Origin of the sequence: Stenotrophomonas terrae (assembly GCF_001431465.1) — a bacterium.
Lineage (GTDB): Bacteria > Pseudomonadota > Gammaproteobacteria > Xanthomonadales > Xanthomonadaceae > Stenotrophomonas > Stenotrophomonas terrae.
The window spans coordinates 57,672-111,157 of record NZ_LDJJ01000013.1 but is presented as its reverse complement, the minus strand read 5'-3'; the positions used below and the strand labels follow the sequence as shown (position 1 = coordinate 111,157).

Here is a 53,486-nt window from a genome sequence, read left to right as displayed (position 1 = left end):
CCGCAGGCAAGGGGAGGGCTGGGGAGGGGTAGCTCTGTGCTTTTGAGAGCTACAGCTTCGCGGCTTACGCCGCTCCCACATCTGCGGTGTTGGCTGCCGCAGCCAGCGCAAGACCCTGCACCACGCCGAACGAGGGGTCGCCGTGCACCAGCCTGGCATTCGGGAACGCCGCCGCAGCTGCCTGCTGGATGTAACCGGCACGTGACATGCCGCCGGTCAGGAACACCGCTGCCGGATCGTGGCCGATATCAGCACGCACCTGCTGCAGCAAGGTTTCCAGTTCGGACAGATAGCCACCGGCCGCCGCCGTCAGATGCGGCGCGTCGATGTCGACCGACAGGCCCGGCTCAATGAAGTCCAACCCACTGTTGTGGTTGGGCTGGCTGCTCAATGCGATCTTGCAGTGTTCCACCGCGCGGTACAGGCGCGCGGTGTTGCCGGTGTCCTGCAGTGCCTGCAGGCGGGGGCCGTAGGGCAGTTCCACCGCATCGTAGTTGTGCTGGCGGAAATCGCGCTGGCGGGTCATGTCCTGCACCATCGCCGCTTCCACGTAGTGATGCGCCGGCACGCGGGTGATACCGCGGCCGAACAGCGGCATGTAGCCGGCCAGGCTCAGGGCCAGATCGATATCGGTACCGCCGCGGGCGATACCCCAGGCGCGATGGATCTGTGGCGCGGCACTGCCGCCTACGCTGGCGTGGGCGATGTCGGTGGTACCACCGCCAACGTCGACGATCACCGCCTCATGGCGTTCGCTGCTGACCGCGTGGTAGTGCATTGCGGCGGCGGCGGGTTCTTCAAGGAAATCCACTTCGTCAAAGCCGGCTGCCATCGCTGCGCTGCGCAGGATGTCCAGCGCCTGGTCGTTGCCGGCGGCACCAATCGAGCTGCGGAACTGCACCGGACGGCCAAGCAGGGCGCTGCGCACATTGCGCTGCAGCTGGCGCGAGGCGGTCAGGCGGATGTGTTCGAGGATGTGGGTGGCGATGCCGGTGATGGTCTGCTTGGCCCGTGGGTGCAGGTTGTAGCCCAGCATCGATTTCGGGCTCTGCACTAGGTTGCCTTCGTTCTCCTCGAAGTAGGCTTCCAACGCGTCGTCGCCGTAGACCGCATTCTGCAGCAGCGCGGTGGAGCTGCGTGGCTCGCGGATGCGCTCTTCCATCCATTGGCGGCGAACCACACGGATCGCGTCGCTGCGCAGCTGCTCCTGGCTGCGGGTGGCGCCGGCGGCGCGCGCGCTGCGGCGGCCGGATTCGATCAGCTCGTCGACCTGCTGTTCCAGTGCAGGGGTCAGCTCGAAGTCGTTGGGGTCGCGCATCACCTCGGGGAAGTACACCGTGGTGCGGAACTGCTGGGCGTCACCAAAACTGACCGGTACCACCTTGCCGTCGATATGGGCGGCGGCGGCCGAGTTGCTGGTGCCAAAGTCGATGCCGAGTTTCATGATGCCTGCACGTCTTGCTGCTGAATCGGCCGCGCACTTTACTACGCGGCCGCGCCGCTGGCTTCACATGGCGTTGGTCTGTTCCGGTTTCGATCCGGGTTCCAGTGCGTCCAGCCGGGCCTGCCAGGCCTGTGGGGTCTCGGGTTTGACGAACAGCGCGACGATTTCCGGGTGGTGCTGGCGCGCGGCCTGCTCGATGCGGGCCACGCAGGCCTCGATCTGCACGGTGGTGCAGCGGTCGTCAAAGGCCGCGCTGAGCGTGGCCAGCACCTGGTTCGGGCCAATCTGGATGGTCAGCACGCCGTTCGCGCTTTCAATGTCGGGATCGGCATTGGCCCGCTGCAGCAGGGCCTGGCCCAATTCAGGATGGGCCGGCTCGCCGATCAGCAGGCCCTTGGTTTCGCGTGCCAGCAGGAAGGCCGCCACCGCCAGTACCGCCGCAATGCCAATCGACGCCAGTGCATCGAGTTCAGGTATGCCCAGCCATTGCGCGCCCACTAGGCCGGCCAGGGCGATCAGCAGGCCGAGCATCGCCGCGCTGTCCTCCAGCAGCACGGTGAAGGTGCTGGGGTCCTTGCTGCGCCGGAACGCCTCGAAGTAGCCATAGCGGCCCTTGCTGGCGCGGAACTCGCGCAGCGCGACCCACCATGAGGTGCCCTCGAACAGCAATGACACGGCCAGCACGATGTAGGCGATGGTGGGATTGTCGACCGGCTCGGGGTCGCGCAGATGGACGATGCCCTGGTACAGCGAGATGCCCGCGCCCATCGCAAATACCAGCACCGCCACGATGAAACTCCAGAAGTACAGCTCGCGGCCACGGCCGAACGGATGGGTCCGGTCCGGTGGTTGGCTGGCACGGTTGAGGCCGTGCAGCAACAGCACTTCATTGGTGGTGTCCACCAGCGAATGCACGCCTTCACTGAACATCGCCGAGCTGCCGGAAACCGCTGCGGCAATGAACTTGGCCACGGCAATGCCGAGATTGCCGGCTAGGGCCACGTAGATGACGAATCGCGAGCCGCTGTTTTTTGCCACTTGTTGTCCTGCCAGCGCGGCGCAGGCTGCCGCCCAGCCACTTTCCCGCCCCCTGCGTGGCGGCGGCGTGAGCGACTGTGACCCCAGCGGCTAGAATAGGCGGCTATTCAATGTCCGGGAGTCCCCCATGTCTGTTACTTCCTGCCCGCAGTGTTCGCTGGAAAACGTCTATGCCGATGGCGCCTTGTGGATCTGCGCCGATTGCGGCCACGAATGGACCGCAGGTGAAGCAGCCGAATCGAGCCTGGTGGTACGCGACAGCAACGGCAATGTGCTGGTGGCTGGCGACACCGTCACCGTGATCAAGGACCTGAAGGTCAAGGGCTCGTCGATCCCGCTCAAGCAGGGCACGGTGATCCGCAACATCCGTCTGGTCGAGGACGATGCCGAACACATCGAAGGCAACTCGGAAAAGATCAAGGGCCTGGTGTTGAAGACCTGCTTCCTGCGCAAGGCCTGAGCCAGCTTGACGCGGCGCAGGCACACTGCGCTGCGCAGTGGCATGTGTCAGCGCGCCGCGTGGCGCGCTTCCAGCCGGCGGATGCCATCGAGCTTGCTCTGGTACACGGCCCGCAGGGGATCGCCGCCCAGGTCGCGGGCGTGTTTCATTTCGCGTTCGGCCAGCCGGTTGTTGCCGCTAAGGAAGTAGGCGCGGGCCAGGCCGAAATGGAACTGATGGGCATTGCCGTACAGCCGCACGGCTTCGCGGTAGTAATGCACTGCAAGGGCATAGTCGCCGGCAGTTTCGGCAGTATTGCCCTGCATGTACTGATAGAACGGATCACGCTTGCGCACCTGTTCCAGCCGCGTCTGCAGCTGCGCGACACGGCGTGTATCGCCCATGCGCTGGTAGAGCTTGGTGGCGTTGTGCAGGGCAGGGGCGTGTGAGGGGTTGATCGACAGTGCGGTTTCAAGATCCCTGGATGCGGCGCCCACATCGTTCTCGCGCGATTCGAGTACGCCCAGGTTGCTCCATGCCGGGACGAAGCGCGGGTCCATCCGCAGGGCCGTTTCAAAGTAGGCGCGGGCGCTGGCGTAATCGTGCGCGGCCAACTGCTCGGCGCCGCGGTTGTTGTAGAAATGGGCCAGGGCGCGGCTGTCATTGATCGGCTGTGGCCCGCGGCGGTCGTACAGCACATTGCTGTCCAGGTCCAAGGTGGCGCTGCGGCCCTCCAAGCGCATGCCGACATTGACGTGGCCGGCATTGAAGATCAGGCCCTGGTCCTGGTACCAGGACACCACTTGCCCCACTTCCTGCATGCGTGCGTCCAGGCCGATTTCGCGGGCCAGGGCGACAAACAACAGGGTGAAGGACAGGCAGTTGGCACGGCGCTGCTGCCAGGTCTCGGCCACCGTCAAGGTCGCCTCGGTGTCGTATTCCAGCCCCAGCCCCTCCGGGCGGAAGACCAGCTCAACCAGCAGGTGCAGGCGTTGTTCGGGAGAGTTGGCGACCTTGATCACCCGCTCCTGCAGCTGCGCGCGTACTTCCGGCGGGATCGCCATTACCTGCTCCGGCGCCGGAACCGATGCGGAGACAGGGATTGGTACGTGGATCGGGGAGGGCGCGGGCGGTGGCGCGGCCAAGGCCACGCTGCTGGCGGCGAGCAGGACTAACGCATTCCAACCGATCATGGCGATCACCCGGAGTTTGCTGCGGCCAGCCCAGTGTAGGCCTGTTGCGGGTGGATGGCAGCCAGCGGGGTACAAATCCACAGCGGGTGTGGACCAGCCCTGTGCAAACATGTGGATAACTGCCGGCAGCCCTTGTGCGGCGTGGCTCGGCAAGTGGTGGTGAAATTTTCACCATGGCCGGGCCGCGGCCGGCGCGGTCTGCTAGTATCCGCGGCCCCAGACAGTATTGGCCGCCGCAACGGAGCGGGTACGGCGGCCGGCTTTCGATAGCAGACCATGACGAAGCAGCTTTCCTCCACCGAGGCCCAGATGACGCTGGGCCTGGGCAGCGACATTCCAACCGAGCGCCTGTTCTTTGCCGTGATGCCGGACCCGATGACGGCCGAGCGCGTGGCCGAGCTGGCCGATGGCTTGCGCGAGGAACATGGCCTGCTCGGGCAGCCGTTGGCGCCTGAACGCCTGCATGTGACCCTGCATCACCTGGGTGACTATGCCGGCCTGCCGCCGAGCCTGCTGCCCAAGGTCAGGCAGGCTGCAGCGCGGGTGCGCATGCCCGAGTTCGAGGTCTGCTTCGATCAGGTGGGCAGCTTTGCCGGTGCCCGGCAGAACCCCTTCGTGCTGCGCAGTGAATACGGCGCCGAGCTGTTGAATGGCCTGCACGAGGAACTGGCGCGCTGCCTGCACGGCGTGGGCGGCAAGCTGGACCCGCGCTTCACCCCGCATATGACCCTGCTGTACGACCGCCGGCGCCTGCCGATCCAGCCGGTGCAGCCGTTCCGCTGGTTCGTGCGCGAATTCATCCTGGTGCGAAGTTTCCTCGGCCAGGGGCGTTACCAGATTGAAGGCCGTTGGCAGCTGGGTTGAGCGCCCGCGGTTGATGGCGTGCGGCGTGGTCCCGGCGTTCGTCAGCCCTCGCGGATCCTGTTTGGTGGCTACGGCTTCATGCCAAGATGCCGCCATGAACGACTTGCTGCAGACCTTGCCACCGCCGCTGCTGGCCGAGCTGAAAACCGCTTACGCGCAGCCGCCACGTGCGTATCACAACTTCGGCCACGTGCAGGCCTTGTTGCACCACTACCGCGATGTCGCCGCCGGCCCCGGTTGGCAGCAGCCGTTGGAGGTGCTGCTGGCCGTGCTGTACCACGACGCGATCTATGAAGCCGGACGTGGCGACAACGAGGCGCGCTCAGCACAGCTGGCAGCGGCAGGTATCGAGCGTTGGTTGCCGGATACCGCGGTGGATGCGGCGCGGGTGACGGCGTTGATCGAACTCACCGCACGCCACGGCAGCCTGGACGGGAGCACGCTGGATGCCGATGCCGCCCTGTTCCTGGACAGCGACATGGCCATCCTCGGTGCCCCGGATGCGGTGTTCGACGCCTATGACCGCGGCATCGCCGAGGAATACCAGGGCAAGGTGCCGGGCTTCCTGTTCCGCCTCAACCGGCGTCGCTTCCTGCGCAAGGTATTGGCGCAGCCACGGATCTTTTTCAGCGACTTCTTCCATGAACGTTACGATGCCCAGGCGCGGGCAAATCTGCGCCGGGTTGCGGGCTGAGCGCGGCGCTTGGCTAAACTAGCGGCTGTCCCACCGTTGATAGGGCCGTGCTGGCCGCTGTGATGAACGAACTGCCCGTACCCGCCGCCGCCGGCCCAGATCCCGATCCGCGCCCGCAACCGCCTGAAGCACCGGGGCCGAACGAATGCTGCGAAAGTGGCTGCCCCATCTGCGTGATGGACCTGTATGCCGACGAAATGGCTGCCTACCGGCAACGCCTGGCCGAGTGGACCGCGCGGCATCCCGAAGCGCAGGCCTGAGCCACGCTTTCGACATCTTTCTGCCAACAGCAGGCGTAGGCTAGGCCGGATCGAAACCGGGACCGATGGATGGCGCGTGTGATCTGGGGAAGAAGTGTGCTGGCGCTGAGCCTGCTGGTGGCACCCGTGGTGGCGGCATTGGCGGCCGAACAGGTCAGCCATGGACGTTTTGAACATGTACCGGTGTTGTTGCCCAGCACGCCTGCCCAGCGGGTGGTGCTGTGGTTTGGCGATGGCCACGCGCCGGCGGCGCAGCATCAGGCGCGGTTGCAGTCGCTGCGCGATGACGGCGCCATGGTGGTCGATATCGACACCCGCCATCTGTACCAGGTACTGGCCAAGGAGGGCGGCAGTTGCGGTTTTTCGGCTGGCGACGTGGAGAACTTCTCGCGCTACGTACAGGCCTACTACCGTGTGCCCACCTACCGTCTGCCAATACTTGGCGGCGACGGTGCGGGCGCGGCCTTGGCGTATGCGGTGGCAACCCAGGCCGATGCGGACGTGTTTGCCGGCTTGTTGACCGAGGATTTCTGCCCGCAGCTGCATAACGCGACGATGATCTGCGGTGATGCCATCAAGGGCCGCAGCCTGCAGCCGCAGGCGTTGCGTTTCCCCTGGTTGAATGCTGCTGCCGGCACCGCGCAGGCGTGCCCGGCGACGACAGTCAATGCCTTCACCGCCGCAGTGCCGTGGGCGCGGCCGTTTGCGCGCACCCGTGCGGGCAGCGCCTTGCCCGGTGAGCTTGCCGCCGCGCGGGTGCTGGGTGCGCAACGCGGCGTGAGCCTGCCTGCGGTGCCCGCGGACCTGGACGGTTTGCCGTTGGTGGAAGTGCCGGCCAGTGGGCCGGGCGATACCTTCGCGGTGTTCGTGTCCGGCGATGGTGGCTGGGCGGGATTGGACAAAGAGGTCGCGGGCGCCTTGGCGCAGGCGAGCATTCCGGTTGTGGGCGTGGATTCGCTGCGTTACTTCTGGAGCGAACGCACACCGGCCGGGTTTGCCACTGATCTGGATCGCATCGCGCGCTACTACGCCAACCACTGGCAACGGCCGAAATTGCTGCTGGTCGGTTTCTCGCAGGGCGCCGACGTATTGCCTGCTGCCATCAACAAGCTGCCGCCGGCCAGCGCGCAGATGCTGAGCATGACCGCGCTGATGTCGGTGGGCGAGCGCGCGGACTACGAGTTCCATGTCAGCAACTGGATTTCCAGCGGCGGCGATGATGGCCTGCCGATCGCGCCGGAAATGCGCAAGCTGGCCGCCGACCGCACCTTGTGCATCTATGGCGAAGAGGACGACGACGCGCTGTGCCCGAAGCTGCCGGCCGGCAGCGCGCAGCTGGTCAAGCTGCCCGGCGATCACCATTTTGAAGGCGACTACGCCGGCCTGGCCAAGGTGATCCTGCAGCACGTGCAGGGTCGGTGATGCCTGGCCGCTGTGGGAGCGGCGTGCTTGTGGGAGCGGCGTAAGCCGCGAAGCTGACGTCGTTTCAGTTCACTGGCTTCGCGGCTTACGCCGCTCCCACAAACCAGCAAACCCAAACGCCTACTTTCTGCTTGGATCCAGCGAAATCAGCCGGGTCACATCCAGCAGCGCCGCCGGCAGGTGTACACCGCCAGGCGCGGCCAAATAGCGCGGCCGCCATTCCGGCGCGAACTTGGATTTGAAGCGGCGCAAGCCGCTGAAGCCATAGAAGCGCTCGCCATGGCGCGCGACCAGATTGGCGAAACGGTTCCAGCGGCCGGCCAGGCGGTGCTGGGCCAGGCCGGTCAGCGGTGCCATGCCCAGCGAGAAACGGGTATAGCCATTGGCCGCGCCCCACAGGAACAGCTCGATGAACAGGAAATCCATCGTGCCTTTGGGCGCATCCGGGCGGTGTCGCATCAGGTCGACGGATAGTTCTTTTCCGGCTGGTGCCTGCCAGATATTGGCGAAGGCGACGATGCGTCCTTCGGCCTCGACCAACGCCACCGGGAAGCGGCTCAGATACGCCGGCTCGAAACTGCCCAGCGAGAAGCCTTTTTCTTCGCCGGCTTTTTCGTCCAGCCAGGCATCGGAGATCTCTGCCAGCTCGCCCAGCAACGCAGGCACCTCGCTGGCCGCTGCCAGCCTGAAGCTCAAACCGGCCCGTTTGCCCTTGTTCCAGGCCTGGCGCAGATCCGCGCGTTCGCTGCCGGCCAGGCTGAAATCCGTCAGCGGCACCATTGCTTCCTCGCCCAGTTTCACCAGGGTCAGGCCAAGGTCCAGATAGTTTTGCCAATACTTGCCGCTGGTTTGGTAGAACACCGGGCGCAGACCGAGGCGGTCGGCTTCTTCGCGGAATTTCCAGATCAGGGCCGTGGCTACCGGCGCGGGCCCGACCGGGTCGCCCATGGCCACCAACGAGCCGCCATAGCGCTGCAGCATCACGAAGCCATCGCCGGCCTCGCTGCGCAGGATCGCCTTGTCGCCGGTCATGGCCACGCAGGCCTGGGTGTCCTCGGCCTGCGCCAGGATTGGCCGCAGCTGTTCCAGCGTTGCGTCATCAGGCAGGGGTAGTGGGCTGCGGGTGCTGTGCAGCAACCGCGCCAGGCCGAATATGATCAGGGCGATACATACCAGCAGCAGGGCGCGTAGCGCGCGCGGGGCATTGCCCGAGGTGGCGAACTGCCACCACAGCTCGTTCTGGTATTCGACGTGGCTGTAGACGAAGAACAACAGCCAGACCGTGGCCACCAGTACCAGCGCCACATTGCGCAGCCACGGCCAGGACCAGGCTTCATCCAGCAACGCACCTTCGCGGTAGAACTCGCGCCGTGCCGCCCACAAGGCCATCGCCACCAGCGGCAGGGTCAGTGCCACGGTGACATGGCCGCCGCGCAACCAGGCCGGTAACGGCAGCGCGATGCACAGCGCGAATGCCAGCATCCATGCGGCATGACTGCGCCGCTGCAGGCCCTGGCCGATCAACAACAACAGCACGCCACCGAGACTGCCGAGCAGGTGCGAGGTTTCCACGATTGGCAGCGGTGCCGGCAGCACCCGCTGATGCGGTACCGGCAAGGTGCCATCGATCAACAACAGCGCGCCGGCGGCGAACACCGCCAGTGCGATCAGCTGCGGCAGCCAAGGCCGCAGCACCGTCCAGGCGGTGCCGGCGCCACTGCGCAACGGGCGGCGCACACTGGCCAGCGCCGCCAGCAATGCCGACAGGAACAACGGCAGCAGGTAGTAGGTGACCCGGTAGGCCACGGCGGCGGCCAGCAGGGCGGCCGGTGCGACATGCGGCAACAGCTTGAGCAGGCTCCACTCGAATACGCCCAGCCCGGCCGGCACGGTGGAAACCAGGCCGGCCACCACCGCCACCAGGTAAAGGCCAACAAAGCCGACAAAACCGACGTCGCCCTGTGCCGGCAGCAGCACATAGAACGCCGCCGAAGCCAGGCACAGCTCGACCACGCTCAAGGCGGTGACTTCCAGTACCGTGCGCCGGTCCGGGATCCACATGCGGTGTTGGCCCCAGCCAATACTGCGGCCCTGGCGTCCGACCAGCAGCAACATCGCGGCGAAGCCGACGAGCATGGCCACACCCACGCCATGCACCGCCATTGCCGGGATCGGCAGGGCCAACGCGGCCGCGCTCGGCTCCAGCAACAAGGCAAGGCCCAGCAGCAGCCAGGCGCCGAATACAAAGCCCAGTGTGCTCATCAGCACCACCTGGCCGATTTCGGCCAGGCTGAGCCCGGCGCGGCCATAGCTGCGTACGCGCACGGCACCACCGGTCAGTGCCGCGAATCCCAGCGTCTGCCCGGCGGCGTGGGCGAGGAAGGCGGTGATGCCGACGCGGGCGGCCGGCAATGGGTGTTTGGCGCGGCGCAGGCCGATGGCGTCAAACCCGATCAGGCAGACGTAGCTGGCCATGCCCAGCAGCGTCGCCAGCCCCAACTGCGACCACGACAGCCCGCGCACCGCCGCGCGGATCTGGTGGTAGCCGTGGTCGCTGAACTCCCCGGCCAAGGCATGCAGCGCCATTGCCATGATGGCCAGGGTTACCAGGATGGCGGCAATACGTCGCCAGCCCGGTGCGGACGGTTGCGAAGGCGTGGCAGACGCGGTCATGCAGGTTCGGGCTGGCTGGGCGCTGGGGCGGCGCGGAGTCATAAGACTAGCGGTAGTGCGTGACTGTGGCTGCATGCCGCCGGCATGGCGTTTCCATCGGCTTCAGTCGGCGTGGCGTTGGCAGGCACACTAGACTGGGTGGCTCAGACGCCGGGGAGTGGGCATGGGTGGTGGTTCGCAAGGGGCCGTGTTGCCACGGCCAGCACTGGCCTTGGCGGTGGTGCTGGCATTGCTGGCGTTTTCGCTGATCGCCATCGCGCTGCAGTTTGCCCGTGATGATCTGGACTGGGTGCGCGCCACCCTCAGCCTTTATCTGCATGGCCCATACGGCTTGCTGCTGCGCGTGGCCTATTGCCTGCTGGCAACGGCCATCGCCGTGCTCGGCGTGATGTTGTACCGGCAGGCGAGTGGGCCGGCGCGGCGGGGCTTGCCGGCAGTGCTGTTCGCGGTCGCGGGCGTGGCACTGGCCACGGTGGCGATTGGTGACAGCTGGCTGCCGCAGCATGCGCCGCTACTGGCGCCCTTGCTGCACGGGCTTGCGGCGCAGACCGCGTTCCTGTGTGTGACCGTGGCAATGCTGCTGCAGGCCTGGTGCTTCAGCCGCGATCCGAACTGGCAGCATCTGCAGCGCCTGGCCTGGTGGTGGGCCTGGGTTGCCTTTGCCGGGCTGTGGCTGCACGTGTTGTGGCGTGACAGCCCGCGAGGGCTGGGCCAGAAGCTGGTGATTGCGACGGTGGTGGGCTGGCTGCTGCTCGTTGCGTTAGCGTCATGGCGACGTTCACGCAAAGAAACGCCTGAAACTTCCACTTGAGGGCACAATGATGGGTACATTCACAACAGCGAGTCAGCCATGATCCAACGCTTCGATACCGGTCCGCGCATGTCGGAAATGACCATCCACCATGGCGTGGCCTATCTGGCCGGGCAGGTGCCGGAAGACACCAGCGCCGATATCGTTGGCCAGACCCAGCAGGTATTGCAGGCCATCGACGATCTGTTGCGTCTGGCGCCGACCGACAAGAGCAACATCCTGCGTGCGGAGATCTTCATCGCCGACATGGCCGACTTCGCGGGCATGAACGAAGCCTGGGACAAGTGGGTACCGCAGGGTGCGACGCCGGCGCGCGCCACCGTGCAGGCCAAGCTGGCCAACCCGGCGTGGAAGATCGAGATCGTGATCACTGCCGCGGTGCCGTAAGCAGCTGCTGCGATAGCGGTTGTCTGCCCTGGAGGCTACGGTGTCCGGGGCAGGCAGCGGTTTGATCTGATTGGTTTCTTTGCAGGGAGGCAGGGATAGAAATGATGCGTTACCTGTTGTTCGCAGCCGTGGCAGGCAGCGGCGTGCTGCATGCTGCGGCACCGGCGCAAGCCGCGCTGACCAAACTGATCTACAAGCAGGCACCGTTGCAGCGCATCGAGCCGCTGGACTACCCGCAGTTCAAGCTGATCGAAGCGGAGCTGCGCAACACGGTGCGACGCCATGGCGACCGCAACGTGCCCAATCGATTCTGTGCGGTGGCGTACCAGTTGGGGAGTGGCCAGCTGGAGACGGTGCTGCTGTGGGACAACGCACAGTGGTTGATCCGTTGGTGGGGCGGTGATGCGCTGGCCACGTCGGAGGAACGGTATGCAGTGTCGGCCTCGTTCTCACCGGTCACCGACCTGCGCACGGATCTGGTCGAGGATGATCGCTACCCACTGGGCACGCGTGCAGTAGTGCGGGCGGATGCGGAGGCCTTGATCGCCGATTGCCACGCGCACGGCCGCCAGTACACGGTGCCGCCGTTGCCGCCGAAAACGGAAGACGATGAGTATTGAGCGGACGTGCTGCTTTGCTGTTTTGCTTTTTGTAGGAGCGGCGTAAGCCGCGAAGCCGATTGCCAGTGGATTGCAGTGTTCAACATGATCCCGGGCAGCCAAGGCATCGCCAGATGCATGTCTGCGATTGGAATCTTCGTCAGCTGGATTTTCATCAGCTTCGCGGCTTACGCCGCTCCCACATTCACTCGCTGACGGAGCCGGCTCCTGCCCTTTTGTAGGAGCGGCGTAAGCCGCGAAGCCGGTAGCGATTGGATTGCAGTGTTCAACAGGATCCCGGGCAGCCATGGCTCGGCCGATGCATGCCTGCGATTGGAATCTTCGTCAACTGCATTTCCATCAGCTTCGCGGCTTACGCCGCTCCTACACGAGGGGCTGCAAAAGCAGCTACACGCGCGGCTGCTGGGCTGTTGCTATCAGCTCGATACAGTCGACCGGGCAGGGCGGGATGCACAGCTCGCAGCCGGTGCACAGGTCGGCCAGCACGGTGTGCATGTATTTGGCGCCGCCGACGATGGCGTCGACCGGGCAGGCCTGGATGCACTTGGTGCAGCCGATGCAGTCGGCTTCGATGATCACTGCAACCTGTGCAGGCTTGTGCTCGCCACGGCTGCGGTCGTAGGGCAGGGCGGGAACACCGAGAACATGGGCAAGCGCACGTGCGCCGGCATCGCCTCCGGGCGGGCAGTGATCAGTGCCCGCGCTACCGGCCGCCATCGCCTCGGCATACGGGCGGCAGCCGTCATAGCCGCACTGCCCGCACTGGGTCTGCGGCAGCACCCGGTCCAGGCGTTCGACCAGCGCAGCTGTTCCTTCTCCCTGCGGGAGAAGGTGGCGCGCAGCGTCGGATGAGGGTTGGGTAATCATTGGAGAGTCCTGCCGTTCGCCCTCACCCCAACCCCTCTCCCGGAGGGAGAGAGGCTCAGGTCAAGCATTTACCGCGATACCAGCGTTCGTGTGCCAGCGCCAGCATCGGCTTGTCTTCGCTGCTGTCGCCATAGGCGTGAATGCGAGGGAATGTGTTCAGGTCAAAATGCTTGCGGATCAAGGCCACCTTGCGTGGGCCGCAATCGCCTTCGGCGTAGCGGCCGGTCAAACGATTGTCCTGCACTTCCAGCCGGTTGCAGATCACCTGCAGGCCCAGCGCGTCACACCATTGCTGCAGATACAGATCGATCGAGGCGGAAACCACGGCGACAGTGTGGCCCTGCGCCTTGTGCCAGAGGATCTGCTCGAGCATCTCCGGGCGCACCATGCCCGGGATGTGCTCACGCGCATAGTCACGCGCCATCTGGCTGATTTCACCGGCATGGCGGCCGGTGAATACCTGCGAGGTGACGCGGCGGCGGATGCGTTCGGCCGAGATCAGCTTCAGCCGGTAGGCCAGCAACCATGGCCCCACCCGCCACCACGCCTGCGCGCGCTGCTCCGGCGTGGCCACACGACGCAGGAACCGGCTGTAGGTGTCACAGACGGTGATGGTGTGGTCGAAGTCGAACAGGGCTAGATGCATGGGCTCAAGGCGGAGATTGGAGGTTGGCGGCTGACACCTGCAGAGCGGGACGCGACATGCGATGCAGCGCCCGTCGCTGCGCATCAGCAGTGGTCGGGAATCAGGGATTCAACACATTCCCGATTCCCGGCCCTCGGTTTCAGCGAACCGGCATGCCCGGCAATGCCGCCGCGTCAGCGTCCAGCAGCGCCAGCGCGCCGCCGTCGAAGCCGGCCGACAGGATCATGCCCTCGCTCAGGCCGAAGCGCATCTTGCGCGGGGCCAGGTTGGCGATGAACACCACCTTGCGGCCGACCAGCGCTTCCGGCTCGGCATAGCTGCCGCGGATGCCGGAGAAGATCTGCCGCTGGCCCAGGTCACCGGCGTCCAGCAGGAAGCGCAGCAGCTTGTCCGAGCCTTCAACGAAGCCGCACTCCAGCACCTTGCCGATGCGCAGGTCGAGCTTGGCGAAATCATCGATGCCGATGTAGGCGGAGGCTTCACCTTCTGCCTTGGCCTCGGCCTTCACTTCGACCTTGGCGGGCTTTTCAGCCTTGGCCGGCTTGGCGTCGGTGGCGGGCTGGGCGGAGAGGGTGTCCTTGGAGGCGTCGGTCATTGCGTCAATCATCTTCGGGTCGATACGGGTGAACAGCGCCACATAGGCGGCGATGGTGTGTGCGGTAAGCGGCTTGCTGATGTCGTCCCAGCCCTGCACCGGGGCATTGAGGAAGCCCTCGGCCTGCAGCGCGGTGGCCGGCAACACCGGCTTCAGTGCGGTGACCAGCACGCGGAACAGGTTCAGGCCCTGCGTGCAGACTGCCTGCAGTTCGGCGTCGGCACCCTCTTGCTTGGCGATGACCCAGGGCTTGGTGTCGTCGATGTACTTGTTGGCTTCGTCGGCCAGCGCCATGGTCAGGCGGATGGCGGCAGCTGCATCGTTGCGCTCATAGGCCTCGCGCACGGCAGCCAATGCGGCGACGAAACGGTCGTACTGGGCCGGGTCCGGCAGCACGTCGGCCAGCTTGCCGTCGAAGCGCTTGGCGATGAAGCCGGCGCAGCGGCTGGCCAGGTTGACGAACTTGCCCACCAGATCGGCATTCACGCGGGCGGTGAAGTCGGTCAGGTTGAGATCGAGGTCGTCGACACCGCCGGAGGACTTGGCGGCGAAGTAGTAGCGCAGCGCTTCCGGTGCCAGGCCGGCATCCAGGTAGGTGCGGGCCATGATGAAGGTGCCGCGCGACTTGCTCATCTTGGCGCCGTCCACGGTCAGGTAGCCGTTGACGTGCAGCTTGGTCGGGGTGCGCAGGCCACTGCCCTTCAGCACCGCCGGCCAGAACAGACCGTGGAAATTGACGATGTCCTTGCCGATGAAGTGGTGCAGCTCGGTGTTGCTGTCGGCGGCCAGCACGGCGTCGAAGTCGTCACCGGTCCTGGCGCACAGGTTCTTGAAGCTGGACAGGTAGCCGATCGGCGCATCCAGCCACACGTAGAAGTACTTGCCCGGCGCACCCGGGATCTCAAAACCGAAGTAGGGCGCATCACGCGAGATGTCCCACGCGCGCAGGCCACCTTCGGCATCCAGCCACTCGGCCAGCTTTGCCTTGACGCCGGGCAGGGCCACGTCGCCAGCCAACCATTCGCGCAGGAAGTCCTGGAAGCGGCCGACTTCGAAGAAGTAATGCTCGGAGTCGCGCATTTCCGGAGTGGCACCGGAGACCACCGACTTCGGCTCGATCAGGTCGGTGGGGCCATAGGTGGCACCGCAGACCTCGCAGTTGTCGCCGTACTGGTCGGGCGACTTGCAGTTGGGGCAGGTGCCCTTGATATAGCGATCCGGCAGGAACATACCCTTGGCCGGGTCATAGAACTGCGCTACCGAGCGACGGCTGATATGGCCGGCGGCGTCGAGCTTGGCGTACAGCGCCTCGGTCAGCTCGCGGTTGCTTGCCGAGTTGGTCGAGTCGTAATGGTCGAAATCCACGCCAAAGGCAGTGAAATCGCGCTCATGGCTGGCCTGGATGTTGGCGATGAAGGTTTCCGGGGTAACCCCGGCCTTCTCCGCGGCCAGCATGATCGGCGTACCGTGGGTGTCGTCGGCGCAGACGTACCAGACCTTTTCGCCCATCATTCGCCGCGCACGCACCCAGATGTCGGCTTGGATGTAACCCACCAGGTGGCCGAGATGCAGCGGGCCGTTGGCGTAGGGCAGGGCGTTGGTGACTAGGGCGTTGCGGGTCATGGCCATCATTTGCAGCGAGGGAACGCAGGATTATCGCATGGCTGAAAAGCCCCAGCCCCGGGGAGGCCGGGGCTGCTTGTTTCCTTCTCCCTGCGGGAGAAGGTGCCCCGTAGGGGCGGATGAGGGTGCGGGGCCAAGGCAGGCCATTGAACGGGTAGCGACTTCGTCGCCTTACCCTCACCCCAACCCCTCTCCCGGAGGGAGAGGGGCTTCAAGCAAAGGCTTCAAACGGCTTACTGGTCGCGCAGCCAGGTCTGGGTGCGACAGATGAAGGCGATGCAGCCGGAGACGTCCAGCTTGCGGCCGTTGTCCACCAGGGCCACCTTGGAGCTGTAGGTCTTGCCCTTGGCCGGGTCCAGGATGGTGCCGTTGGCCCACTTGTTGGCGCCGTCCGGACGTACGTTCCAGAGGATGGTCATGCCCTCGATCGGCTTGCCCTTGTTGGCACCTTCACACTTGTTGCAGAGCGGGTGCGGGCCGTGCTCGGACTGCAGGACCTGCAGAACCTTGCCGCTGAGGGTGCCGTTGGCGGCCTGGCTGATCTCGACGATGGACTTCACCCGGCCGGTTTCGTCATCGATGGTGCGCCAGCGGCCGGCAGCGCTGTCGCTGGCACTGGCGGAGAAGCCGGCGGCCAGCAGCGGCAGGGCCAGCAACAGGGTCTTGAAAGTGGTGCGCATGTTTCCCCTCCCAGGGTGGGTTTGATCAGCCGCCGACGGCGCTGTTACGGGGCGAATGTAACCGCATTCGGTCCCGTACGGAATCCGCAGTGCAGCAGATTTGCGGTGGACGGGAGAGGGGCTTGTAGTGCCGAGCCATGCTCGGCAGGGGCTTTGCCGGTAATGCCCCAGAAGCTGCCCTCACCCCAACCCCTCTCCCGGAGGGAGAGGGGTTTGTAGTGCCGAGCCATGCTCGGCAGGGGCTTTGCCGGTAATGCCCCAGAAGCTGCCCTCACCCCAACCACCGCTCCGCGCCCCGGCCCTTGTGCCAGCGCAAGGTCGTTCGAGGAGCAGCGAACCATGGTTTGCAAGCTGCTCCTCTCACCCCGCAGGGGAGGGGCTGTAGTGCCGAGCCATGCTTGGCAAGGGCTTTACCGGTAAACCGCCAAAAGCTGCCCTCACCCCAACCCCTCTCCCGCAGACGGGAGAGGGGCTTTGAGCAAAAGCGGGGCGCACACCGCGCTGCCTACTGCACCGTCACCCGCTTGCGGTTGTCGGCTGAGACCCGGTCAATCAACTTGTTGTACGGGTCGAAACCGGCTTCGTCGGGCTTCTGGTCTACCGTGACCGTGATGCTGGGGGCGGCTGCGGTGATGTGGTGGCGCTGCAGGTACAGCACCTTCTCATCGCGCTCCTTGCCGGAAGCGCCCTTGGCGAATACCCCCACTTCAATCCAGTCATCCAGCGTGCCGGGCGTTTCCTTGCCAACACCGTCGGCGTAACGCTTGTCAGCATGCAGCTGCAGGGTCACGTCATAGCGGCCATCGGCGCGCTTCTTGGCATTGGCCTCGACCACGCGGTTGTCATAGAAGCTGATCTTCTCGAACAGGTCGGTGATCAAAGCCTGCTGCTCGGGCTTGGCTTCGGCACGGATGAACTGCAGCAGCTCGGCCGAGGTGGTGTAGGGCGGTTGCTGGAAGGCCTTGGCCTGGATGAAACGGGACAGGGCACGGTTCAAGGCTTCCTCGCCCATTTCCTCGCGCAGGCGGTAGAACACCACCGAGCCCTTGCGGTAGTGGATGTATTGCTGGTTCTCCACCCGATACAGCGGCAGTTCTTCCACGTCTTCACCACCACGGCCCGACAGGTAGTTGTCCAGCTCGTCCTTCAGGAACTGACGCATATGGCCGCGTCCGTATTCCTTTTCCATCACCATCAGCGCCGAGTACTGCGACAGCGACTCGGACAGCACGGTCGCGCCCTGCACATTGGCGCCGATGACCTGGTGCGCCCACCATTGGTGCGCCACTTCGTGCGCGGTCACATAGAACACGTAGTCGACATCATCCTTGTCGCGCAGGTCGGCGATGAAGCCGATCGACTCTGAGTACGGAATGGTGTTGGCAAAGCTTTGCGCGAACGATTGATAACCCGGGAACTCGATGATGCGTACCTGCTTGTGCTGGTACGGGCTGAAGTTGGCTTCGTAATAGGCAAGGGACTTCTGTACGCCTTCAATCATCCGATCGACGTTGTAAGGATGCTTGGCGTCGTAATAGATCTCGATCGGGATGTCTTTGTAAGTAGCCTTCTTCACCTGCCAGCGCGCCGACAGATAGGCGTAAAAGTTCAGCATCGGCCGGTCCATGGCGTAGCTGAAGCAGCGGCGGCCATCGCGTTCGAACTCCTTCTGCAGGTAGCCCGGTGCCAAGGCGATCTGGTCCGGCGCGGTGCAGACGGTGCTACGGAAATCCAACCAATCCGAATCGTTGGAGATGTAGGTATTGGCACGTGCGGCTTCATCCTCCAGCTTCGGCATGCGCGTCGGTTCGCCCAGGTCACGCTTGCGGCGTTCGTTGCGGTCGCTTATCTCGGCACCGGTGTCGTAGCCGAAGGCCGGTAGCACGCGGCTGTTGAAGAAGCTGCCGTTGTCGACGATCTGGGTCTGTGCCTGGTCGGCGGTGATGCCGTTGGGATGGATGTCCACGGTGAAGCTGATATCACGTTCCTCGCCCGGCGCCATCGGCGTATCCAGATGGTAGATGCGGTAACCCAGTTCCCCATCGTGGGTGGTCAGTTTGGCGCCGCCCAGTTCGATGTTGACCAGCGTGCTGTCATCGCCCATCGCGACATGAATGTCGGGAATGGCCGCCGGATGCGTATTGCGCACGCGGTAGACGCCATCAATGCGCACCGACTGCGTCTCGGGATGCAGATCGACCATGTTGTCGATGGCGACGATGCGCGGCTGTGGCAGGTCCTTGTACTTGCGGTACTCACGCTCATAGCGGGCCTGGCGGTCCAGCATCTGGTCCGGCGAGACGAACTCGTTGCGGATGTTGGTGCTCCAGTACAGCCAGCCACCGCAGGCGATGAAGGCCAGCGTGGCTACGGCCAGTCCGGCACCCAACGGTCCGCGCAGGCGCTGTTTGGCCAGGCGCAGGCGCTGACGCCAGCCCGAATCCACACCGCGCACCCACAAGGCTGCACACAGCAACAACAAGGCCAACAGGAACAGCGCCCAGTAGCCCTGGAAGGCCAACTGACCGCTCAGGAAATGGCCGTAGCCATTCATGTCCGAATACGGTGCAATCGGCCAGCTGCCGAAGTTGTACAGGTTCTGGGTGTAGTCGAGCATGCCCAGTACCGACTGCCCGATCAGCAACAGGATCAGCAGGGCATAGCCCATGAACTTGTTGTTGCTCAGCACCTGCAGCACCAGCGCCATGCCGCCCATCAAGATGTAGACCACCGAATCCAGCGCCAACGTCTTCAGGTACAGCAGCGGCTCGATCTGGGTATAACCCTTGCTCAGCTGGATAGCGATTGCGGTCAACCCACCCACGGCCTGGAAGGCGAATACGACCGCAACCAGGGTGAGGAACTTGCCCAGCAGCGGTACCCAGTTCGGTACCGGCATGGCATCGCTGATGCCGGCGATGCGGGCGCTGCGCTCACGCCAGACCAGTTCGCCGGCGTAGAACAATACGATGATGATCAGCAGGAAGCTGAAACTGCCCTGCAGTGCTTCCAGCATCTGCGAGGTCACCGGCCAGCTGGGCGTGCCGTACATGGTGCGGCGGTGCAGGGCGCTGGGGATGAAGTTGGCCATGCCCAGCACCAGCAACACCAGGAACGGCGCACTGCGGAATACGCCCAGCGCGTCGAAACCCACCTGGCGCAGCAGCTGCCGCCAGCCGGTCGCGGCGGTGAAGCTCGGCGTGACCTTGGGCGCAACCACATTGCTGCGCTTGCCATCGGTGGTGGCAACGCTGACGGCCTTCTTGCCGCGCTTGCGGCCAGTGCCGCTGCGTTCGGTGCGGAACAGGGCAAAGGTCGCCGTGAACAGTGCAGCGGTCACCGCCAGCCACAGCAGCCGGTTTTCCAGCAGATAGCCGGTGAAGGCGGGCAGGCCGGTGTTGCGCTCTTCGGCGGACCAGTAGCGCATGGCCTGGCTCATCGCACGCATGCCGAGCGGATCGAGCAGCGAGGAGATCCGCATATTGTCGATATCGGCCAGCAGGGCGCGGCTGACGCCGTACAGCACGAAGAACACGATGACGCCGATGTACACCCACAGGATGTTGCGGGTGGTCACTGCCAGCAGCGACAGCAAGGCGGTGGTGAACAGCACATTCGGCACCACCATGAACGCGAACGACCACAGGTAGGGTTTCAGCGATACCGGGCCGAGACGAGCGGCATCGATCCATGGCATGAACTGGGCGATGAACAGCCCCACGGCGATGATCACGTACATCAGCAGGCTGGCCAGCAAGGCAGCACCCAGCCGGCCCAGCAGGTAATCACGACGTTTGATCGGGCTGGAGAACACCAGCTCCGCGGTGCCGAGTTCAAAGTCACGCAGCAAGGCATTGCTGACGAACAAGGTGACCACCAGCAGACCGATCAGGGTGAAGGAGGTCATGAGGGTGGTGATCACCGACGGTGCATTGCGGTGCACATTGCCGATGCCGCCACCGATCTGGATGGCATCGCTGGCGCCGGCGCCGAACGCGATCAGCGCGAACAGTACTGCAAGCAGCCACAGCAAAGGGGAACGCAGCTGCTCACGCAGCTCGAAGCGCAGGAAGGCGAAGGTCATGGTCGTCTCCGTCAGGCGGCCTGCGCCTGCAGGCGCAGGCGCTGGAAGTAGACGTCCTCGAGCCCGGGTGCGACCGGCTCAAAACCCGCTTCCGGGCAGTTGTCGGCGAATACATGGATCACCGGATGACCGCCAACCAGTCGCGTCGACAGAACGGTGAAGCGGCTTTCGTAGTCAGGCAGCGCGGCCTTGGCCACCTGCTTGCGCCATACCTGTGCCTGCAGCGCGTTGATCGCCTCGGCCGGTCGTCCGGTCAGCAGTACTTCGCCCTTGTTCATGATGGCCATGGTCGGGCACAGGTCGGTGACATCCTCGACGATGTGGGTGGAAAGGATCACCGCCACGTTCTCGCCGATCTCGGCCAGCAGATTGAGAAAGCGATTGCGTTCTTCCGGGTCCAGGCCGGCGGTGGGCTCATCGACGATCACCAGCTGCGGGTTGCCGAGCAGCGCCTGGGCAATGCCGAAGCGCTGGCGCATGCCGCCGGAATAGGTGCCGAGCTTGCGCTTGCGCGCGTCCCACAGGTTGACCTGTTGCAGCAGGCCCTCGACCACTTCCTTGCGCTGCTTGCGCGCGGTCAGGCCCTTGAGCACGGCGAAATGATCGAGCAGATCCAGTGCGCTGACCTTGGGATAGACACCGAAATCCTGCGGCAGATAGCCGAGCTTGCGGCGCAGCGCGTCCTTGTCGCGCAGGATATCGATGCTGGCGCCGTCGGCGGTGGTCAGGGTGGCGCTGCCCGCATCGGCTTCCTGCAGGGTGGCCAGGGTGCGCATCAGGGAGGACTTGCCGGCGCCATTGGGGCCAAGCAGGCCGAACATGCCGCGCGGAATGTCGAGATCGACGTTTTTCAGTGCATGTACGCCATTGGCGTAGGTTTTCGACAAACCACGGATCTGCAGCATGGGACCGGACCTCTCCTTGGATGATGACCGCAACAGTGTGCTTCGGCCGGGCTTACGGCAATGCGCCGGAAGTCATTAGGTCCAGGGACTGCGGTAGATCCGAAATGTGACCAGTGGGAGCAGTTGTGGGAGCGGCGTCAGCCGCGAAGCTGGCGATGTTGGGCAAGAGGGTTTGGCGCAATCTGCTGGTGTGGGAGCTTCGCGGCTGACGCCGCTCCCACAAGGCAAAGGCAAGGCAGTGGCCTTTGCCCCCTCCCTTTTGCGCAGCAAAGGGGAGGGTTGGGGAGGGGTAGGCTTTGCGTTGTTGGATGTGTGGCTTCGCGGCTTGCTCTGTTACTAAAGCCCTTGGCGCTGATGTGTTGCGGGGAACGCCTCTGCCGAGCATGGCTCGGCACTACGGTTACGGTGCAGGCGTTTCGTAGAGTTCCAGCGGCAGATCGTCGGGGTCGGCGAAGAAGGTGAAGCGGCGGCCGGTGAATTCGTCAACGCGGATCGGCTCGCAGGCCACGCCTTCGCGCTGCAGGTGGGCGACCACATCGTCCAGCTGCGCGACCCGGAAGGCCAGATGGCGCAGGCCGGAGGCTTCCGGCCGGCTGGGCCGCGCGGGCGGGTTGGGAAAGGAAAACAATTCCAGCTGGCTGCCATCGGCCAGGCGCAGGTCCAGCTTCCATGAATCACGCGCGCCGCGGTGGTTCTCGGCAATGACCTCAAGCCCAAGAATACGGACATAGAAATCGCGCGACCGCGCATAGTTCGATGCAATCACCGCCACATGATGGATGCCGCCCAGCAGGTTCATCGCGCGGCATCCAGCCAGCGGCGGGCGATATCGATGGCCAGCGCATAGGGTTCGGGCTCGTTGCGGTTGCTCAGCACGATGACCGTCAGTTTCTGCTTGGGGTAACGCACGATCACGTTGCGGAAGCCAATGCTCTCGCCGCTATGCCATAGCGCGTCGCCGTTGATGCGCCAACCAAAGCCATAGAACGGTACGTCGGCTTCCTTGGTGGCGGTTGCCGGGCTGAAGGCGAGCTGCAGCGAGCTGGCCTTCAACAGGCGCTGGTCATACAGCGCCGCGTCCCACTTGGCCAGGTCATCAATCGAGGAGTAGATGCCGCCATCGCCAAGTACCGCGCTGGTGGTGCTTTGATCGGTGCGCTGCCAGCGGCCATCAATCTGGCTGTAGCCATAGGCGCGGTTGGGCACCTCATCCACGCCATCCTGATGAGCGTAAGTGTTGTTCATGCCCAGCGGCAGGAAGATGCGTTGCCGCAGGAAGCTGGCAAAGTCGGTGCCCGAGGCTTTGCCAACGATCAGCGCGAGCAAGGCATAACCACCATTGCTGTAACGGTAGTCGCTGCCCGGTGCGAAATAGCTGCGGTCCTGCTTCTCCAGCAGGTGCAGCACGTCGATGTCATGCACCTGGCGGCTGTCGGCGGGGTCCATCAGGTCTTCGTAATCGATCAGGCCGCTGCTATGGCTGAGCAGCTGGCGCAGGGTCATGCTGTCGGCGACGGCCGGCAGGCTGGGTAGCCACCTCTTCAACGGGTCGTCGATGCCCAGCTTGCCGTCCTCGGCCAACAGCAGGATGGCCGCGGCGGTGAACTGCTTGCTGACCGAAGCCAGGCGGAAATTGGTAGCCGGGGTGACCGGTGTGCCGTCTTCCAGCACTGCCAGCCCGTAGCTGCGACGGAATGCGGGCTGGCCGTCCTTGATCACCAGTAGCGAGGCGCCGGGGACCTGACCGTCATAACGCTGCATCAATGCATCGATGCCGGGATCGGGCGGTGCCAGTGGCACCGCCGCAGCCAGGCTGGAGCACACCAGGCTGGAGCACGCGAACAGGCACAGCAGGGCGAGTCGGGGATTCCAGCGACGCATGGTGGCTCCTAGTCAGGTGGTCAGGCTTTCTTGCTGGCGATCCAACGGTCGATCTTGGCTTCCAGGATGTCCAGCGGCATGGAGCCATCCTTGAGGATCTCATGATGGAATTCGCGCGGATCGAAGCGGTCGCCGAGTTCGGCCTTGGCCTTTTCGCGCAGCAGCCGGATCTTGATCTCGCCGACACGATACGCCAAGGCCTGGCCAGGCAAGGCCATGAAGCGCTCGACCTCCGAGGCGGCGTCGGCAGCCGGGATGTCGGCGTTCTTGACCATGTAATCGGTGGCCTGCTGGCGGCTCCAGCCGGCGGCATTGAGGCCGGTGTCGGCCACCAGCCGCACGGTGCGTAGCAAGGTGGTCTGCAGATAGCCGAGCTGGTCGTAGGGGTCGCTGTACAGGCCCAGTTCCTGGCCCAGCGATTCGGCGTACAGGCCCCAGCCTTCGACATAGGCGACATCGCCGCCGAGGCGACGGAAGCGCGGCAGCGCGGTCAGCTCCTGCTGTGCGCCCAACTGGTAGTGATGGCCGGGAATGGCCTCATGCAGGTATTGCATGGTCACCGCCCAGCGCTTGCGCGAGGGCAAGTCACTGGTGTTGACGTAAAGCACGCCCGGTTGCTGGCCATCGGCGCTGCCGGGCTGGTAGCTGGCGGCGCTGGAGGTGGCGGCGCGCTCGGCTTCGACGGCCTTGATTTCCAGGCGGGCCTTGGGCTGCTCGTTGAACAATGCCGGGACCGCGGCATTCACCCGGCGGCCTGCATCGGCGTAACTGGCCAGCAGCGCATTGGCGTCGCGGAACGCGAACTGGCGGTCATTGCGCATCGCATTGAAGGCTTTCTGCTGCGAGCCACGGATCCTGGCCTGCTTCATCACCGCATCGATGCGGGCCTGCAGGTCTTTCACCTCCTGCTCGCCCAGGGCATGGATTTCCGCCGGCGAGCGGGCCGGCGAGGTGCTGCTGGCAACATTGTGCGCGTACCAGGCGCGACCATTGGGCAGCGCGGCCATGCCGTCGGTGCTGCGGGCGGCGGCCATGTATTCGGTGGCGATGAAACCGCGCAGCGAGCGGTACGCCGGCATGATCCGGTTCTCGATCATGCGCTTGTACTCGGCGCTGATCCTGGCCTTGTCCTCGGCGGAAAAATCCGCCGGCATGTTGCGGATCGGGCCCCAGAACAGGCTTTCCTCGGCGCTGGGCTTGATTACCGCATCAAGCTGCGGCAGTACTTTTTCCATCAGTGCGCGCGGCTGCACCACGCCGGCGGCCTTGCCTTCGCGCATATTGGCGATGGCCTGCTCGAACAACGGCGGGATGCCGAGCGAGCGCCTGGACCAGTTTTCGTAGTCCTTGACCGTGCGGAAGGGCTGCGCACCGGCACCGGAGCCGAGCACGGCAATGATGCTGGACAGGTTGTAGTACTGGTTGATCGGCAGCATCCAGGTCGGGTACTGCTCGCCAGCCAGCGAGACATGCGCATCGCGCACGAAGATCTCGTAGCTGAGCAGGTCCTGGCCCTGCAGGCCGGTGGCGCCGACGGCTTCGACCTTGCCCAGCCATTCGACCATGAAGTCGTGCGATTGCTGGCGCGAGGCCGCGGACAGGAAGTTGGGCAGCTGGTCGTTGTAGCGCGGGTCGCCCTGGAAGGTGGCCTGCAGCGGGTTCAGCCGCATCGAGGCATCCCAGTATTCGTCATAGATGCGGTTGAGCTTGGCGGCGTTGTCCTGCTTTATCGGCAGCGGCACCGCGGCCGGTCGGCGCGGCGCGGCGCGCGGTGTGCTGCGGGCTTTTGCCGCGCGGCTCTGCGGCGCGGACTGGCGCTGGGTTTTCTTCTTGGCAGCCTCGGCAGGCGCTGCAACGGACAGCGTCATGATCGAGGCAATGGCGAGCGCAAGCAGGCGCAACGGGCTGGAAGACATCAGGTGTTCCGCAAATACATCGACCCGGGAGCTTGCCCGATATCGGCGGTGACGACCAGCCGTGGCGCGGATGAACACGCGCAGCTTATACAGCCAGGGTTGTGTCCCATGCCCTGCAGCGTTGCCTGCAGGGCACGAGCAGGACTCAACGGTCGGCGGAGCGGGTGAACGGAACGCTGTCCGGGGCCACCGCGCCACCGGAAATGATGAAGCTCATGGCCTGGTCCACGGTCCAGTCGGTGGGAGTGAGCAGCTCTACCGGGACGATTTCCAGATAGCCGGAGGTCGGGTTGGGGGTGGTGGGCACATACACGGCAGCCAGTTCGCGGCCGGTGCCCTGTTCCTTGAGGACCCGGGTGACCAGACCGATGGACTTCATGTCGCGGTGCGGGAAGTCGATCAGCACCACGCGTTGGGTGCTGCCGGGCTTGGTCTGCAGGATGTCCAGCAGTTTCTTGGCGCTGTCATAGATGATGCTGGCCAATGGAATGCGGCGGATCACCGCACCGAACCAGCGCAGCAGCTGCTGGCCGATGACCCGACGGCTGAGGATGCCGACCAACAGGATCACCAGCAGGGTCGCCAGCAGGGCGGTGATGTCCTGCATCCATTCGACCTTGATCCAGCCCAGATAATCCGGGAACGAGGCGGCAATACGCTCGGACAACGGCACGATCAACGGGCTGCTGATGCCCGAGAGCAGGACGAACACGAACTTGACGACCACCCAGGTCAACCAGATCGGCAGCAGGGTCAGCAGGCCGGTGAGGAAAAGACGTTGCAGGGAGGGGCGGGGGGCGGGGGAGACGGCTTCGGGCGACATCCGGCAATTGTAGCGGTCGGCTGTCAGCCGCATACGCGCGGCCAACGCCCAGAACAGCTGCGTTCAGAGAAATCTGTGTTGCCGCAGTGACTCAGTCCGTCTTGCGGGCATCCGGCTTGAGCCGCACGTAGACCTGCTTGCGCACCCGCGCCACCACTTCACCCTTGGCGTCGAGCACGTCGTTCTGGAACCAGTGCAGGTATTTCTCGCCGTTGGCAGTGGCCGCCCGCACCTCATCCAGGGTGGCATCGTCCAGGCGGAACTCGGTCCACACCACGCCCCGGCCTGGCTTGAGGAACTCGATGGTGCCGGCCTTGTCCCAGACGAAATAGCGGCTGCCCATGTTCTGCAGCAGGCACAACATCCAGAACGGATCGGTCATCGCGAACAGGCTGCCGCCAAAATGGGTGCGCACATAGTTCACGTTCCACGGCCGCTGGCGCAGCTCGACCCGTACATAGCGGTAGTCGGCGCTGATGTCGGTGACATGGATGCCGGCAAACAGAAATGGCGGCCACAGGTTGATGCCGCGGCGGAACAGGCTGGCTTTCATCGTGAAGGCGGATGCTCGTGGGAGCCGGAGTCTAACATCCGCAGGCGTATGGAAAGGCTAGTTGGGCCAGGGCGGGGCGACCCGGTAGCCGTCACGGCCGGCTTGTTTGGCCTGGTAGAGGGCGGTGTCGGCCGCTTCAAACAGCCGCGCCGGGCCGTCCTCCAGGCCCGGCAACACCGTGCACAGGCCGATGGTGACCGAGGTTTTGATCTTGCTGTGATGGGCTTTGTCCACCGGAATACTGAGCTGTCGCACCTGGCTGATCAGTGCCTGCACCAACTGCTCGGCGCCCGCAGGCGGTGTGTCGGGCAGGATCAGCGCGAACTCATCACCACCAAAACGCGCGGCCAGGTCACGCGGGCGCCGCGCTACTTCCTCGATGGTGCGGCCCAGGTGACGCAACAGGCGGTCGCCGACCTGGTGGCCATAGGTGTCGTTGCAGGCCTTGAAGTGATCCACATCGATCAGCAGCAGGGTGAGCGGGCGTCCGCTGCGCCGCGCCGCATCGTTTTCGCGACGCAGGGTTTCCTCGAAGCGCATGCGGTTGGCCAGTCCGGTCAGTGTGTCGCGGTTGGCTTGCCGGCGCCAATAACGCATCTGCCACAGTGTCCAGATCACCATCATGGCGGCAAAGCCCATTGTCGCCGAGACCGGAGCGAACCACAGGTTGGCGCCGTGCAGCAGGCCCAGGCTCAGCAGCAGCGGAACCGGTATGGCCAGCACGCCCAGCAGCCAGCGCCAACGAAAGCGGGAGGTGATGCCGAACGCGGCAAACGCCACCAGCAATGCGCTGATCAAGATCTGTGCGCCGGCCGGCAAGGTGGTGATGGCATTGCCGGCCAGCAACATCGAGGCGACATTGGCCTGGTACTCGCTACCGCTCATCCAACTGTCGCGGGAGGTCGGTGTCAGCAGGCGCGGGGCGATGCCATTGGCGGTCATGCCGACGATCAGCAACCGCCCCTGCAACAGACTGGCCGGTACCCGGCCCTCCAGCACGTCGACATAGGACAGCTGTGGAAAGCTGCCAGGCGGCCCGGCGTAGCGCAGCCGCACGTAGTTGTCGCGGTGCCATTGGTAAGGGGAGCGGGTGCTGGCGCCAGGATTGGTCGAGCCGGGCAGCGGTTCCTGCACGCCAGCCAGGGCCGCTCCGAGGGCCAACCAATGCGGTGAGCCGATACCGGCTTTCAGGTAGAGGCCGCGGGCGACGCCGTCGGCATCAATCTCGATATCGCTATGGGCCAGGCTTGCCGCGGCCTTGGCAATGACGGGCACCGGCAGCAGTTCTTCAGGCACGGCTTCATCGCTGGGCGGCGCTGCCAGGACCGGCAGCACCACGCGTCCGTTGCGGCTGATGGCCGCCGCCAATGCCGCGTCCTGGGCGGGGTCGTTGCGGTCGGCCTCCGGCAACATCAGGTCCAGTGCGACGCGCTCCGCCCCGGCTTGATGCAACTTGTCGAGCAGGCGCGCGTGGGTGCTGCGCGGCCACGGCCATTGGCCCAGTTGCTGCAGGCTGCGGTCGTCGATGGCAATGATCGCCAGGCGCGGATCGGGTGGGTATTCCCAGTCGCCGGTCAGCAGGTCGTAGCTGGCGACATCCTGCTGCCAGAACACGCGGCTATGGCTGGCCCAGGCCGCCAGCAGGCTGCAGCCGAGCACGAACAGCAGGCGGAAGTGCCAGCGTGGCCGCAGCGGTCTCACAGCGCGAGCAACAACAAGGCGCCAGCGCCGAGGCCATAACAAAGCCGGCAGGGCAGCTGGATCTGTTGCGGTGTCGAGAACATGCCGGCATAGCCGTCGTCGGCGATGCTCTGTACGCGGACGTACAGGTTGCCGCCGCGCCATGGGCGCTTGAATGAGACCTCGGGGGTATCGGTCTGCTGATCCAGCAGCAGGTGCGAGAAACCGGCATCGCGTGCGATCTGCACGCGGTAGTGGCGGGCGTCGCCGTCGGCTGGCCAACGCAGGGTGAGTTGGCCTTTGTGCACCTTGTCCGACTGCAGTGGTGTCGCCAGCGGCGCATCACTGAGCTGCAGTGGCAAGGCCTGGCCGTAGCGGCCGGGCGCACCCTGCGCATCCAGCGAGGCCACGCGCCAGAAATAATCACCCGCCGGCAGCGGGCGGGGAATGCGCAACTGCTGGCTGCGGCTTGCCTGCTCGATCAGCGGCTGCACGAAGCTGGCGTTGTCGGCGATCTGCAGCACCGTGCCGGTGGCATCGGCGACCTTGGCCCACTCAAAACGTGGCTGCAGCTGTTGCAGGGTCTGGCCGTGCGTGGGCGCAAGCGTCAATGGTGCTGGCAGACCTTCGGGGACGGAAAAATCGCGCGCGGCATCCAGGCCTTCGACGCCATCGGCATCGACCGCACGTACCAGCAGGCGCAGCTGGCCTGGCGGCAGGGTGTCGATCTGGATCTGTGGCGCGCTGACCTCGCGGGCAAACAGTTGCACGTCGGGTGTGGCGGCCAGCACGACTTCCACCCGGTAACGTGTCGCGCCATCTACCGGCTGCCATGCCGCCAGCAAGGGCAGCGGTTGCAGGCGCAGCTGGGAATCCAGCAGCGCTGGCGCCGGCGGCAGTGCCTGCGGCTGCGAGGGGGCCGTGCCTGCCGCACGCACCAAGCTGGCATGGCCAGCGTCGATCACCCGCTGGCCGCCTTGATTGCCGACCTGCACGTGACCCTCGACGACTTCGGTGCTTGCCGGACGGCTGCCGCCACCGGCGTTGACCCTGAACAGGGTGCCGCGCACGCTGCTGGTCGCGGTGGGGGCGGTAATGATGTAGCGCGATGCAGGCCCGCGTGCCGGTGTCACCTGGCTGCTGCTGCGCCCGCGCTGCAGGCGGATGCGGGTGTCGACCATGCCGGTTGCACCATAGCTGCTGAGCTGATCCAGCAGCAGCTGCGAGTTCTCGCGCAGCTGCAGGCGGGAATCATCGGCAAACCCCAGCGTGACACTGGCATCGTCGCCGGTCTGCACTCCGCTGCCGATGGTCAACAGCATGCCCAGCTGCAGCGGCCGGGTGCCATTGACCGGGTCGCTTACCTCGGCGTGGCCGCGCAGCGCCAACACCCGCGCTGGCGCTGGCTGCACACGCAACCAGCTGATCGGGAAACGCAGGTCCTGGCCGGGGGCAAGCCGATACGGGTCATCTATCCGGTTGTGTGCCTGCAGCCGTTGCCACGGCACATTGGCCTTGAGGTAGCGCGCGCCCAGATCCCACAGGGTATCGCCGGGGCGTGCGCGGTAAGTCCAGTCCTGTGCGCTGGCGACCGTCGCCCAGCAGAGCAGCAAGGCAGCCAACAGCAGCTGCAACAACGAGGGGCGAACGTCGGTATTTCTCACGGCGACTTTGATTCCGAAAGCGCGTGTCCGTTACGCTGACATCGTGCAGGCTGCAGACTCATACACATCCTATCCCGCTAGCCGTGGCAAGCACCACGGCGGGATCATCCTTGTATGAGTCATCCATTTCCGTGCGATTGACACACAAATTGAGCTGTCTGGTAACAACTCAGAACAGCAGCGAGGACATCTTGCGGCGGTAGCGGCCTACCAGGTCTTCGTCCTCGATCACGCGGAAGGCGTCGATCAAGGCTTTCTTCGGCAGGCTGTCACGGAAGCTGCGATCGATCCGCAGCATCTCGATGAACTGCTCCAGCGCGGCCTCATCTTCGCCGGCCAGCAGGTGCTGGATGCCCAGCAGGTAACGGGCTTCCAGATCATTGCCGTCCGCCCGTACACGCCCAGCCAGCACATCGGCAGCCGGTGCGTCCTGCAGCGCCGCGGCAAAATCCAGACGTGCACGCGCGCGGATGGCGCGGTCGTCGGTGGCGAGGTTGGCGGGCAGGCCATCCAGCAGCGGCCCGGCTTCGCCGGTGGCGCCGATCTTGAGCAGGGCCAGGGCAAGGTCGAGTTTGAGTTCGGCCTTGTCCGGCTCGGCGCTGATTGCCTCACGCAGTGCGGCTACTTCGGCCTGCGGATCCAGCGGCAGGGCCTGGATTTCTTCTTCCACAGCCGCGGCCTCGGCCGGCACCACGCCGTGTTGGGTAAGAAATTCGCGGAGCTGGCCCTCGGGCATGGCGCCGGGGAAGCCATCAACGATCTGCCCGTCCTTGATCAGAAAGACGGTCGGCACCGAGCGGATCTGGAAGGCGGCAGCAATCTGCTGCTCCTTGTCCACGTCGACCTTGGCCAGCTCGAACGCGCCGTTGTATTCACCGGCGAGCTTTTCCAGGATGGGCCCCAGGCTCTTGCACGGCCCGCACCAGGTTGCCCAGAAATCAACCAGCACGGGGGTCTGCGACGATTTCTGCAGGACCTCGGCTTCGAAGGTTTCGGTGGTGGCCTCGAAAACGTGGGGAAGATCGCTCATGGCTGACTACGTTGCTGACAGGAACCCCCTTTATGGCGACACCGGGGCAGATTCTCAACCGCCAGAGGTACTGGAGTGGGGTTTTGGCCGGCGGGAGCTGCGCGGGAGGCTTGTGCTGGCTGGCTTTGCGGGGTTGGCGGCGGCGGCTTGGCTTTTTTTTGAGGGGCTACGGGGAAGGCCTTTGCCGAGCATGGCTCGGCACTACCGCTTCTGCTCCCTCCCTTTGGCCGGCGGCCAAGGGGAGAGTTGGGGAGGGGTAGGTCTTGCGTTTGCTGATGGCCTTCGGGCTTCGCGGCTTATGCCGCTCCCAAAGGTGTTGCGGGGCGGAGGGATTGCTGGGCAGGCCCTGCCGAGCATGGCTCGGCACTACAGTGAAAAACGCCGCTTCTGCGAGAGAAGCGGCGTTCGGGTGAGTTCAGCGCTGCGCCATCGCGGCCGGCTCAGGGGTGGCTGGCCGGTTCCTGTGCCGGTGCCAGCGGGATCGTGGTGGTGGCCGGGGCCACGCTGGGAGCGGCCGGCAGGCTCAGCTCGGGGTTGATCTGCTGCGCCTGCAAGGCCTTGATCTGCTGGTTCAGGGCTTCCAGCTGGGAGTTGGTGGCACGCAGGTCCGTGCTCAGGGCAACCGCCTGCTGCTTGCGTTCCTGCAGGGCATTGCTGACCTGCAGCGACTGCTGGCGCTGCTGTTCCACTTCCTGCTGCAGGCCGCGCAGGCGCCGCTCGTTCATGGCAACCAGCTTCTCGCTATAGGCCTTGCCGGCCTGCAGGCGGACGGTGTCCAGGTAGACCTGGGCCAGCTGCTTGGTCTGGTCGGCGAAGGTCAGGTAGAGGCTCTCGGCGTTGTCCACCGACTCGGTACGGATCACCCGCCAGAATTCCTTTTCATGGAACAGGGCCACGTAGTAATTCAAAGAGTCGGCATGGAACAGCAGGCTGGCGCCGTAGTTGCCGTTGTAGGTGGTACGCAGCTCGGTGAGGGCGTTGTTGCCCATCAGCCGTTGCAGTTCGGCCACCGTATTGCCGACGGAACTGTCTTCGCTGTTGGCGGGGGCGGCCGGTACCTCGGCCTCACCGCGCTGCCAGCGCCCGGCCATCGCAGCGGGGGCCGTGAGCAGGCCGACAACAAGCAACAGCGCGCAGCCAAGCCGGCTCGGAAGCATCTCGATCCTTCTCATAAGTCCTCGTAATTCCCCCGAACTGCGATGGTCGTCGCATTTAATGAATGCGCCGGTTTCTGACCCGAGCATAGCACGCGATTTGGTGGCGAAAAGGCCGGTGGTGTGGGCGTTTGCCTTGTTTGGGAGGGTACTCATTCGACCAGCTGGCTGCGGCCACATTGGATCGACTGCATATGCACGTCGGTGCGGCCCAGCTGCAGCCCCAAGACGTCGGACAGCAGGTTCGACAACAGCTTGCCGACGCCGTCGAGCAGGGGCCGCAGCAGGTTGTCCACCACTGGCTTGAGCAGCAGGCACAGCACGCTGCTGCAGGTGCCGCTGCCGGTGACCGGGTTGTAGCTGCCGTTGCCGCTGAGCCCCCCCGGTTTGGTCTGCAGGTATTTGGCCAGCGAATTGCTCACGCAGTCATTGAAGCCCAGCCCGGCAATCAAACCCTGGCAGGAGGTCAGCCCGAGCACGTCGAGCAGGCCGCCGATCAGGTTGGGCTTGCTCAGTGTGGTTTCGTAGAGAAACCCCTGCCAGACCTCGCCCTGTACTTTTTTTGGCGTGCAGCCCAGTACCCAGCTCTCGCAGGTAGGGATCTCGGTGACCCAACTGCCCAGCGCCGGCAGGTTGGCCGCGGTGTTGCCATTCTGCAGCGCCTGCACCACCGCGGCGGGCTGATACAGGCCGTTCTTCTGGGTGGCTTCCAGATACTGCACGGCCAGGTCCTTGGCGGCGGTGCTGCTGTTGCCCTGTGGAGTGAACAGGGATTGCACCGTGCCGAGCAGCACATCGACCAGGTCCGAGACCAGCTTGCCGACTTTCAGGTCGTTGGGCTTGACCGTGCCGGTCTGTCCTTCACTGAGCACCAGCTGGTCGCGTTGTGACAGCGCCTCGAGGATGATTTTCTTGGTGAGCACGTCGCGGCCGAGCAGGCTGACCAGTGATTCATCCGCCAGCCCGGTGCGGCATAGCTCGCGGGTCGAGTTCCATGGCGTGGTGGCCTTGCCGATGCAGACGTTGGCAATGGCGCTGGTGACGTCGACGGTGGCTGTTGCTGGTTGGCTGCTGCAGTCGATCGCGGTGAGTTGCCCGTAGCCATCGATCACGTCGATATAGGTAGGCAACTTGATACGCGTGCCCAGCCAGTTCAGCACCGCGCCGAGTGCGGGGATCCGTTGCGAGTCGATATCCAGAAACAGCCGCACCTGGCTGTTGTAGGCAGTGCTGCCTACCGGGCCGATTGCGATCGAGGCCGGTTCGACGATGCTGGCCTTGGCCTTGAGCAGGCCGAGCAGGTCCAGTTGCGGGACTTCAACGGCATGTTTGGAGTTGGCGATGGAAATGCTGGTGCCGAGCAGATCCAAAGCATTCAAATCTAAATCCAGGGCGCCGCTGGCCGCTTCGCTGCCGCCGGCAACCTTGGCGAACAGACCGCTGCTGCTGCCATTGGAACCCAGTTGCACGAGTACGTCGCTGATGCCGGCGCCCAGCAGTTTCTGCTGCAGCAGGCGCAGGTCAACACCGGCGACGCCTTGCTGGCCGGCCAGCGTGGCCATCACCTCCAGCAGCTTGCCGACCGAAACCTGTTTGGCGGCCAGCAGGTTGTTGAAATCACCGACGTTGATGTCGGTGGCGACTGGGATGCCCAAGGCCTGCAGCAGGCCGCGCGGGGTGATCTTGACGTTGGCCAGGCCCTGGTAGCTGGCGATCTGGGTCTGGGTAAGGTCGACCCCGACCAGTCGCAGAATTCCCTGCAGTGGCGCATTGCTGTTGGTGTTGAGCAGGCGCGAACCCACGCTGAAGGCGGCCTGTGGTGGCATGCGGCGGGCGACGGCGGTCGCGCTGATGCGGGGCAGGGAGGTGAGCTGGCCCAGCATCGGCACCGATTGCCGCGAAGCGGTGACCTGCACCGCGTTCAAGGGCCGGCTGCTGGCGACGCCGACAAAGCGCGTACCCGGCGCCAGTTCGGCGCCCCAGTAGCCGCAGCTGATCGCCAATTGACCGCCAAATTTGTTGTCGACCAGGGCATTGCTGCGCGCGGCCAGATTGTCCTTGTAATCGGTGGTGCACTGCTCCAGCCGTTGGGCGCCGGCCAGTGCGGCCAGGTCGGCGGTTTTCTGCACTTCACGCTTGCTCCAGTACAGATAGCCCACTTCGATCAGGCCCAGTATCACCACCAGCCCGAGCAGCAACAGCAGCATCGGCAGACCGGCGCCGCCGCGTTGACGTGCGCTGTGCGGAAGATCGCGGAGCGCGCGTGACAGGGAGAGCGATGACGGGCGCGGGCTGTGCATGGTGGGCCTCAGCGGCTGCCGCCGCCTTGCTTGGAATTGGGGAGTGCGGCTTCGAAGTACTCGGGAATGGGGTGGTCGAAGCTGTTGAGGTAGCGCTGATAACTGCGGCTGGCCGCTTCGCCGAGCATCGGCAAGGCGTTGCCGGCGCGGCTGCCATCGGCCTGCATGCGCAGCAGGTCGCGGGTGGTGTCGCCGATCTGCGAACGTGGCAGGTCCGCAACGGTGCTGCTTGTTGCCATGACCGCCGCAGCGTTGCCGTTGGAGTCGCTGGCAGTTGCCGTGGGCGCGGTGCCATCGGCCATGCGTTCGATCAGGGGCGCGTGCTGCGCCGCTGCGGGTGTCGCGCTGAACGCGGTAATCAGCACGGCAACGGCAACGGCAAGGGATGCGGATCGGATCATGGTGTTGCCTCCTGCGCGGTGGACGAGGAAGGACTGAAACGGTCCAGCATCGAACCGGGAGGGCGTGAGGCGGAGGCGGCATCCGTGCGTTGCTGTGCGGCCAGGGTGGTGCTGTTGGCCAGCGGCGCCGGCGCCGCGTTGGACGCCGCCACGGCTTGCCGCAGGGTCTGCGACAGCCGGTAGATTTCCGCGCGGGTGGGCGGCGGCAGGTTGGCGCGCTGGATCATGCTTTCCGCCGTTGCCGGTTGCCCGGACAGCAATGCCCACAAGGCAAGATTGGAAATGGCGCGGATATTGTCCGGGCCGAGTTCGGCGGCCTTGGCCAGCGGCGCACGTGCCTGATCTATCTGCCCAGCCTGCAACAAGGCAAAACCCAGGTCGCCCAGATAGGCGACATTGAGCGGGTCGGCGCGTACCGCATTGTCCAGGGCCAGCCGTGCGCCATCGAGGTCGCCGCTGGCGGCTGCGACCAGTCCCAGGCCGTGCCAGGCCGGTGCCGCCTGCGGGCCCTTGGTCAGGCCGCGGTAGATCGTGCTGGCGGCACTGCTGTCGCTGGTTTCGCGCAGGGCATTGGCCTGCAGGATGCGCAGCTCCGGGCTGTCGCCGAAGCGCTGCCGGAATGCGTCGATATGCGCCAGCGAGGCGTAGTGCGCGCCTTGTGCCTGCATCTGCTTGAGCAGGCCAAGGTACATGCCGCGATCATCCTGCGCGGCTTCCACCAGCGAAGGCTCAACTTGCGGTTGCCGGTAAGCATTGCGGTTGCCGGCACAGCCGGCCAGCAAGGCGGCGATCATCACGCTCAACAGCGCGGTCTTCGTGTTCATTACATTCCCTTGATCGCGGCGGCCAGCGAAATGATCGCCGGCCCGGCCAGTACCAGCATCAAGGCCGGCAGCAAGGTGATCATCATCACCACGGTCATCTTCACCGAGAGCTTGCCGACCTTCTCTTTCATCTTCATGCGCCGCTGTTCGCGCAGGCGCATGCCAAATTGCTTGAGCGGCTCCTGTACCGCGCCACCGTGCTGGTGCACCTGCAGCACCATCTGCATCAGGCTGCGCAGGTCATCGTTGTCGAACGACTCGGACAGCCGCCGCAGCGACTGTGCGCGGCTGCGGCCCCGGCTGTAGCCGGCATTGGCCAGCTGCAGCTCCTTGCCCAGCACCGGGATGGCGATATGCAATTTTTCGCCGACCATCTGCAGGCTCTGGTCGATGCTGAAACCCACGCCCTGCAGCAGGCGCAGCAGGTCGATCAGCAGCGGCAGTTCTTCATCCACTTTCCGGCGCAGCCGCGCCGCCCAGCTGCGCAGCAGCAGTTTGGGCAGCAGGATGCCCAGGGCGAAGCCGACCAGTACGATGATCAGGGTGTCGCTGCCGTGCGGGCGCATCAGCATTACCGCCAGTAGGGGCAGCAGCAGGGCAAGCAGCAGGCGCGTGGCCAGGAACGCGGCGGTGCCGCTTTGCTGGCTCCAGCCAACCTGTTCCAGCAGTAGCCTGTCTTCCGGCGCCAGCAGCGCTTTCTGCACGCGGCTACCATCGAAGTGCTGGCCGATGGCAGCCAGGTCGGCGAGCCGACGGCGCCACCACACCGCCTTGGGTGCCTTGTCCTGTTCAAGATGCTGGGCGCTGTCCAGCGCGCTCTGCAGCGCTGCGCCAGCTTGCTGGCTGCGCCGCCCGCGATACAGCAGGCCGCCGGCGGCCAGCACCAGGGCGAGCACGACCAGCAACATGGCGAGGGTGTACAGCAGGTTCATGCTGCGCTCCAGGCGGAAGAAACCGTGCGTGTGTTCATAGCGATTTCGCCAGCCGGTACAGCAGGAAACCGCCGCATAGCTCCAGCAGCACCGCGATCAGCAGGATCTTCTTGCCCAGCGGGTCGTGGAACATGGGCTGGAAGAAATCCGGGCTCATCAGTGCCATCGACAAGGCCGCACCCACCGGCAGCAACGCCAGTACCCAGGCCGACATGCGGGTTTCGGAGGTGGTGGCCTGCAGCTCGCGCTGCACTTCTTCCAGGTCACGCATGAAGTCGCTCATGCGTTGCAGGATCTGGTCGCTGCGGCCGCCGATGCGGATGCTGGTACCCAGGATCACCGCCAGCATTTCCAGTGGCCGCAGCCGGTAGGCCTGTGCGGCGTGTTGCAGGGCACGGTCCAGATCCATGCCGGCGCGGGTATAGGTCAAGGCGTTGTCGAGGATGGGTCGCAGCGGTGGATCGACATTCTGGGTGGCGCTCTGGAAGGCCATCGACAAGCTGTTGCCGATGCCGGCCATGCGCACCATGTTCTCGAGGAAATCCGGCATCTGCGCGACAAGCCGCTGCTGGATCTTGTCGATGCGGCGGTACAGCCACAGTGCCACGCCCAGCAGATAGAGCAGCAGCACGAACGCGCCAAACCAGGCGCTGCCAAGACGCAGGCCGGCGCCGATGGTGACGGCGATGCCGGGCAGGGCGATCAGCAGCAGGGTGCGCGCTGAGTCCTTCAGTCCTGCGCGACGCAATAGTTCGGCCCAGCGCTGGCTCGGCGGCCGTTGGTTGCGGGCTTCCTCGGCGGCGCGCAGCGGATCGGGGCGTGACAGCCGGGTGTCGGCATGGCTGGCAGCGGCGCGTTGCTGCACGCGGGTGGCCAGCCCCCACCACAGGCCCATGGCTACCGCTACCAGCAGCACGGCAAGGCTCCCGAGCAGCAGCGGCATCATCATGAGGGGAAGCTCCCCATGTTGGCCTCGCGCAGCTCCTGCCGGAACGGTTCGAGCTTGTAGCAGTGCGGGTGGAAGCCCAGGCCGACCCAGCGGTCGCGCTCACGGCTTTCCTGGTCGACCCAGACCTCGTGCTTGAACAGTTCCTGGCTGGTGATGACGTTGTCGCTGACGCCGGTGATCTCGGTGATGGAGGTGATGACGCGGCGGCCACTGCCCAGTCGCGAGATCTGCACGATGAAGTCGATGGCGCTGGCAATCTGCCGGCGCAGGCTGTCTTCGCTGCCCTGGAAGCCGGCAAAGCCGGCCAGCATCTCCAGCCGGTACAGGCAGTCACGCGCGTTGTTGGCATGCACGGTGGCCATCGAGCCGTCATGGCCGGTATTCATCGCCTGCAGCATTTCCAGTACTTCCGCGCCGCGTACCTCGCCGACCACGATGCGGTCAGGGCGCATGCGCAGGCTGTTGCGGACCAGGTCGCGGATGCTGACCGCGCCGCTGCCATCGAAGCCGCCCATGCGCGATTCAAGGCGCACCACATGCGGATGATTCAGCGCCAGCTCGGCGGTGTCCTCGACGGTGATGACGCGTTCGTTGTGCGGGATGAAGGTAGCCAACGCGTTCAACAGCGAGGTCTTGCCCGAGCTGGTGCCGCCGGAAATAAGGATGTTGCAGCGCCCGCGCACCATCGCGTTGAGCAGCGCATACATCGGTTTGTCGAAGGCGCCACGGCCGAGCAGTTCATCGGGAGTGAACGGGTCCTTGCGGAACTTGCGGATCGACACCATCGGCCCGTCGACAGCCAGCGGCGAGATGATGGCGTTGAGGCGGCCGCCATTGGGCAGGCGCGCATCGACCATCGGGTTGGAGTCGTCCAGGCGCCGGCCGAGCGGGGCGATGATGCGGCGCAGGATGCGCAGCAGGTGGCGGTCGTCGCTGAAGCGCTGGGTAGAGCGGCGCAGCATGCCGCCGGCCGAGACATGCACATCCTTGTAGCCGTTGATCAGGATGTCTTCGATCTCCGGATCGCGCAGCAGGTCATCCAGCGGGCCGAAGCCGGTGAGTTCCTTCTGCAGCGCGCTGGCGACGGCTTCCATTTCCTGCGCATTGACCGGGATCTTCCATTCCTTGACGAAGGCCGCGGTCTGCGATTGCACGTATTTGCCGATGGTTTCCGGCGACCAGGAATCGATGTCCACGCGCTGGTCTTCGACATGGTTGAGCAGGTATTCGTGGGCGGCGGAGAGCACGCTCTGGAACTGCTCGGTCTGTTCGAACGGAACACAGGGTGCCGGTTCGGGAGACAGGGCTGCCACGGCAAGACGCGGGGACAAGGGAGTGACTTTGTCTTCCATGGTTATCTACCCAGCAAGGTGGCGAGACGTGCCAGCGGTGAGGCCGGTGCGTTGGACGAAGGTGCAGCGGCGCGACGGCGGTCCAGCCGCTGCTGCAAGGGCAACAGTGCTTTCAGATACGCATCACGCGGTGCCGCGTCGGTGAGCAGGCGGCCGAGGCCGGCGTTGGAACGCAGCACCCGCGCGCGGTCGGGGAGGGTCGCAAGCAGCGGCAGGTTGAAGCGTTGGGCAATCTGCGTATCGGCCAGGCCGCCATTGGGGTCGAAGCGGTTGACGATCAGTTGCAGGCGCTCATCGCGCAGGCCACGGCTTTCGAGCTCGCGCATGGTCTGGTCCAGCGACACCAGCGAGCCTATCGCCTGGTCGGTCACCAGCCACACTTCCGATGCGCTCTTGAGCAGGGTGATGGGTAGCAGCTGCAGGGGCAGCCCGCCGACATCGCACAGGCTCAACGGAAACACGCTGCGCAGGCGGTCGAGCAGGGCGATCGGCTCATGTTTCTTCAACAAGGTACCGCTGCTGATGCCCAGCAATGCCAGGCCGCTGGGGTGATGGGCAAAGGCGGTGCCGGCAAAGGTGCGGTCCATGCGTTCGACATTGCGCAGCGCTTCTTCATAGCCGAAGTGGCTTTCCATGCCCAGGTATAGCGCGGCATCGGCGGAAGGTTGGCCCAGGTCGATCAGCAGCAGCCAGCCCTGCAGGCCGGCGACGTCGGGGGAGGTTGGGTTCTGCTCGGCCAGGCTTACCCCCAGATGGGTAGCCAAGGTGCTGGTGCCGACGCCGGGGCGGACGCCGAGCAATACGATCAGGCGGCCATCGGCGCGGACTTCGGGTACCGCGGCGGCACGCGCCGGGGCGGGAACCGCAGCCACCCGTTCAAACACTTCCAGCATCTGCGCTGAGCTGTTGTCGACATCGATGAAGTCACAGACGCCGGCGCGCATGGCTGCCAATAGATGGGCCGCCTGTTCCGGGCCGGTGGTGCCCAGGCCGATCAGTGCCGGGCAGCCCGGCAGGGCATGCAGCTGGCGGGCGACATCGGTGGAGTAGGCGGCATTGCCACCGCAGTAATCGAGCAGCACGAATGCCGGGCCGTTGGCGCCCTCCAGCAATTGCCGTGGATGGATTTCGCGGCTGTCTACCCAGCGCAGGTTGGCGTGCCCGGCCAGTGCCGCGCCAAGACGCGCCATATGGCGGTTATCCGGCGCGTACAGCAGCAGGTTCAGTTCGGGATGGCTTTGGGTCTGGGGCAAGGGCATCACCGGGGGCATGGCAGCGCTTCAGCGAGAAAAGCCGGGGAGTTGATCGGGACTGGCCGGGTGTAGCAGCCATGCACCCCAAACCGGCAGTTTGGGTTGCGCTTCGCGTTGGCCGGGCAGGGGGATCTCGGTACCGCGCGCCAAAGGTTTGACCAAACGTGGCGTCACCACGATGACCAGTTCCTTGTCCTCGCGCTTGTAACTGAGGTTCCGGAAAAACGAGCCGAGTATCGGGATGTCACCCAGCAAAGGGATCTTGTTGACGTTGGAGGACAGCTGGCTGCTGACCAGCCCGCCGATGACGAAACTCTCGCCATCGCCGAGCTCAACGGTGGTGTCGGCGCGACGGGTGGAGATGGCCGGGATCTGGGTGCCATCCAGGGTGATGCCGCGGCTGTAGTCCAGATCGCTGGCTTCGGGGGCCACCTTCAGGGCGATGCGGTCGGCTGACAGCACGGTGGGGGTGACCGTCAGGCCGATGCCGAAGGGTTTGAAGCTGACCGTGGTGGTGCCAAGGCCTTGCGGCTCGAGGATGGGCAGCTCGCCACCGGCCAGGAAGCTGGCGCTTTGCCCGGACAGCGCCACCAGGGTGGGCTCGGCCAATACGCGGGCCATGCCATTGGCCTGCAGCAGGTCGATGTTGGCGCTCCAGGCACCGGGCAGCGAGCTTGCCACCAGCTTGAATGCCGACGACAACGCGCCGCCACTGTCGCTGCTGCCACTGGGCGAGGTGATGCCGTAGCTGAAGCCGCCGTTGATGTTCTTGAAGCTGATGCCGACCTGGCGCAGCACGCTGCGGTTGAACTCGACCACCTTGACCTCGACCTGCACCACGCCGCCGTTGGCAATGGTGGCCGCATCGCTGATCACGCCCTTGTCGCCAATGGCCGAGGCAGCCGCCTTGCGGCTGGCCTCATGCTCCAGCAGCGAGGCCGCGCTGCCTGACAACAGCGCCTGGCCACCTTGCACGGTGAGCTGGCTACCGCTGCCATCCAGCAAACCGCCTTGCACGGCGTTGCGCACTTCAACGCGGATGCGTGACGGTGCCGCCTGTTTCTGCAGCCACAGCAACAACGTGGTGCTGCCGGCGGATTTGCCGACCAGCAGTGCTTCGCTGTTGCGGCCGATGCGGGTGATGTCGGCGATGGAGGGATCGGCGATGGCGATGCGTTCCACCCCGGCCGGCAGATTCCATGGGCGCTGCTCATTGAGTTCAAGCACAACGGTATTGGCCAGGCTCTGTGCCTGTGCAGCGGGCGTGAGCGGTGGCGCAAAGCCACCCAGGCCCAGCAGCGTCAAGCCGAGCAATACGGATGCGGTGATGGAAGAACGCTGGTGCAAGAGAGAGCCCCCGGTCATGGCGAAGACAGACGGTTGGATGGGGTTGTACCGCGGATGATTTCGATACCCTGGCGCGATGCCGGACGTGCGGCGCGACGCCGCTGTGGCTCGGCGCCGTTGGCGGCAGCGGCCGGCGCGCGGGTGGTGTTGTCGCCGGCCAGCGCATTCAGATCAATGCCGGCGTAGGCGCGGTTTTCCGGGCGCGCGGCGGCTTCGGCAGCGCCTTCCAGATTGCTGCGCACGGCCAGTACCGGCGCCGGTGTGGCGAAGATCGCCTCGTCGGCAAGTCCAGTGTCGCCGGGGTTGCGCAGGGCCAGGAACAGCTTGCCGCTGTGTGCGGCCAGCAGCAGCCGCCCGGCATCCTGCACCGGCACCGCCAGGATTGCGCTGCGTGCCTGCGCGGCATCGCCATTCGACGAGGTGGAGCCGCGGTTGTCGCGGGAGGCGATGGTTTCGGCCCGGCTGCCCGGTTCCGGTGCGGTGGCGCCGACGGCGTTGTCCTGCTCGCCGCTGGCAGGGCGTGCCTGGCCGACGTCGGCGTTGCCGTAGCCCAGTACCTGCAGGCGCGAGAGCAGAAGCCGCGCCTGCGGATTGGCCTGGCCACTGCCACTTGCGGCGGGGCTCTGCAGGCTCATGAAGACATCGACATAGTCGCCAGGGCTGACCCGGTTGCTGACCCCGGCAAGCTCGTCGACCGGCACGGCGACCGCGCGTTCGCCGGGTTTGATGCCGACGGCGATGCCCTGCAACAGCTGTTCGGCACTGATCATCGCACCGGCGGCGATGTTCATTGCCGGCGTGCGCCCGTCCACATCGGCGATGGCGGTATAGCCGTTGGCGGGCGGCAGCGCCATTTCAGCGATGGACAGGTCGGCTGCGCTGATGGGGTGGCCGGCTGGCAGATCCTTGTTGGCCACCACAAGCATGCGCTTGGGCACGCCGGTCGATGCCGGCTTGTTGGCCATATCTTCCGGCGCGGGCGTGGCCCTGCGGCCCAGTCCAAAGGCCAGCACCATCAACAGCGCCGCCAGTACCAGCAGCAGGATTGCAGCTATGCGTATTGCCTTTGGCATCGTGAAGCTCCTTCCCCTTGGAGTCCCTGGTCAGCGGTCGCCCAGATCCAGTTGAACAACAGCGGTACTGCTCAGTGATTTGCCCATGCTCCAGCCCATCAACGCGCCGGTACCCGGCATGAAAGGGTGGGCGTCATGGTTGTAATACGTGGTCACTTTGATGCACTTGACCGAGCTATCGGCAGCGCAGGCATAAGGTTGAGAGACGGCAATCGGTGCGGCGTTGGCGCTGCTGCAGCCAGCGGCGGTATTGGAGTAGTTCAACAGCCATTGCATGGAGCGTGCGGCGGCCTGACAGGCATTGCTGCGCCGCTCGGCGGTGCTGCCATAGCGCAAGGATGCGCGTGCGCCTTCACCGGCGGCCAGGGCCAGGGATTGCTGGGCGGCGAAAATCATCACCCCGGTGAAGGTGATCAACAGCAGCGGTAGCACGCCGAACAACATCATCAGTGCGAACTCGATGGTGACCACACCACGTGCGCGCCGCCTGCCTGGATGTGCCTGCCTAGACATTCGCTGCCCCCTGCACGACGGTGCCGATCATCGCCAAACCCATGTATGCCGCATACGGGATGCCGCGCCGCCCGCGCCGCGCCGAGCGCAGATCCATCTGCCAATCCATCAACCGGCTTGAGCCCTGCAGCGACTGCACCATCCGCTGTAGTGGCAGTGGGGCGCAGCGCGTCGCTGGTGCCCAGGCGATGACGATCAGCGCGTGCGCACCGGCGGCCAGGCTGGCAATCACCCAGATCGGCAGCAGAGCACTGCCGCCCAGCAGGAAGCCGATGACCGAAAACAACTTCACATCGCCTGCGCCCATCCAACCGATGGCATAGAACGGCAGCAGTGCAGCCAGCCCCACTACGCCGCCGAGCAGGCAGTTGCCCAGCGATGGCGAGCCGCCGAGCTGCAGCAGCTGCATTGCCAGCACGCAGGCCATCACAGCCAGCAGCACCCGGTTGGAGACGCGCCTGGCGAACAGGTCGCTGATGGCGACCTGCGCACCGAGCAGCAGCGCTGTCAGATGGACGGCGGTCATGGCAGCGGCCTGGGCTCAGCCGGTCGATGTGCCGCCGCCGGCGCCGACCAGGGCGGTGAGCTTATCCAGTACAGCTTTGAAGATTGTCTTCAGGCCATCTTGTGCGAAGAAAATGATCAAGCCGGCCACGACTGCGGCCAGCAACCCGTACTCAAGTGCGGTGACACCGTCTTCTTCCCGGAAAAACCTGCGCAGCTGTGCGTTCATGATGTTCTCCCTGATGACCCGGTGTCGGTGTTGCACCGACGGTAGCCGGGTGCTGGGCATTGCTGCCCGATTGAGGTCATTGGGATACGCATGACACCGGCAAGAGTGTGCCGACGGTTGCTCGGGCCGCTGGGCGTGCCAGCAGTTTCCTACCCTAACTTCCGTTGTCCCCTGTCGGCACGCAGCGCATGCCCGGAAACATCATTGCAATCGCCCCGCTGGCCGCATGCGCATATTCGGCAAGATTCAATTGTTTTTCATATATGTGACCGACTTGGCTAATCCGGGATGGCGGAGTCGGCGTGAAGACTTGTTTTCTTTGTCAGTATCTATTGCGAGGGAAGGCGCCCATTGTTCCCATGGGTGGTACTCCGGAAGTACGGGTTTCAGGCTGTGCGGCAGGGGATTGCAGGTTGGGTGGATGACCTGCAGCGGATGGTCAGGCTTCTGAAGCGCGTCCTTGTCCAGGATGCGCAAAGGCTTTCACATGGATGCGGTTGTCGGCGGAAATGGTTTGAAGTCTTTTGATCTTGCGTCGCTGAGCGGCACGCTGCGCGTGTGCCACGTTGAGCTCGTGCTGCTTGATGACCAGCCGCCCTCGGCTTCGATTACCTCTTTCGTCCATGACCAGGCGCTGCTGTGCACGTTCGAGGTCGGCGCGCGTACGCGCGGCCGCTTCATGCTGCCGCTGGATTGGTGCCTGCTGGGTTGGCTGCAATCGGTGGACCCGCAAAGCAGCTGGTGCCATGGCGTACCCCTGCAGTCGGGCAATATCGTGTCGGTGATGCCCGAGGGCGTTACCGAGTTCGCCTTGGGTGCGGGCAGCCGTGTCACCTTCGTACTGGTGCCGGTGAAGCGCTTCCAGGAACGTGCCGCTGCACAGCGGCTGGGTGGCCTGGGCGATGAAGCGGCGGCGGTGCCGCTGCTGAGCGCGCGCCCGCATGTGCCCTTGCAGGATTACTACAAGGGCTTGCATGAGCGCATCCAGCAGGGCGAAGTGGGCGCCGAAGAAATAGACGCGATGCTTGATGCCCACGTCAAAGAGGTTGTCACCAACGGACCGCCCGAACGTGGCGGCTGCAATCGCAGTCGGCGCGTCAGATACCTTATCTTCCGCCGCGCCGAAGACATGATGTATGCCAACCTGCGCCGGCATATCTATATGCATGAGCTATGCGATGCAGCCGGTGTCAGCGAGCGCGCGCTGCGCTATGCGTTCGAGGAGCTGGTGGGCATTTCGCCCGTGCGCTATCTGTCGATGCTGCGCCTGTGCGAAGCCTGTCGCAGCCTGTCCAGCGCCGATGCCGGGCGCAAGTCGGTCAAGTCGATCGCACTGAGTTGTGGCCTGTGGGATCTATCGCGCTTTGCCGACAATTACCGCAAGGTGTTCGGCGAGTTGCCGAGCGAGACCTTGATGCGCGGCACCTACAGCCCGGCTTGATCCCTGCGGAGTGTGATGGGCATCAAACGCCGGTGGCTGCTTGCCGATTACGTGCATCGGCGTGCCGTTAACGGGCAACGGTTTGCCAAATCAACGTATTGCTGTGCCGGATGCGGGTAAGTAGCGGCGCGCTGCAGCGCTGTACTGGACTCACAGAGAGAACCCCTCCACGCCTGGTGGGGTTGAGCTGGAGGCCCCAAATGAACCGCATCTATCGGCTGGTATGGAACCGCACCCTGAATGCATTTGTGGTGGGGTCGGAATTGGCCAGCGCTCAAGGCAAAAGCTCGGGTCCGGACAAGCTGTCGCCGGTGGTGTCGTGGCGTCTGGCCGGGCTGGGCAGCGCGATTGCGCTGGCCATGGCCGGGCCCGCGGCGGCAACCGACGCCAAGCTGGCCGACCTGCAGGATCTGGTCGCCAAATACAGCAACACCGACGCTCAGCAGATTGTTGCTACCCAACTGCCCGCCGTGAATGCAGGTGTGTCGCTCAATACAGCGCTGAACCTGCCGGCGGTGCTGCAGGTGGATGCAGCGGCGGCCGTGTCGCTCAAGCCGCGGACCGCAGCAGCGCCAGCCGCAGTGCGTGCCCAGCTCGGTGTACGCGCGGCATTGCCGCAGCTGCGCCCGCACGGTTCGACCGCCGCACCCGCGGCGGCGTTGGCCGTGGTTGCCGATGCCGCATTGGCGGTAAAGCCGCTGGCCGCATCGACCAATGCAACAGTGACCGCGACGGTCGGTCCGCTTACCGGCACCGGCGCAGGCCTGCAAGGTCTCGCCGCGGTGCTGCTGCCGGGCAAGGAAGAAGGCGGAAGCCCCTTGCACGGCACGCTGGTTTCAACGGCAGGTGCGGTCAAGGAACTGACCGGTGAAGTAGTGACCGGCAAGCCGCTGGCCGCAGTGCAGACACTTACCTCGCACGCCGGTACCACCGTGGCATCGCTGACCCAGCATGTGGGCGGCAGCGTCGCCGGCCTGACCGGCGCGTTGTTGCCGGGCAGCCAGCAGGGCGGCAGTCCGTTGCAGGGCACGCTGGTTTCAACGGCCGGCGCGGTCAAGGAGCTCACCGGCGAAGTGCTGACGGGCCAGCCGGTAGCGGCAGTGCAGACGCTTACCTCGCATGCGGGTAGCACGGTGGCATCGCTCACCCAGCACGTGGGCGGCGAGGTTGCCGGCCTGACCGGCGCGTTGTTGCCGGGCAGCCAGCCGGGCGGCAGTCCGTTGCAGGGCACGCTGGTTTCAACCGCCGGCGCGGTCAAGGAGCTGACCGATGAAGTACTGACTGGCCAGCCGGTGGCGGCAGTGCAGACGCTTGCCTCACATGCGGGTACGACGGTGACATCGCTGACCGGGCACGTGGGCGGCGGTGTCGCGGGCGTGACGGGGCTGTTGTTGCCGGGCAGCCAGGAAGGCGGCAACCCGGTGCGCGGAACCCTGACCGGGGCGCTGGGTGCGGTCGAGGATTTGACCGGCGGGGTCGCCAAGGGCACCGGCCTGGGTGGATTGGTGAATGGCTTGGTCAACGGTGTGGCGCCGGTGCTGGATGGCGTTGGTGGCCTGCTGGGTGCGGTGGTGGGCGGTGTGACCGGATCGAGCACCTTGGGTACCGGCATCACCGGCACGGTGGGCGCGCTGACCGGCGGGCTGAAGGACACCACCGGTGCGCTTGCCAATGGTGACGTCGCCGGCACCGTGCAGAACCTGCTGGGCACGGTGGATACCACCGCATCGACCCTGCTTGGCGCTACCGGCAACACGCTCGGTGGTATTACCGGGTCCGGTTCCGGTGTGGGCGGGCTGACAGGTACCTTGAGCGGCGTTGTCGGTGGCGTGACCGGCGGGCTGTCGAACGTGGTGGGTGGCCTGACCGGCAACCCGGTCATACCCAGTGCGGCGCCACCCGCAGCGCCCGGTCCGTCGGGCCTGATTGTCGGCAACGGTGGACTGGTGGGTTCGGTGAACCAGCTGGTGGATGCGCCGCTGACCTCGCTGCTCGGGGGCAATCCCTACATCCAGAGCGGCAGCCTGAAGGTCAACAGCACCAATGTGATGCAGACCTATTCGTCGTTGGAGCTGCTGAACACCTTGCCGCTGGTGAATCTCAGTCCGGTCGGTGAAGTGTTGGATGGCCTGGGAGGCCTGGCCACCGGCAGCAACTCGCACCTGACCCTGATCGGCGGTGTCACTTCCGACAGCTACATCACCAACATCAATAACGGCGACCCGGGCGGCCTGCTGGGACTGGTGCTGCCCGACGGCGCGCCGGCCTGGGCTTCGGACTGCCTGGACCTGCTCGGTGTGGCCCAGGTCAAATGCTGGGCAGTGCCGGCTGCGCAGGACTATCAGGTGTTGATCGGCGATGGCGCCTTTGCCAATGGGTCCAAGGAAGTGGTGATCGGCAGCAATGCCGAGCATCGGTTGGCCGCACAGACCGCCGACCAGGTGTTCGTCGACGCCACCGGCGGCAAGACCGGCGTTCCCACTGCCGATTACGACGCGCGCCAAGGTCACTCGGTGGTGGTGGGGGACAGTGCCAAGGGCACGGCCAATGCGCAGACCCTGCTCGGTGCCGGGGCAACCTCGGACAAGGCCAACAGCGTTGCCCTGGGCTACAAGTCCGATGCCGCGCGCGGTGGCCAGGACAATTACGCCGCCTTCGGCCTGACCACCGCACAGACCTCGATCGGCGAAGTGGCGGTGGGCTCGACCGGACGCGAACGCCAGATCACCCATGTCGCCGCCGGCAGCCTGGACACCGATGCGGTGAACGTCAAACAGCTGCGCGGCGCATTGGATCAGATCGATGATCTCGGGTTGGCCGCAGTGGTTTATGACGAGGATGCCAATGGCGTCGTCAACTACAGCAAGGTCACGCTCGGTGGCGGCCAGGCGGCCAATGGCACCGTGCTGGCCAATGTTGCTGCCGGCGCGGTCGCGGCGGGCGGCATGGAGGCGGTCAATGGGGGGCAGCTGTTCGCACTGGGTAGCTCGATGGCGACCACTCTGGGGGGCGGCGCAAGCTTCACTGGCGGCGTGCTCGCTGCGCCGAATTACCAGATCAACAGCATTGGCGTACTGGGCACGGCAACGCTGCAGCCGTATGCAAACATCGGCAACGCTTTCAGCTCGATCAGTGATTCGCTGCTGAATCTGAGCAACCTGTTGCCGCGCAGCGTCCCCGGCGGAAGTGATCCCTTGGCGGTGCTGTACACCGCAGATGGCGCGGGTAATCCCACCAACCAGGTCCGCCTGAGCGGCGATGGCAGTGGCGCAGCGGTGGCCTTGGGCAATGTTGCCAATGGCAGTGTTGTCAGCGGCAGCCTCGATGCGATCAACGGCGGCCAGCTGGCAACCACCAACGCCGCGCTGGCCTCGACCATCGGCGGCACCCTGCAATACAACAGCAGCACCGGGCAGTGGAGCGCAGCCAGCTTCAACATCACCTCGATCAACAGTGGCGGCGCTGCCACCCAGCAGACGTTCGGCAATGTCACCGACGCTTTTGCGGCAATGGATAGCTCCATCGTCAACGTCAACAACCGCATCGACAACATCCAGAACGGCGGCGCCGGCAACGCCTACTTCGCGGTCAATTCGACCAAGCCGGCGGCCTCGGCTACCGGCCAGGACAGCGTGGCTGCGGGCCCGCAGGCAACCGCCAGTGGCAACCAGGCAGTGGCCATCGGTGATGGCGCCAATGCGTCGGCAGCCGGCAGCGTGGCCCTGGGTGCCGGCTCGGTGGCCAACCGTGCCAACACCGTGTCGGTCGGTGCGGCCGGTGCCGAGCGCCAGATCAGCAATGTCGGCGACGGCAGCGAGGCCACCGATGCGGTGAACCTGCGCCAGTTGCAGGCCTCGCAGCAGGGCACGGTGCGCTATGACCAGAACACCGATGGCAGCACCAACTACAGCAGCGTGACGATGGGCCGCCCGGGCACCAGCACCGTGATCCACAACGTGGGTGCCGGCGTGGCACCGACCGATGCGGTCAACGTGGCGCAACTCAACAAGGGCATGGGGGATGTCATGGACTGGTCGAAGAACTACACCGATCAACGTTTCAACGACGTCAGCCGCGACATGAAGCGGATCGATGACCGCGCTTCGGCCGGTGTCGCTTCGGCGATGGCCATGGCTGGCCTGCCGCAGCCGACCGAGGCAGGTCGGCGCATGGCCTCGATGGCGGCCAGCACCTTCCACGGCGAGTCGAGCATGGCGGTGGGTGTGTCTGGTGTCACCGATGGCGGCCGCTGGATCTACAAGCTCAGCGGTTCGGCCAATACCCGCGGCGACGGCGGGGTGACCGTGGGGGCTGGCTTCCAGTGGTGATCACGGGCAGCAGCAAGTAGCAGCTGGGCAACCATGGTTATGCATCGAGGACGCTATGAACACCAAATGGACCGTGCTGGCTTTGCTGGCAACCCTGACCGCCTGTGGCAAGGGCCAGGTACGCGAAGAATTTCCGAACCCGGCGCACGCCTACCCGGCCGGGGGCACCTACGTGAACCTGGACAACCTGCGGCAGTACGCGCCGGGCATGAACAAGCGCCAGATCCAGACCCTGTTGGGGACACCGCAGTTCAATGAAGGTTTGTGGGGGGTGCGGGAGTGGAACTACGTATTCAATTTTCGGCGTTCGGTTGGGGCCGAGCCGATTCGATGCCAGTTCCAGGTCCGGTTTGACGCGGACGGCGTTGCCAACGGCCAGGCGTGGCAACCAGCAAGCTGTGCCGCTTTGCTGGAGCCGGCTCCCGCTCCCCCCGCGCCACCACCGCCTCCGCCGCCGGCAGAGGTAGTCGCGCCGTTGCGGATTTCGGCCGATGCCCTGTTCGCTTTCGACAGCGCCAATCTGTCGGCTGCTGGCCGCGCTCGACTGGACGAGCTTCTGCAGCAGCTCACAGACCGTGCCGCGCAGGCCTCGCTCACCATCATCGGTTACACCGATCGCATCGGCAGCGATGCCTACAACCTGGAGCTGTCGCGGCGCCGCGCGCAGAGCGTACGCAACTACCTGGTCGAGCGCGGTATTCCGGCAGCGTCGCTGCACGCCGAGGGCCGCGGCAACAGCGCTGCACTGGTGGCTTGTGAGCAGGTCAGCGGGGCAGCGCTGGTGGACTGCCTGGCACCGAACCGGCGGGTGGAGATTGCCGCAATGGGCGGCTGAACCGCGAGGAGGTTCGCGGGGAATGCGAATGTCGCCCGCTGCCCTCACAATGGCCGCCGGTAGTCGTGGCAGTTGTGCCCCGGCCAAAGCGGGGCAGGGTGTGCGGTGTTGAAACAGAACAAGCTGACAAGCTGGGCCGGGCCGCTGGCGGCCGTGGTTTTCATCGTGGCGGTGGTGGTGTTCGGCGCACGGCTGCACGGCTATGACCAGTTGCTGCATCCGGTGTCATTGCTGGGTGCGCGCGGTATTTCCGGCGGCATGGCATTCAGCCTGCTGGGCTTCGTCTTGCCGGGCCTGCTGGCGGCGATTGCTGCACTGGATCTGATCCTGCGCATGCCGGCGGCAGCGCCGCGCCCGTTGCGGGTCGGCGGGCAGATGTTGTTGCTGGCGGCCATCGCCTTTGCCGCGATGGGCTTGTTCCCGCTGGATGTGGACGATATCGAGAACCGCGCCAGCCAGTTCCATGCCAGTGCCTGGCTGTTGTGGTTGTTGGCGTTCAGCGCGGCCGCCATCGCCCTGCGTTTCGGTGCCAGCAAGGCGAGTGCGTGGCGGCCCCTGTCGACGCTGACCCTGGTCTGTGCGCTGTGGGTGGTCTGTAGTGCTTTCCTGTTCGAAGTCGCCATGCCGGTGGCAATGGCACAGCGTTTGGCTTTCCTGGCCTGGCTGATATGGCTGGCGGGCGCGGCCCGGTTGGCGCCGCCGCGCAGCTGAGTTGCGCGGGTGCAACCGCGGCAATTGCAGGGCAGGGCACGCGCAAGCAAGCCGGGTAATGGTGTTTCGGGAAACGTCTGTTTTTTTAAAAGCTCTATATTTCAATAACCTGCGGGGGTTGCTGGGTGCTGGTCTGCGGCCGGATTGGAGTGCAATGATGCACTGCGGTACCCTTTGCCGCTTTGCCGTTGCCCAGCGTTGACATGTCCAGCGTCGAACCGAATATCTACGATCCCCAGCAGGTTGAAGCCGCCGCCCAGAAATTCTGGGAGGCCGAGAAAGCATTCGAGGTGAACGAAACCTCGGACAAGCCCAAGTACTACTGCTTGTCGATGCTTCCGTACCCGTCCGGTGCGCTGCACATGGGCCATGTGCGCAACTACACCATTGGCGACGTCATCAGCCGCTACAAGCGCATGACCGGCTTCAACGTGCTGCAGCCGATGGGCTGGGATGCGTTCGGCCTGCCGGCCGAAAATGCCGCGATCAAGAACAAGACCGCGCCGGCCAAGTGGACCTACGCCAACATTGCGCACATGCGTGGCCAGTTCAAGGCCATGGGCTATGCGATCGACTGGTCGCGCGAGTTCGCCACCTGCACGCCCGAGTACTACGTGCACGAACAGCGCATGTTCACCCGGCTGATGCGCAAGGGCCTGGCTTACCGCCGCAACTCGGTGGTGAACTGGGACCCGGTCGACAACACCGTGCTGGCCAACGAGCAGGTCATCGACGGCCGCGGCTGGCGTTCCGGCGCCCTGGTCGAGAAGCGCGAGATCCCGCAGTGGTTCCTGCGCATCACCGACTATGCCCAGGAATTGCTGGATGGCCTGGATGAACTGCCGGGCTGGCCGGATTCGGTCAAGACCATGCAGCGCAACTGGATCGGCCGCTCCGAAGGCCTGGAAATCCAGTTCGACGTGCGTGACCTGGACGGCGCTGCATTGGATCCGCTGCGCGTGTTCACCACCCGTCCGGACACCGTGATGGGCGTGAGCTTCGTCTCCATTGCCGGCGAACACCCGCTGGCCGTGCACGCGGCAAAGAACAATCCGCAGCTGGCTGCACTGCTGGCCGAGCTGAAGCAGGGCGGTGTCTCCGAGGCGGAACTGGAAACCCAGGAAAAGCGCGGCATGGACACCGGCCTGCGTGCCATCCATCCGGTCAGCGGCGAGCAGGTGCCGATCTGGGTCGCCAACTTCGTGTTGATGGGCTACGGCACCGGCGCGGTGATGGCTGTCCCCGGCCACGATCAGCGCGATTTCGAATTCGCTACCAAGTACGCGCTGCCCAAGAAGCAGGTCATCGCGCTGAAGTCGCCGAAGAACGACGACGAACGCAACTACGACGACACGCGTTGGCAGGATTGGTACGGCGACAAGAGCCGCGAAACCGAGCTGGTCAATTCGGCCGAGTTCGATGGCCTGGATTTCCAGGGCGCGTTCGAGGCATTGGCCGAGCGTTTTGAACGCAAGGCGCAGGGCCAGCGCCGGGTCAACTACCGCCTGCGCGACTGGGGCGTCAGCCGCCAGCGCTACTGGGGCTGCCCGATCCCGGTGATCTACTGCGACAAGTGTGGCGCGGTGCCGGTGCCGGAAGACCAGTTGCCGGTGATCCTGCCCGAAGACGTGACGCTCAACGGTACCGGTTCGCCGATCAAGGCCGATCTGGAATGGCGCAAGACTACCTGCCCGGACTGCGGCGGCGCGGCCGAGCGCGAAACCGACACCTTCGACACCTTCATGGAGTCGAGCTGGTATTACGCCCGTTACACCTCGCCGGGTGCTCGCGAGGCCGTCGACAAGCGTGGCAACTACTGGCTGCCGGTGGACCAGTACATCGGTGGCATCGAGCACGCCATCCTGCACCTGATGTACTTCCGTTTCTTCCACAAGCTGCTGCGTGATGCGCGCATGGTGGACAGCAACGAGCCGGCGCAGAACCTGCTGTGCCAGGGCATGGTGATTGCCGAAACCTTCTACCGCCAGAACAGCGACGGTTCCAAGGATTGGTTCAACCCGGCCGACGTGGACACGGTGCGCGATGAGCGTGGTCGCATCATCGGTGCAACCCTGCGGACCGACGGCCAGCCGGTGGTGATCGGTGGCACCGAGAAGATGTCCAAGTCCAAGAACAACGGCGTCGATCCGCAGACCATGGTGGCCAAGTACGGCGCCGACACGGTGCGCCTGTTCTCGATGTTCGCCGCACCGCCGGAACAGTCGCTGGAGTGGAACGAGGCCGGCGTCGACGGTATGGCGCGCTTCCTGCGCCGGCTGTGGGCGATGGTGCACAAGCACGTTGCCGACGGTGTTGCGCCGGCGCTGGATACTGCAGCACTGAGCGCCGAGCAGAAGGCGATGCGCCGCAAGACCCACGAAACCATCGGCAAGGTCAGCGACGATTACGGCCGGCGCCACTCCTTCAACACCGCCATTGCGGCGGTGATGGAGCTGCTGAACGCATTGGCCAAGTTCGACGATGCCAGCGTGCAGGGCCGTGCGGTCCGCCAGGAAGCCCTGCAGGCGGCCGTGTTGCTGCTGAACCC

44 protein-coding genes (1 of these 44 only partly in view) are annotated in these 53,486 nt (G+C 65.1%); 13 read left to right on the top strand and 31 right to left on the bottom strand.

What is annotated here, in order from left to right:
- Nucleotides 1-64: 64 nt before the first annotated feature.
- Together ABB27_RS05080 and ABB27_RS05075 are read right to left on the bottom strand one after the other, a co-directional pair.
- Nucleotides 65-1,444, bottom strand: a complete 1,380-nt coding sequence (locus ABB27_RS05080) for an Hsp70 family protein (protein ID WP_057627134.1) — start codon at nucleotides 1,442-1,444, stop codon at nucleotides 65-67.
- 63 nt (nucleotides 1,445-1,507) lie between these two features.
- Complete coding sequence (locus tag ABB27_RS05075; protein ID WP_057627133.1) at nucleotides 1,508-2,569, bottom strand: cation diffusion facilitator family transporter; 1,062 nt, start codon at nucleotides 2,567-2,569, stop codon at nucleotides 1,508-1,510.
- A 40-nt stretch (nucleotides 2,570-2,609) separates the two neighbouring features.
- On the opposite strand from ABB27_RS05075, the gene ABB27_RS05070 reads away from it, so the two are divergent.
- Nucleotides 2,610-2,942 (top strand): zinc ribbon domain-containing protein YjdM, encoded by a 333-nt coding sequence (locus ABB27_RS05070; RefSeq protein WP_057627132.1) that lies wholly within the window; start codon nucleotides 2,610-2,612, stop codon nucleotides 2,940-2,942.
- 47 nt (nucleotides 2,943-2,989) lie between these two features.
- Here ABB27_RS05070 and ABB27_RS05065 read toward each other — a convergent pair whose 3' ends face one another.
- Nucleotides 2,990-4,114, bottom strand: a complete 1,125-nt coding sequence (locus tag ABB27_RS05065; RefSeq protein ID WP_057627152.1) for a tetratricopeptide repeat protein — start codon at nucleotides 4,112-4,114, stop codon at nucleotides 2,990-2,992.
- Nucleotides 4,115-4,390: 276 nt separating this feature from the next.
- Between ABB27_RS05065 and thpR the strand changes: the two genes are divergently transcribed.
- The 4 genes from thpR to ABB27_RS05045 all read left to right on the top strand — a co-directional run bounded on the left by thpR (nucleotide 4,391) and on the right by ABB27_RS05045 (nucleotide 7,354).
- Entirely contained in the window at nucleotides 4,391-4,978 is a 588-nt protein-coding gene (gene thpR, locus ABB27_RS05060; RefSeq protein WP_057627131.1) for an RNA 2',3'-cyclic phosphodiesterase, read from the top strand.
- 94 nt (nucleotides 4,979-5,072) lie between these two features.
- A complete protein-coding gene (locus ABB27_RS05055) occupies nucleotides 5,073-5,672 on the top strand; it encodes an HD domain-containing protein (RefSeq protein ID WP_057627130.1) in 600 nt (199 codons plus the stop codon).
- A gap of 62 nt (nucleotides 5,673-5,734) precedes the next feature.
- On the top strand, nucleotides 5,735-5,932 hold the full coding sequence (locus ABB27_RS05050) for an oxidoreductase-like domain-containing protein (protein WP_057627151.1): 198 nt from the start codon (nucleotides 5,735-5,737) through the stop codon (nucleotides 5,930-5,932).
- A gap of 69 nt (nucleotides 5,933-6,001) precedes the next feature.
- Complete coding sequence (locus ABB27_RS05045) at nucleotides 6,002-7,354, top strand: virulence factor family protein (protein ID WP_057627129.1); 1,353 nt, start codon at nucleotides 6,002-6,004, stop codon at nucleotides 7,352-7,354.
- Nucleotides 7,355-7,474: 120 nt separating this feature from the next.
- Here ABB27_RS05045 and mprF read toward each other — a convergent pair whose 3' ends face one another.
- Nucleotides 7,475-10,027: a bifunctional lysylphosphatidylglycerol flippase/synthetase MprF gene (gene mprF, locus ABB27_RS05040; RefSeq protein ID WP_057627128.1), complete on the bottom strand. Its 2,553-nt coding sequence runs from the start codon at nucleotides 10,025-10,027 to the stop codon at nucleotides 7,475-7,477.
- Between the two features lie 163 nt (nucleotides 10,028-10,190).
- Here mprF and ABB27_RS05035 point away from each other — a divergent pair, with 163 nt between their 5' ends.
- The 3 genes from ABB27_RS05035 to ABB27_RS05025 all read left to right on the top strand — a co-directional run bounded on the left by ABB27_RS05035 (nucleotide 10,191) and on the right by ABB27_RS05025 (nucleotide 11,845).
- Nucleotides 10,191-10,838 (top strand): DUF998 domain-containing protein, encoded by a 648-nt coding sequence (locus tag ABB27_RS05035; RefSeq protein ID WP_057627150.1) that lies wholly within the window; start codon nucleotides 10,191-10,193, stop codon nucleotides 10,836-10,838.
- Between the two features lie 39 nt (nucleotides 10,839-10,877).
- A complete protein-coding gene (locus ABB27_RS05030; protein ID WP_057627127.1) occupies nucleotides 10,878-11,225 on the top strand; it encodes a RidA family protein in 348 nt (115 codons plus the stop codon).
- A 104-nt stretch (nucleotides 11,226-11,329) separates the two neighbouring features.
- Nucleotides 11,330-11,845, top strand: coding sequence for a hypothetical protein (locus ABB27_RS05025; RefSeq protein ID WP_152984443.1), 516 nt, complete (start codon nucleotides 11,330-11,332; stop codon nucleotides 11,843-11,845).
- Between the two features lie 387 nt (nucleotides 11,846-12,232).
- Here ABB27_RS05025 and rnfB read toward each other — a convergent pair whose 3' ends face one another.
- From rnfB to ABB27_RS04890, 27 genes are all read right to left on the bottom strand, one after another.
- Nucleotides 12,233-12,712, bottom strand: a complete 480-nt coding sequence (rnfB, locus tag ABB27_RS05020) for an Rnf electron transport complex subunit RnfB (protein ID WP_083491152.1) — start codon at nucleotides 12,710-12,712, stop codon at nucleotides 12,233-12,235.
- Nucleotides 12,713-12,767: 55 nt separating this feature from the next.
- Nucleotides 12,768-13,358, bottom strand: a complete 591-nt coding sequence (locus ABB27_RS05015) for an HAD family hydrolase (RefSeq protein ID WP_057627124.1) — start codon at nucleotides 13,356-13,358, stop codon at nucleotides 12,768-12,770.
- A gap of 139 nt (nucleotides 13,359-13,497) precedes the next feature.
- Nucleotides 13,498-15,576: a methionine--tRNA ligase gene (gene metG / locus ABB27_RS05010; RefSeq protein ID WP_057627149.1), complete on the bottom strand. Its 2,079-nt coding sequence runs from the start codon at nucleotides 15,574-15,576 to the stop codon at nucleotides 13,498-13,500.
- A gap of 233 nt (nucleotides 15,577-15,809) precedes the next feature.
- On the bottom strand, nucleotides 15,810-16,256 hold the full coding sequence (locus ABB27_RS05005) for a DUF2147 domain-containing protein (RefSeq protein ID WP_057627123.1): 447 nt from the start codon (nucleotides 16,254-16,256) through the stop codon (nucleotides 15,810-15,812).
- Nucleotides 16,257-16,761: 505 nt separating this feature from the next.
- Nucleotides 16,762-20,340 carry an ABC transporter permease/M1 family aminopeptidase gene (locus ABB27_RS05000; RefSeq protein WP_057627122.1) on the bottom strand — a complete coding sequence of 1,193 codons (3,579 nt, stop codon included), beginning with the start codon at nucleotides 20,338-20,340 and terminating at the stop codon, nucleotides 16,762-16,764.
- Between the two features lie 11 nt (nucleotides 20,341-20,351).
- Nucleotides 20,352-21,245 carry an ABC transporter ATP-binding protein gene (locus ABB27_RS04995; protein ID WP_057627121.1) on the bottom strand — a complete coding sequence of 298 codons (894 nt, stop codon included), beginning with the start codon at nucleotides 21,243-21,245 and terminating at the stop codon, nucleotides 20,352-20,354.
- 400 nt (nucleotides 21,246-21,645) lie between these two features.
- Nucleotides 21,646-22,044, bottom strand: coding sequence for an SMU1112c/YaeR family gloxylase I-like metalloprotein (gloA2, locus tag ABB27_RS04990; RefSeq protein ID WP_057627120.1), 399 nt, complete (start codon nucleotides 22,042-22,044; stop codon nucleotides 21,646-21,648).
- Nucleotides 22,041-23,126 (bottom strand): serine hydrolase domain-containing protein, encoded by a 1,086-nt coding sequence (locus tag ABB27_RS04985; protein WP_057627119.1) that lies wholly within the window; start codon nucleotides 23,124-23,126, stop codon nucleotides 22,041-22,043. The genes gloA2 and ABB27_RS04985 overlap by 4 nt, the downstream gene beginning before the upstream one ends.
- Before the next feature lie 20 nt (nucleotides 23,127-23,146).
- Nucleotides 23,147-25,042: a DUF885 domain-containing protein gene (locus ABB27_RS04980; RefSeq protein ID WP_057627118.1), complete on the bottom strand. Its 1,896-nt coding sequence runs from the start codon at nucleotides 25,040-25,042 to the stop codon at nucleotides 23,147-23,149.
- A gap of 145 nt (nucleotides 25,043-25,187) precedes the next feature.
- Complete coding sequence (locus ABB27_RS04975) at nucleotides 25,188-25,865, bottom strand: DUF502 domain-containing protein (protein WP_057627148.1); 678 nt, start codon at nucleotides 25,863-25,865, stop codon at nucleotides 25,188-25,190.
- Between the two features lie 91 nt (nucleotides 25,866-25,956).
- Nucleotides 25,957-26,418, bottom strand: a complete 462-nt coding sequence (locus ABB27_RS04970) for a DUF4442 domain-containing protein (RefSeq protein ID WP_057627117.1) — start codon at nucleotides 26,416-26,418, stop codon at nucleotides 25,957-25,959.
- A gap of 57 nt (nucleotides 26,419-26,475) precedes the next feature.
- Complete coding sequence (locus ABB27_RS04965) at nucleotides 26,476-28,119, bottom strand: CHASE2 domain-containing protein (RefSeq protein ID WP_057627116.1); 1,644 nt, start codon at nucleotides 28,117-28,119, stop codon at nucleotides 26,476-26,478.
- Nucleotides 28,116-29,762, bottom strand: a complete 1,647-nt coding sequence (locus tag ABB27_RS04960; protein ID WP_083491150.1) for a FecR family protein — start codon at nucleotides 29,760-29,762, stop codon at nucleotides 28,116-28,118. Before ABB27_RS04960 ends, ABB27_RS04965 begins: the two co-directional genes overlap by 4 nt.
- A 169-nt stretch (nucleotides 29,763-29,931) precedes the next feature.
- Nucleotides 29,932-30,792, bottom strand: coding sequence for a thioredoxin (gene trxA / locus ABB27_RS04955; protein ID WP_057627115.1), 861 nt, complete (start codon nucleotides 30,790-30,792; stop codon nucleotides 29,932-29,934).
- Nucleotides 30,793-31,232: 440 nt separating this feature from the next.
- Nucleotides 31,233-31,949: a DUF2968 domain-containing protein gene (locus ABB27_RS04950; protein WP_244479141.1), complete on the bottom strand. Its 717-nt coding sequence runs from the start codon at nucleotides 31,947-31,949 to the stop codon at nucleotides 31,233-31,235.
- A gap of 149 nt (nucleotides 31,950-32,098) precedes the next feature.
- Nucleotides 32,099-34,246 (bottom strand): TadG family pilus assembly protein, encoded by a 2,148-nt coding sequence (locus ABB27_RS04945; RefSeq protein ID WP_057627113.1) that lies wholly within the window; start codon nucleotides 34,244-34,246, stop codon nucleotides 32,099-32,101.
- Between the two features lie 8 nt (nucleotides 34,247-34,254).
- Complete coding sequence (locus ABB27_RS04940; protein WP_057627112.1) at nucleotides 34,255-34,647, bottom strand: DUF3613 domain-containing protein; 393 nt, start codon at nucleotides 34,645-34,647, stop codon at nucleotides 34,255-34,257.
- Nucleotides 34,644-35,471: a tetratricopeptide repeat protein gene (locus ABB27_RS04935; RefSeq protein ID WP_057627111.1), complete on the bottom strand. Its 828-nt coding sequence runs from the start codon at nucleotides 35,469-35,471 to the stop codon at nucleotides 34,644-34,646. The genes ABB27_RS04940 and ABB27_RS04935 overlap by 4 nt, the downstream gene beginning before the upstream one ends.
- The gene (locus ABB27_RS04930; protein ID WP_057627110.1) at nucleotides 35,471-36,403 is read right to left on the bottom strand and encodes a type II secretion system F family protein; all 933 of its coding nucleotides are present in this window, start codon (nucleotides 36,401-36,403) and stop codon (nucleotides 35,471-35,473) included. Before ABB27_RS04930 ends, ABB27_RS04935 begins: the two co-directional genes overlap by 1 nt.
- 34 nt (nucleotides 36,404-36,437) lie before the next feature.
- The gene (locus ABB27_RS04925) at nucleotides 36,438-37,352 is read right to left on the bottom strand and encodes a type II secretion system F family protein (RefSeq protein WP_057627109.1); all 915 of its coding nucleotides are present in this window, start codon (nucleotides 37,350-37,352) and stop codon (nucleotides 36,438-36,440) included.
- Nucleotides 37,349-38,704, bottom strand: coding sequence for a TadA family conjugal transfer-associated ATPase (locus ABB27_RS04920; protein ID WP_057627108.1), 1,356 nt, complete (start codon nucleotides 38,702-38,704; stop codon nucleotides 37,349-37,351). The genes ABB27_RS04925 and ABB27_RS04920 overlap by 4 nt, the downstream gene beginning before the upstream one ends.
- Nucleotides 38,705-38,706: 2 nt before the next feature.
- Entirely contained in the window at nucleotides 38,707-39,957 is a 1,251-nt protein-coding gene (locus ABB27_RS04915) for a CpaE/TadZ family protein (RefSeq protein ID WP_152984442.1), read from the bottom strand.
- A 27-nt stretch (nucleotides 39,958-39,984) separates the two neighbouring features.
- The gene (locus tag ABB27_RS04910) at nucleotides 39,985-41,304 is read right to left on the bottom strand and encodes a type II and III secretion system protein family protein (protein ID WP_425477495.1); all 1,320 of its coding nucleotides are present in this window, start codon (nucleotides 41,302-41,304) and stop codon (nucleotides 39,985-39,987) included.
- Nucleotides 41,305-41,318: 14 nt separating this feature from the next.
- Entirely contained in the window at nucleotides 41,319-42,377 is a 1,059-nt protein-coding gene (cpaB, locus tag ABB27_RS04905; RefSeq protein ID WP_057627106.1) for a Flp pilus assembly protein CpaB, read from the bottom strand.
- Nucleotides 42,378-42,407: 30 nt separating this feature from the next.
- Nucleotides 42,408-42,890: a pilus assembly protein TadE gene (locus ABB27_RS04900; RefSeq protein WP_057627105.1), complete on the bottom strand. Its 483-nt coding sequence runs from the start codon at nucleotides 42,888-42,890 to the stop codon at nucleotides 42,408-42,410.
- Nucleotides 42,883-43,416: an A24 family peptidase gene (locus tag ABB27_RS04895; RefSeq protein ID WP_057627104.1), complete on the bottom strand. Its 534-nt coding sequence runs from the start codon at nucleotides 43,414-43,416 to the stop codon at nucleotides 42,883-42,885. The genes ABB27_RS04900 and ABB27_RS04895 overlap by 8 nt, the downstream gene beginning before the upstream one ends.
- 15 nt (nucleotides 43,417-43,431) lie before the next feature.
- Nucleotides 43,432-43,623 carry a Flp family type IVb pilin gene (locus ABB27_RS04890; protein WP_057627103.1) on the bottom strand — a complete coding sequence of 64 codons (192 nt, stop codon included), beginning with the start codon at nucleotides 43,621-43,623 and terminating at the stop codon, nucleotides 43,432-43,434.
- Nucleotides 43,624-44,110: 487 nt separating this feature from the next.
- On the opposite strand from ABB27_RS04890, the gene ABB27_RS04885 reads away from it, so the two are divergent.
- From ABB27_RS04885 to leuS, 5 genes are all read left to right on the top strand, one after another.
- Nucleotides 44,111-45,064, top strand: coding sequence for a helix-turn-helix domain-containing protein (locus ABB27_RS04885; RefSeq protein ID WP_057627145.1), 954 nt, complete (start codon nucleotides 44,111-44,113; stop codon nucleotides 45,062-45,064).
- A 200-nt stretch (nucleotides 45,065-45,264) separates the two neighbouring features.
- Nucleotides 45,265-49,392, top strand: a complete 4,128-nt coding sequence (locus tag ABB27_RS04880; RefSeq protein WP_057627102.1) for an ESPR-type extended signal peptide-containing protein — start codon at nucleotides 45,265-45,267, stop codon at nucleotides 49,390-49,392.
- Nucleotides 49,393-49,447: 55 nt separating this feature from the next.
- Nucleotides 49,448-50,227, top strand: coding sequence for an OmpA family protein (locus ABB27_RS04875; protein ID WP_057627101.1), 780 nt, complete (start codon nucleotides 49,448-49,450; stop codon nucleotides 50,225-50,227).
- 108 nt (nucleotides 50,228-50,335) lie between these two features.
- Nucleotides 50,336-50,938 carry a DUF998 domain-containing protein gene (locus ABB27_RS04870; protein ID WP_057627144.1) on the top strand — a complete coding sequence of 201 codons (603 nt, stop codon included), beginning with the start codon at nucleotides 50,336-50,338 and terminating at the stop codon, nucleotides 50,936-50,938.
- A 203-nt stretch (nucleotides 50,939-51,141) separates the two neighbouring features.
- Nucleotides 51,142-53,486, top strand: the 5' portion of a protein-coding gene (gene leuS, locus ABB27_RS04865; protein ID WP_057627143.1) for a leucine--tRNA ligase. 298 nt of this gene lie beyond the right edge of the window; 2,345 of the gene's 2,643 nt are visible here — the first part of the coding sequence; it begins with the start codon at nucleotides 51,142-51,144; its stop codon lies beyond the right edge, outside the window.

What these genes read in the sequence shown, in the direction of transcription:
- ABB27_RS05080 (WP_057627134.1), bottom strand. Translation starts at nt 1,444, where the DNA reads ATGAAACTCGGCATCGACTTTGGCACCAGCAACTCGGCCGCCGCCGCC.
- ABB27_RS05070 (WP_057627132.1), top strand. Translation starts at nt 2,610, where the DNA reads ATGTCTGTTACTTCCTGCCCGCAGTGTTCGCTGGAAAACGTCTATGCC.
- ABB27_RS05065 (WP_057627152.1), bottom strand. Translation starts at nt 4,114, where the DNA reads ATGATCGGTTGGAATGCGTTAGTCCTGCTCGCCGCCAGCAGCGTGGCC.
- thpR (WP_057627131.1), top strand. Translation starts at nt 4,391, where the DNA reads ATGACGAAGCAGCTTTCCTCCACCGAGGCCCAGATGACGCTGGGCCTG.
- ABB27_RS05055 (WP_057627130.1), top strand. Translation starts at nt 5,073, where the DNA reads ATGAACGACTTGCTGCAGACCTTGCCACCGCCGCTGCTGGCCGAGCTG.
- ABB27_RS05050 (WP_057627151.1), top strand. Translation starts at nt 5,735, where the DNA reads ATGAACGAACTGCCCGTACCCGCCGCCGCCGGCCCAGATCCCGATCCG.
- ABB27_RS05045 (WP_057627129.1), top strand. Translation starts at nt 6,002, where the DNA reads ATGGCGCGTGTGATCTGGGGAAGAAGTGTGCTGGCGCTGAGCCTGCTG.
- mprF (WP_057627128.1), bottom strand. Translation starts at nt 10,027, where the DNA reads ATGACCGCGTCTGCCACGCCTTCGCAACCGTCCGCACCGGGCTGGCGA.
- ABB27_RS05035 (WP_057627150.1), top strand. Translation starts at nt 10,191, where the DNA reads ATGGGTGGTGGTTCGCAAGGGGCCGTGTTGCCACGGCCAGCACTGGCC.
- ABB27_RS05030 (WP_057627127.1), top strand. Translation starts at nt 10,878, where the DNA reads ATGATCCAACGCTTCGATACCGGTCCGCGCATGTCGGAAATGACCATC.
- ABB27_RS05025 (WP_152984443.1), top strand. Translation starts at nt 11,330, where the DNA reads ATGCGTTACCTGTTGTTCGCAGCCGTGGCAGGCAGCGGCGTGCTGCAT.
- rnfB (WP_083491152.1), bottom strand. Translation starts at nt 12,712, where the DNA reads ATGATTACCCAACCCTCATCCGACGCTGCGCGCCACCTTCTCCCGCAG.
- ABB27_RS05015 (WP_057627124.1), bottom strand. Translation starts at nt 13,358, where the DNA reads ATGCATCTAGCCCTGTTCGACTTCGACCACACCATCACCGTCTGTGAC.
- metG (WP_057627149.1), bottom strand. Translation starts at nt 15,576, where the DNA reads ATGACCCGCAACGCCCTAGTCACCAACGCCCTGCCCTACGCCAACGGC.
- ABB27_RS05005 (WP_057627123.1), bottom strand. Translation starts at nt 16,256, where the DNA reads ATGCGCACCACTTTCAAGACCCTGTTGCTGGCCCTGCCGCTGCTGGCC.
- ABB27_RS05000 (WP_057627122.1), bottom strand. Translation starts at nt 20,340, where the DNA reads ATGACCTTCGCCTTCCTGCGCTTCGAGCTGCGTGAGCAGCTGCGTTCC.
- ABB27_RS04995 (WP_057627121.1), bottom strand. Translation starts at nt 21,245, where the DNA reads ATGCTGCAGATCCGTGGTTTGTCGAAAACCTACGCCAATGGCGTACAT.
- gloA2 (WP_057627120.1), bottom strand. Translation starts at nt 22,044, where the DNA reads ATGAACCTGCTGGGCGGCATCCATCATGTGGCGGTGATTGCATCGAAC.
- ABB27_RS04985 (WP_057627119.1), bottom strand. Translation starts at nt 23,126, where the DNA reads ATGCGTCGCTGGAATCCCCGACTCGCCCTGCTGTGCCTGTTCGCGTGC.
- ABB27_RS04980 (WP_057627118.1), bottom strand. Translation starts at nt 25,042, where the DNA reads ATGTCTTCCAGCCCGTTGCGCCTGCTTGCGCTCGCCATTGCCTCGATC.
- ABB27_RS04975 (WP_057627148.1), bottom strand. Translation starts at nt 25,865, where the DNA reads ATGTCGCCCGAAGCCGTCTCCCCCGCCCCCCGCCCCTCCCTGCAACGT.
- ABB27_RS04970 (WP_057627117.1), bottom strand. Translation starts at nt 26,418, where the DNA reads ATGAAAGCCAGCCTGTTCCGCCGCGGCATCAACCTGTGGCCGCCATTT.
- trxA (WP_057627115.1), bottom strand. Translation starts at nt 30,792, where the DNA reads ATGAGCGATCTTCCCCACGTTTTCGAGGCCACCACCGAAACCTTCGAA.
- ABB27_RS04950 (WP_244479141.1), bottom strand. Translation starts at nt 31,949, where the DNA reads ATGCTTCCGAGCCGGCTTGGCTGCGCGCTGTTGCTTGTTGTCGGCCTG.
- ABB27_RS04945 (WP_057627113.1), bottom strand. Translation starts at nt 34,246, where the DNA reads ATGCACAGCCCGCGCCCGTCATCGCTCTCCCTGTCACGCGCGCTCCGC.
- ABB27_RS04940 (WP_057627112.1), bottom strand. Translation starts at nt 34,647, where the DNA reads ATGATCCGATCCGCATCCCTTGCCGTTGCCGTTGCCGTGCTGATTACC.
- ABB27_RS04935 (WP_057627111.1), bottom strand. Translation starts at nt 35,471, where the DNA reads ATGAACACGAAGACCGCGCTGTTGAGCGTGATGATCGCCGCCTTGCTG.
- ABB27_RS04930 (WP_057627110.1), bottom strand. Translation starts at nt 36,403, where the DNA reads ATGAACCTGCTGTACACCCTCGCCATGTTGCTGGTCGTGCTCGCCCTG.
- ABB27_RS04925 (WP_057627109.1), bottom strand. Translation starts at nt 37,352, where the DNA reads ATGATGATGCCGCTGCTGCTCGGGAGCCTTGCCGTGCTGCTGGTAGCG.
- ABB27_RS04920 (WP_057627108.1), bottom strand. Translation starts at nt 38,704, where the DNA reads ATGGAAGACAAAGTCACTCCCTTGTCCCCGCGTCTTGCCGTGGCAGCC.
- cpaB (WP_057627106.1), bottom strand. Translation starts at nt 42,377, where the DNA reads ATGCCAAAGGCAATACGCATAGCTGCAATCCTGCTGCTGGTACTGGCG.
- ABB27_RS04900 (WP_057627105.1), bottom strand. Translation starts at nt 42,890, where the DNA reads ATGTCTAGGCAGGCACATCCAGGCAGGCGGCGCGCACGTGGTGTGGTC.
- ABB27_RS04895 (WP_057627104.1), bottom strand. Translation starts at nt 43,416, where the DNA reads ATGACCGCCGTCCATCTGACAGCGCTGCTGCTCGGTGCGCAGGTCGCC.
- ABB27_RS04890 (WP_057627103.1), bottom strand. Translation starts at nt 43,623, where the DNA reads ATGAACGCACAGCTGCGCAGGTTTTTCCGGGAAGAAGACGGTGTCACC.
- ABB27_RS04885 (WP_057627145.1), top strand. Translation starts at nt 44,111, where the DNA reads ATGGATGCGGTTGTCGGCGGAAATGGTTTGAAGTCTTTTGATCTTGCG.
- ABB27_RS04880 (WP_057627102.1), top strand. Translation starts at nt 45,265, where the DNA reads ATGAACCGCATCTATCGGCTGGTATGGAACCGCACCCTGAATGCATTT.
- ABB27_RS04875 (WP_057627101.1), top strand. Translation starts at nt 49,448, where the DNA reads ATGAACACCAAATGGACCGTGCTGGCTTTGCTGGCAACCCTGACCGCC.